The organism is Kitasatospora paranensis (assembly GCF_039544005.1).
Lineage (GTDB): Bacteria > Actinomycetota > Actinomycetes > Streptomycetales > Streptomycetaceae > Kitasatospora > Kitasatospora paranensis.
Genome location: NZ_BAABKV010000001.1, coordinates 3,634,255 through 3,691,925, shown reverse-complemented (window position 1 = coordinate 3,691,925; position 57,671 = coordinate 3,634,255). Strand labels below are relative to the sequence as shown.

Below are 57,671 nucleotides of genomic sequence, written 5' to 3'. Positions count from 1 at the left end.
AGCACAATCCGACGCATGGGACATGTCGAGATCTCGCACCTGGAGTACTACCTGCCGGACGGGCGGGTGCTGTTCGCCGACGCGTCCTTCCGCGTGGGCGAGGGCGCCGCGGTGGCGCTGGTCGGGGCCAACGGCGCCGGCAAGACCACGCTGCTGCGCATGATCGCCGGTGACGTGCAGCCGCACGGCGGCACCGTCACCGTCAGCGGCGGCCTCGGCGTGATGCGCCAGTTCGTCGGCACCACCGGCCGCGAGGACCAGCGCGACACCCCGGGCGCCCTGCCCGCCGACGCCTCCGTCCGCGACCTGCTGGTCTCCGTCGCCCCGGCCAGGATCGCCGTCGCGGCCCGCGCGGTGGACGCCGCCGAGCTCGCGATGCTCGCCCAGGACGACGAGAAGACGCAGATGGGCTACGCCCAGGCGCTCGCGGACTGGGCCGACGCGGACGGCTACGACTACGAGACCACCTGGGACGTCTGCACCATGGCGGCGCTCGGGATGCCCTTCGACCGGGCCCAGTTCCGCGGCCTGAACACCCTCTCCGGCGGTGAGCAGAAGCGCCTGGTGCTGGAGGCCCTGCTGCGCGGCCCCGAGGAGGTCCTGCTCCTCGACGAGCCGGACAACTACCTCGACGTGCCCGGCAAGCGCTGGCTGGAGGAGGCCATCAGGGCCACCAACAAGACCGTGTTGTACATCTCGCACGACCGCGAGCTGCTCTCCCGCACCGCCGAGAAGATCATCAGCGTCGAGACCGGCGCGGCCGGCTCCAGCGTCTGGGTGCACGGCGGCGGCTTCGCGTCCTTCCACGACGCCCGCCGCGCCCGCTTCGAGCGCTTCGAGGAGCTCCGCCGCCGCTGGGACGAGGAGCACGCCAAGCTCAAGAAGCTGGTCGTCACCCTGCGCCAGGCGGCCGCGGTCAGCCACGAGATGGCCTCCCGGTACGCCGCCTCGCAGACCCGGCTGAAGAAGTTCGAGGACGCCGGCCCGCCCGAGGCGCCGCCGCGCGAGCAGTCCATCACCATGCGGCTCAAGGGCGGCCGCACCGGGGTGCGCGCCTTCACCATGGAGCAGCTGGAGCTCAGCGGCCTCATGAAGCCGTTCGACCTGGAGGTCTACTACGGCGAGCGGGTCGCGGTGCTCGGCTCCAACGGCTCCGGCAAGTCGCACTTCCTGCGGCTGCTGGCGGGCGACGACACCGTGCGGCACGGCGGCAGCTGGAAGCTCGGCGCCCGGGTGGTGCCCGGCCACTTCCGGCAGACCCACGCCCACCCGGAGCTGCTCGGCCGCACGGTGCGCTCGATCATCGAGGAGGAGCACGCGCTCGCCCGCGGCGCCGCGATGGGCGCGCTGCGCCGCTACGAGCTGGACCGCCAGGAGGAGCAGAAGTTCGAGTCGCTCTCCGGCGGCCAGCAGGCCCGGCTGATGATCCTCAAGCTGGAGCTCTCCGGCGTGACCGCGCTGCTGCTGGACGAGCCCACCGACAACCTGGACCTGGAGAGCGCCGAGGCGCTCCAGCAGGGCCTGGAGGCGTTCGACGGCACCGTGCTGTGCGTGACCCACGACCGCTGGTTCGCCCGCAGCTTCGACCGCTTCCTGGTGTTCGGCTCGGACGGCCGGGTGTACGAGTCGCCGGAGCCGGTCTGGGACGAGGCCCGGGTGGTACGCGACCGCTGACGCCCGGCCGGGCTTTTTGACCCTCACCGGCGCGCCCGGTAGTCTGGGCGCTTGTTGTGCGTATTGGCTCGCTCCATCTCACGTGAGAGGTCGGTACGCCGGAGACACCAGGTCGATGACCGGCGGCTCATTCCCCTGATTGCGTCCAGGGCGGGTCAGGCCGATCTACCCGTCCCGCGTGCTCCTGTCAGGACTCACTCACTGAAAAGCGAAGGCTACGACCGTGCGTACGTACAGCCCCAAGCCCGGCGACGTCCAGCGTCAGTGGCACGTCATCGACGCGACCGACGTCGTGCTCGGCCGCCTGGCCTCCCAGGCCGCCAACCTCCTCCGGGGCAAGCACAAGGCGATCTACGCGCCGCACGTTGACACTGGTGACTTCGTCATCATCATCAACGCGGACAAGGTGCACCTCTCGGGTAACAAGAAGACCCAGAAGCTCGCCTACCGCCACAGCGGCTTCCCGGGCGGTCTCCGCTCGGTCCGCTACGACGACCTCCTGGACAAGAACCCGGAGAAGGCCGTCGAGAAGGCCATCAAGGGCATGATCCCCAAGAACAGCCTGGGCCGTCAGATGCTCTCGAAGCTGAAGGTCTACTCGGGCGACCAGCACCCGCACGCTGCGCAGCAGCCGGTGCCGTTCGAGATCACCCAGGTCGCGCAGTAATTCCGGCCACCCCACCCCATCACTGATTTACAGCAGGAGCTGAGGAACACCGTGGCCGAGACTGCCATCGAGAACACCCTCGAGGTCGACTTCGACGAGAACGTCGAGGAGTACACCTCGGAGACCGACTACACCAGCGAGTCGCTGGCCGGCCGCTTCGGCGAGGCCGTCCCGGGCGCCGGCCTGGGCCGTCGCAAGGAGGCGATCGCCCGCGTGCGCATCGTCCCCGGCACCGGCAAGTGGAAGATCAACGGTCGCACCCTGGAGAACTACTTCCCCAACAAGGTGCACCAGCAGACCGTGAACGAGCCGTTCAAGCTCCTCGAGCTCGACGGCCGTTACGACGTCGTGGCCCGCATCGCGGGTGGCGGCGTCTCCGGTCAGGCCTACGCGCTGCGCCTCGGCGTGGCCCGTGCCCTGAACGAGGCGGACCTGGACAACAACCGCGCCGCCCTCAAGAAGGCCGGCTTCCTGACCCGTGACTCGCGCGCCGTCGAGCGCAAGAAGGCCGGTCTCAAGAAGGCCCGCAAGGCGCCGCAGTACAGCAAGCGTTAATTGCACCCCGGGGGTGCGTGCCGCTCCGGTGGTACGCGCCCCCGGGTGCATCCGTACGCCCCGGAGTACCTCGTGTACTCCGGGGCGTCGTGTTCCCCGCCCGGTGCGGACGGCGGGGAGCAGTGAACAACTCCGAGCAACGCCGCAGGGCGACAAAGGACGGAACAGTGGGACGACTCTTCGGTACGGACGGTGTGCGCGGTGTGGCCAACGAGGGCCTGACCGCCGAACTGGCCCTCGGCCTGTCGGTCGCCGCGGCCCATGTGCTCGGTGACGCCGGCGCCTTCGAAGGGCACCGGCCGGTCGCCGTCGTCGGCCGCGACCCGCGGGCCTCCGGCGAGTTCCTGGAGGCCGCCGTGATCGCCGGGCTGGCCAGCGCCGGTGTCGACGTCCTGCGCGTCGGCGTCCTCCCCACGCCCGCCGTCGCCTACCTCACCGGCGCCCTCGGCGCCGACTTCGGCGTCATGCTCTCGGCGAGCCACAACGCGATGCCCGACAACGGCATCAAGTTCCTCGCCCGCGGCGGCCACAAGCTGGACGACGCCGTCGAGGACGCCATCGAGGAGCACTACCAGCGCTACGGCGTCGGCGGCGACGAGGACTGGAAGCGTCCCACCGGTGCCTCCGTCGGCCGCGTCCGGCAGTACACCGAGGGCTTCGACAAGTACGTCGCCCACCTGGTCGCCGTCCTCCCCAACCGGCTGGACGGGGTCCGGGTCGTCATCGACGGCGCCCACGGCGCCGCCGCCCGGGTCGCCCCGGAGGCCTTCGCCCGGGCCGGCGCCGAGGTCGTCTACACCCTGGGCGCCGAACCGAACGGCCTCAACATCAACGACGGCGTCGGCTCCACCCACCTGGACAAGCTCCAGGCCGCCATGAAGGAGCACCGCGCCGACCTCGGCGTGGCCCTCGACGGCGACGCCGACCGCTGCCTGGCCGCCGACGCCGACGGCAACGAGGTCGACGGCGACCAGATCATCGCCGTCCTCGCCGTCGCCATGAAGGAGGCCGGCACGCTCCGCGGCAACACCGCCGTCGCCACCGTGATGTCCAACCTCGGCTTCAAGCTCGCCATGGAGCGCGAGGGCATCGACCTGGTGCAGACCGCGGTCGGCGACCGGTACGTGCTGGAGGAGATGAAGCACCACGGCTTCGCGCTCGGCGGCGAGCAGTCCGGCCACGTCATCCTGCTCGACCACGCCACCACCGGCGACGGCACCCTCACCGGCCTGATGCTCGGCGCGCGGCTGGCCGCCACCAAGCAGTCGCTGGCCGACCTCGCCGCCGTGATGACCCGGCTGCCGCAGGTGCTGATCAACGTCAAGGGCGTCGACCGCACCCGGGCCGCCGGCTGCGTCGAGCTCGACGCGGCCGTCGCGGCCGCCGAGGCCGAGCTCGGTGCCACCGGCCGGGTCCTGCTGCGCCCGTCCGGCACCGAGCCGCTCGTCCGGGTGATGGTCGAGGCCGCCGACGAGGTGCAGGCCAAGGAGATCGCCGAGCGGCTCGCCGAGGCCGTCCGCACCCACCTCGGCTGAGGCCGCCGCCGCGCGGTGCGGGACCGGGTGCCGACCTCCCCGGCCCCGCACCGCGGCGGACGTCAGAGCTTGCGCAGCAGCGCCCGGCGGACCTTGTGGTCCTGGCCCTTCTGCAGCACCAGCGTGGCCCGGCCACGGGTGGGCAGCACGTTCTCCAGCAGGTTCGGCTTGTTGATGGTCCGCCAGACCTGGCGGCCGTAGTCCATCGCCTCCTCCTCCGGCACCTCGGTGAACCGGCGGAAGTAGGAGTTCGGGTCCTGGAAGGCCGTCTCGCGGAGCTTGCGGAAGCGGTCCAGGTACCAGTGCTCGATGTCGTCGGTGCGCGCGTCGACGTAGATCGAGAAGTCGAAGTAGTCGGCGACCGCCAGCCGGGTGCGGCCGTCGCTGCCCGGCAGGGCGGGCTGGAGCACGTTCAGGCCCTCGACGATCAGGATGTCCGGGCGCTCCACGGTGAGCCGCTCGTCCGGCACGATGTCGTACACCAGGTGCGAGTAGACGGGCGCGGTCACCCGCTCCTTGCCGGCCTTCACGTCCGCGACGAAGCGCATCAGGGCCCGGCGGTCGTACGACTCGGGAAGCCCTTGCGGGCCATCAGGCCGCGCCGGCGGAGCTCCGCGTTGGGCAGCAGGAAGCCGTCGGTGGTGACCAGCTCCACCCGGGGGTGCTCGGGCCAGCGGGCGAGCAGCGCCTTCAGCAGGCGCGCGGTGGTCGACTTGCCGACCGCCACGGAGCCGGCGACGCCGATCACGAACGGCGTCCTGACCTGCTCGATGTCCGAGGTGTCCAGGAAGCTGCCCACGGCGCCGCGCAGCTCGTGCGTGGCGTGGATGTACAGGTTCAGCAGCCGGGACAGCGGCAGGTAGACGTCTCTGACCTCGTCGAGGTCGAGGGCGGTGCCCAGACCGCGCAGCCCCTCGACCTCGTCGGCGGTCAGCGGCAGCGGAGTGCGTTCGCGCAGGGCGCTCCACTCGGCCCGGTCCAGATCCACGTACGGGGAGGGGGTGGGCGTTGAGGGGGCGCCCCGCGTACAGAGTTCGGTCAGCACATCCTCCATTGTCGTCCGAAGCGGGCCGGGCGGGTGCTGTGGTGTCGGTCACGCAAGGTGTCGGCCACTCCTCCCGGAGGTGAGCGGAAGGTGTGAAGCGGGGAACAGATCGCCGCATATGCTGGCACGCATGTGCGGAATCGTTGGATATGTGGGGTCCCAGACGGCCCTGGACGTAGTGATCGCGGGCCTGCAACGGCTGGAATACCGGGGGTACGACTCCGCCGGTGTGGCCGTGCAGACCCAGGGGCTCGACGGGCAGTGGAGCCTCGCCACGGACAAGCGGGCGGGCAAGCTCGCCAACCTCGAGAAGTCGCTGGCCGAAACCCCTCTCCCGGCCGGCACCACGGGCATCGGCCACACCCGCTGGGCCACCCACGGCGGCCCCACGGACGCCAACGCCCACCCCCACCTGGACGACCACGCCAGGGTCGCGGTCGTCCACAACGGGATCATCGAGAACTTCGCCCAGCTGCGTGCGGAGCTCGCCGAGCGGGGCCACACCCTCCGCTCGGAGACCGACACCGAGGTCGTCGCCCACCTCCTCGGCGAGGCGTACGACGGGGACCTGGCGGAGGCCATGCGGGCCGTCTGCCGCCGGCTGGACGGCGCCTTCACCCTCGTCGCCGTGCACGCCGACGCCCCGGACGTCGTCGTCGGCGCCCGCCGCAACTCCCCGCTGGTGGTCGGCCGCGGCGAGGGCGAGAACTTCCTCGCCTCCGACGTCGCCGCGTTCATCGCGCACACCCGTGAGGCGATCGAGCTCGGCCAGGACCAGGTCGTCGAGCTGCGCCGCGAGGGCGTGACCGTGACCAACTTCGACGGCACGCCCGCCGAGGTCCGCGAGTACCACGTCGACTGGGACGCCTCCGCCGCCGAGAAGGGCGGCTACGACTACTTCATGCTCAAGGAGATCGCCGAGCAGCCCAAGGCCGTCGCCGACACCCTCCTCGGCCGGATCGGCACCGACGGCCGTCTGCACCTCGACGAGCTGCGCATCTCCGACCAGGTGCTGCGCGAGGTCGACAAGGTCGTCATCGTGGCCTGCGGCACCGCGTTCCACGCCGGCATGATCGCCAAGTACGCGATCGAGCACTGGACCCGCATCCCCTGCGAGGTCGAGGTCGCCAGCGAGTTCCGCTACCGCGACCCGATCATGGACGACCGCACCCTGGTCATCGCCATCTCGCAGTCCGGCGAGACCATGGACACCCTGATGGCCCTGCGGCACGCCCGCGAGCAGGGCGCCAAGGTGCTGGCGATCTGCAACACCAACGGCTCCACCATCCCGCGCGAGTCCGACGCGGTGCTCTACACCCACGCCGGCCCGGAGGTCGCGGTCGCCTCGACCAAGGCGTTCCTGACCCAGCTGGTCGCCTGCTACCTGGTCGCGCTCTACCTCGGCCAGGTCCGCGGCACCAAGTGGGGCGACGAGATCTTCGGCATCATCCGCGAGCTCGGCGACGCGCCCAAGCAGGTCGAGCAGGTGCTGGAGACCATGGAGCCCGTCCGCGAGCTGGCCCGCTCGCTGGCCGACGCCAAGTCGGTGCTCTTCCTCGGCCGCCACGTGGGCTTCCCGGTCGCCCTGGAGGGCGCGCTGAAGCTCAAGGAGCTGGCGTACATGCACGCCGAGGGCTTCGCCGCCGGCGAGCTCAAGCACGGCCCGATCGCCCTGATCGAGGAGGGCCTGCCGGTCGTCGTGGTCGTCCCGTCGCCGCGCGGCCGGTCGATCCTGCACGACAAGATCGTCTCCAACATCCAGGAGATCCGGGCCCGCGGCGCGCGGACCATCGTGATCGCCGAGGAGGGCGACGAGGCGGTCGTGCCGTACGCCGACCACCTGATCCGCATCCCGGTGACCCCGGTGCTGCTCCAGCCGCTGGTCTCCACCGTGCCGCTCCAGGTCTTCGCCTGCGAGCTGGCCACCGCCAAGGGCCACGAGGTCGACCAGCCCCGCAACCTGGCGAAGTCCGTCACCGTCGAGTAGCCGACGGCCGACCGGAGCCCCTGCGGCAGCCTCGCGCTACCGCAGGGGCTCCGTGTCGAGCGCGAACGAGAACGGCGCCGGCAGGTCGAGCGGCTTGCCGAAGGACACCTGCACGTGCGCGGTGTAGTCGCCGTCGGCGGGGTCGGTGAAGAGCGTCGCCTGCCGCTCGTCCCGGTCGATCAGCAGGTAGTGCGGGATCCCGGCGGACGCGTAGCCCAGGCGCTTGGCCTCGCGGTCCTTCTGCGGGTGGGTCGAGGTGACCTCCAGCACGAGGACGACGACGGTCGGTGCGGACCACGGCCACTGGTCCCGGAAGGCGCCGACCGGTGCGACCGTGGCATCCGGGATGAATCTCCCGTGCGGGGTGATCAGCCCTCTGCCCCCGCTGACGTACAGCTCCTGGACCGCTTGGCGGGCGACAGCCCGCGCGAACCGTGCCACGGCGTCCTCGTGGTCCCCGTCCGGGGGCGCTGTCACGACGATTTCCCCTTCGAAGAGCTCGGCCTTGAAGCCCGGCGGGGTGTCCAGCTCCAGGAACGCGCGGAGCAGGTCGTCCGCAGGCAGCGGGTGCTCGACGGCCGGCATGGCGACCATGGCCCTTCTCCCTCCTGCCGATCGGTGCCGTGGCACACGGTAGGCGTACGGACCGACACCGGAGGGGCTCGAAAGCGGTTCTCACCCGAAAGTGTGCCGTACAGTCCCCGGCATCGGCCGGTGTCGCGAAGGAGTACGTGGGTGATCATCGGGGTCGGGATCGACGTCGCGGAGATCGAGCGGTTCGGGGCCTCGCTGGAGCGCACCCCGCAGCTCGCCGAGCGCCTGTTCAACGACGCGGAGCTGCACCTGCCGTCCGGAGCGCGGCGCGGCACGGCCTCGCTGGCCGCCCGGTTCGCGGCGAAGGAGGCGCTGGCCAAGGCGCTCGGCGCGCCCGGGAACCTGCAGTGGACGGACGCCGAGGTGCACACCGAGGAGTCCGGCCGCCCGGTGCTGCGGGTGACCGGCACGGTCGCCGCCCGGGCCGCCGAACTCGGCGTCCGCTCGTGGCATGTGTCGCTGAGTCACGACGCGGGCGTAGCGTCGGCGGTAGTGATCGCCGAGGGCTGACGGGCCGCAGGGCCCGTCGCCGAACGACGCGCCCGGGAGGGTCCATGCGCCGCGCGCACACCGTCGAGCAGGTCCGTGCCGCCGAGGCCGCCCGGATGGCCCGGCTGCCGGAGGGCACGCTGATGCAGCGCGCCGCGGCCGGCCTGGCCGCGACCTGCGCCCGCCTGCTGCCCCGGGTCTACGGCTCCCGGATCCTCGTCCTGGCGGGCAGCGGCGACAACGGCGGTGACGCCCTGTTCGCGGGCGCCCTGCTGGCCCGCCGCGGGGCCCGGGTCGACGCGCTGCTGCTCGCCCCGGCCAAGGCGCACCCCGGGGGCTGGCGGCCCTGCGCGCGGCGGGCGGGCGGGTGACGTCCGATCAGTCCCTCTTCTCCACGGCCGACCTCGTCCTGGACGGCATCGTCGGCATCGGCGGGAGCGGCGGACTGCGGCCCGGGGCGCAGGTGTTCGCCTCGCTGCCGCGGCGCGGCCGGGTGGTCGCGGTCGACGTGCCCAGCGGTGTCGACCCGGACACCGGCGAGGTGCCGGGGCGGCCCTGCGGGCCGACGTGACGGTCTGCTTCGGCACGTACAAGCCCGGCCTGCTGGTCGACCCGGGGGCGTCGTACGCGGGGGTGCTGCAGCTGGTCGGGATCGGACTGGAGCTGCCGGACCCGGCACTGGCCGCCCTCCAGCACGCGGACGTCGCGGCGCTGCTGCCGGTGCCGGACGCGGAGAGCGACAAGTACCGGCGCGGGGTGGTGGGGGTCGCGGCCGGGTCCGCGCGCTACCCGGGGGCGGCGGTGCTGGCCGTCGCGGGGGCGCTGCACGGCGGCGCCGGCGCGGTGCGGTACGCGGGGACGGCCGCCGCGGAGGTGGTGCGGCGCTTCCCCGAGGCACTGGTGACCGACGGCGGGCCGGCCGGCGCCGGCCGGGTGCAGGCCTGGGTGGTCGGCCCGGGCGGCGGTGACGGCGCGGCCCGCGCCCTGGGGGAGGCCCTGGCCTCGGACGTGCCCGTGCTGGTGGACGCCGACGGCCTGACCGAGCTGGCCCGGCTCGGTCCCGCAGCGCTGGCCGGCCGCCGTGCACCCGTCGTCCTCACCCCGCACACCGGGGAGGCCGCCCGGCTGCTGGCCGGGGCGGGCGAGGGCCCGCCGCCCGCCGCCGCGGAGCTCGCCGCGGCCCGGCTCGCCACCGTCCGCCGGCTGGCCGCCGCCTACCGGGCGACCGTGCTCCTCAAGGGTTCGACCACCGTCGTGGCGGAGCCGGGCGGCGCCGTCCGGGTGAACCCGACCGGTACCGCCTGGCTGGCCACCGCGGGCAGCGGCGACGTGCTGTCCGGCCTGGCCGGCTCGCTGCTCGCGGCGGGCCTCGCCCCGCTCGACGCCGCGTCCGCCGCTGCCTACCTGCACGGCCTGGCCGGCCGGTCCGCCGCCGAGGGCGCCCCGACGACGGCGCTCGCGGTCGCCGCGGCACTGCCGCAGGTGTGGCGGGCCGTGCGGGCCGGGCGGGGCCCCGGCGCCGAACCGGACGCGCCCGTCCGGGCCTGACCCGGGTGGTGTCGGTCTTTCCTCCGGCGCGCGCGGAACCGGATACTCCGTTTCATGCGTCTTTCCAGGGTGACCGCGGCGGCCCGCCGGGGCCGTGGGCCGGGGAGCGGCGCCGGTCTGGGAGACTGATGTGCGATGACAACTGCGAAGACGACCGGGACGCAGGCCCTCACCCACGGGGTCCGGGCCGAGGCCGCCATCGACCTGGCCGCCCTGCGCGACAACCTCGCCGCGCTGGGCGCCCGCACCGATGCCGCCCTGATGGCCGTGGTCAAGGCGGACGCCTACGGCCACGGCGCGCTGCCGTGCGCCCGGGAGGCCGTCGCGGCCGGGGTGCGCTGGCTCGGCACCGCGACCCCCGAGGAGGCGCTCGCCCTGCGGGCCGCCGGGATCGGGCCGCGCGAGGCCCGCGTCCTGTGCTGGCTGTGGACGCCGGGCGGCCCCTGGCAGCAGGCGCTGCGCTCGCACGTCGACGTGTCGGTCAGCGGCATGTGGGCGCTGGAGGAGCTGCTCGACGCCGTCCGCGCGACGGGCGTGCCGGGCCGCATCCACCTGAAGGCCGACACCGGCCTGGGCCGCAACGGCTGCCAGCCGCACGACTGGCCGGACCTGGTCGCGGCCGCGCTGCGGGCGCAGGCCGAGGGCATGGTCGAGGTGGTCGGCCTCTGGTCGCACTTCGCCGCCGCCGACGAGCCCGGCCACCCGTCCATCCAGGTCCAGCTGGACTCCTTCGCGGCCGCCGTGGCGCACGCCGAGGCCGCGGGGGTGCGCCCCGAGGTGCGGCACCTCGCGAACTCGCCCGCCACCCTGCTGCTGCCGCAGTCGCACTACGACCTCGTCCGGCCGGGCCTGGCCATGTACGGGCTGTCGCCGGTGCCGGACGTCGGCACCCCCGCCGACTTCGGGCTGCGCCCGGTGATGTCGCTGAGCGCCCGGCTCGCCCTGGTCAAGCACGTGCCCGGCGGGCACGGCGTCAGCTACGGGCACCACTACACGACGCCCGGCGACACCACCCTCGGCCTCGTCCCGGTCGGCTACGCCGACGGCATCCCGCGGCACGCCTCCAACACCGGCCCCGTCCAGATCGGCGGCAAGTGGCGCACCGTCGCCGGCCGGGTCGCCATGGACCAGTTCGTGGTGGACCTCGGCGGTGACGTCCCGGAGGTCGGCGAGGAGGTCCTCGTGTTCGGCAGCGGCGAGCGCGGTGAGCCCACGGCCGAGGACTGGGGCCGGGCCAGCGGCACCCTCAGCTACGAGATCATCACCCGGATCGGCGCCCGGGTTCCCCGCCGCTACGTGGGCGCCTCCGACCGATGACCGAACCCGTCGGCAGCAACCCGGTGGCAGCGGTGGCCAAGGCCGCCGGCACGGCCTCGGCCGGGGTGAGCCGGGCCGGCCTGATCGGCATCTCGCTGGGCGTGGTCGCGGCCGGCGCCGCCGCCGGTGTGGCGATCGAGCGCCTCACCGTCAGCCGGTCGACCCGCCGCCGGGCCCGCGAGGAGCTGGACGCGGCGGCACCGTACGGGTCGCTGCGCGGCCGCCCGCGCACCGTCGCCGCGCCGGACGGCACCGAGCTGTACGTGGAACTGGACGGGACGGGCTGGCCGGAGCCGGCCGACCTGGCGCCGGCCCTCCCGCAGCAGGCCCCGGCGCAGCCGGAGCCCGCGGTGATGGCGGAGGCGGACGGCCGGAGCCGGCGCGGCTGGTTCGCCCGCCGCCGCGGCGCCGGCCCGGTGGACCGCAGCGGCCTGCCCGGGCTGCTGTCCGGCAGCGGCGCCCTGGCCCGGGCCGGGCAGGCCGGCCCGGACACCGAGCCGCAGGCCCCGGCCCCGCCGCTCACCGTGGTGTTCTGCCACGGGTACTGCCTCAACCAGGACAGCTGGCACTTCCAGCGGGCCCTGCTGCGGGACGGGATGCGTCTGGTCTTCTGGGACCAGCGCAGCCACGGCCGCTCCGAGCGCTCCCGGTCGTACCTGGCCGGCGAGCCCGCCTCGATCGACCAGCTCGGCGGGGACCTGAAGGCGGTGCTGGACGCGGTCGTCCCGGAGGGGCCGATCGTGCTGGTCGGGCACTCCATGGGCGGCATGACGGTGATGGCGCTGGCCGACCAGCACCCGGAGCTGTTCCGGGAGCGGGTCGCCGGGGTCGCCCTGGTCGGCACGCTGGCCGGCGACTGGAACTCCGTCACGCTCGGCCTGCCCGCGGTCGGGGCCAAGCTGCTGCGCCGGCTCGCCCCGGCGGCCGTGCGGCTGCTCGGCCGCCAGGTCGAACTGGTCGAGGCCACCCGGCGGTTCGGCGCGGACGTCGCGGCGGTCTTCTACCGGCGCTTCTCCTTCGGTTCGGACGACGTCGATCCGCAGGTCGTCCGGTTCGCCGAGCAGTTGCTGGACGCCACCCCGATCGACGTGGTCGCGGAGTTCTACCCGGCGTTCGGCCTGCACGACAAGAAGGCCGCGCTGGCGGCGCTGCACGGCATACCGGTGCTGGTGCTGGCCGGCACCGAGGACCTGCTCACCCCGCCCGCGCACAGCGAGGACATCGCCCGCGCGCTGCCCGAGGCGGCCCTGGTGATCCTCCCCGAGACCGGGCACCTGCTGATGCTGGAGCGTCCCGACGAGGTCGGCCTGCACCTGGTGGAGCTGCTGCACCGCGCCGCCGGTCACGCGCACGCGGCCCCGCCGCCCGTGCCCGGCGCCGTCCGCGACTGACCCGCCGTCCGCGACCCGCCGTCCGTGACCCGCGTCCCCGGCGGGCCGGGCGGGCGGCGGCCGGAGGTGAGCGCGGGGCCGCCGCTGTGGCACCGTAGCGGTGGTGCCGGCGCCGGAGGGGCGGCCGGCGGGGACAGAAGGGCAGCGCACGCGCCATGGGCTCGCACACCACACTCACCGTCGCCACGCCCGAGCGGATGGGGCGGCTCGGGCGGGGGCTCGCGGCCCTGCTCCGCCCGGGCGACCTGGTGCTGCTCTCCGGCGAACTGGGCGCCGGCAAGACCACGCTGACCCGGGGTCTGGGGGAGGGGCTGGGCGTGCGCGGCGCCGTGACCTCCCCGACGTTCGTGATCGCCCGGGTGCACCCGTCGCTGACCGGGGGCCCGGCGCTGGTGCACGTGGACGCGTACCGGCTGGGCGGGGGACTGGACGAGATGGAGGACCTCGACCTCGACGTGTCGCTGCCGGAGTCGGTGGTGGTGGTCGAGTGGGGCGAGGGCAAGGTCGAGCAGCTGAGCGAGGACCGGCTGGAGGTGCGCATCGAGCGGGCGCTGGGCGGGGACGCCGAGGAGCAGGACGACCACGACCCGCGGCAGGTGACGGTGACGGGGCTCGGCACCCGCTGGGACGGCGTCGACCTGGCGTCGCTCGGCCACGCCTGATCCGGCCCGCCGGGTGCGGCCGGCGGCACTTCCCGACACGGTGTCGGCAAAGTGTTGCGGCCCGGCGGCCCGGCGTGATGGGATGGGTGCTGCGGTTAGGTCTGCCTAACTAGGGAGGCGCCCCATGGCGAGCACCACCCCCGCAGCGGCACCGATGCCGCAGGAGCCGGCCGACGGGTCGAGTGCCGACCCGGGCCCCGCGTGTCCGGCCGGTGTCCCGATGAGAGCCCTGCTGGCGTCCTGTGCGTCCGCCGCGGCCGTCTCGACCCCGCCCGTGGTGCCCGTGAAGCGCGGCGCACGCCCGGCCGCCCCGCCGCGCGCCGCCTGACCGCCCTCGTCAGCCGGTCACCACGACCCGGGTGCCGGTCGGGGCGAAGTCCCACATCAGCTGTCCGTCGGCGCGTGCCGTCCGGATGCCGCCGGTGTGCACCTTGGTGTCGGCCGGCGGCGTCGCGCCGTCCAGCGCCGCACTGAAGCCGAACACCACGCCACTCTGCTGGGTGAACCGCACCACGTGCTCGATCTGCCGCCCGTCGGTGCCCTTCCCGGTGGCCGCGCGGCTGTAGACGCTGTACGAGCCCGGCGTGGGCTCCACCGAACCCGGAGTGACCGCGAAGGACGCCTGGATCTGCTGGTCCTTGTTGGGGTCGACCAGCCACACCCGGCGGGCGCCGATCGAGTAGACCACCCGGTAGCCGGTGCCGGACGAGGCCGGCAGGGCGGGCGCGGTGGGCGCGGGGCCGGTGCTGGGCGAGGGGGCCGTGCTGCCCGAGGCCGCAGGCCGCGCCGCGGTGTCCGACCGGGCGCCCTCGGCCTGCACGGCCAGCAGTGTCACCACCGCCATGGCCGCGGCCGTCAGGCCGACGACCACGGCGCCAGGGCCCATCCTCACCACGTACGCTCCCGCCGCTCGCCCCCGCGTGTGTGTGGGCTCCATCGTGCCAGGTCCCGGTCGCCGAACCGGCGCGATCCGATGGTGTGTTCCCCTGGTGGGGACGGAACGGCCCGACGGGCCGTCAGGAATACCGGGCCATATGATAAGTCCGGACTGAACAGTTCGGGCTGATGGCCCTATCCTGGGGGCATGGACGAGACCATCGACGGCATCTCCGAGTCGGCGGCCCGCGCGGCGAGCGACCTGCGGGTCGTGTTCGGCCGGCTGCGCCGCCGGCTCCGGGAGATCCGCGACAGCAACGAACTGACGCCGTCCCAGGCCTCCGTCCTCAGCCGGCTCAGCAAGGAGGGCCCCGCCTCCGCCAGCGCCCTCGCCGCCGCCGAACGCGTCCGCCCGCAGTCCGTCGCCGCCACCCTCGCCGCCCTGGAGGAACGCGGGCTGGTGCAGCGCCGGCCCGACCCCGAGGACGGCCGCCGACAGCTCGTCAGCCTCACCGGCGCCGCCCGCGAGCTCGTCGAGGGCGACCGGCAGGCCCGCGAGGAATGGCTCGCCCGGGCCCTGCAGGACCGCTGCACCGACGAGGAGCGCCGCACCGTCATCGCCGCGATGGCCCTGCTGGAGCGGCTCACCGGGCCCTGAACGCCCCGCCCGTGCCCGCGCGGCCCCCGGGCCCGTCCACCGCCGCGCCCCCGTCGGTCTAACCTTGGACGCGTGCTGCTGCTCGCGTTCGACACCGCCACCCCCGCCGTCACCGCCGCCGTCCACGACGGCGCCACCGTCATCGCCGAGTCCTACCAGGTCGACGCCAGACGGCACGGCGAACTCCTGCTGCCCACCATCGGCGAGGTCCTGGCCGCCGCGGGCGTCGACAAGCGCGAGATCACCGCGATCGCCGTCGGTGTCGGCCCCGGCCCCTACACCGGCCTGCGGGTGGGCCTGGTCACCGCCGCTGCCCTCGGCCACGCGCTCGGCCTGCCCGTGCACGGCGTCTGCACCCTCGACGCGATCGCCCACCAGGCCCGCCGCGACGGCCTCACCGGGCCGTTCACCGTCGCCACCGACGCCCGCCGCAAGGAGGTCTACTGGGCCTCCTACGACGCCGACGGCGCCCGCACCGCGGGCCCGTCCGTCGACCGCCCGGCCGAGCTGGCCGCCCCCGAGCGGTCCGTCGGCGCCGGCGCGCTGCTGTACCCCGACACCTTCCCCGGCGCCGCCGGACCGGAGCACGTCTCGGCCGGCGCGCTGGCCGACTTCGCCGCCGGCGAGCTCGCGGCCGGCCGCGAACTGCTGCCGAACAGCCCGCTCTACCTGCGCCGCCCGGACGCCCAGGTCCCGGCCGGCTACAAGGCGGTGCTCCCGGCATGACCGCGATCACCCTCCGGCCGATGCGCTGGTGGGACATCGAACCGGTGATGGACCTCGAACTGCGGCTGTTCCCCGAGGACGCCTGGTCGCGCGGCATGTACTGGTCCGAACTGGCCGAGGCCCACCCCGGCGGCACCCGGCACTACACCGTCGCCGCCGCACCCGACGGCACCGTCGTCGGCTACGCCGGCCTCATGACGGTCGGCGTCGAGGGCGACGTCCAGACCATCGCCGTCGACGACCGGATCCAGGGCCGCGGCCTGGGCGCGGCGCTGCTCACCGACCTGGTCGAGGAGTCCGCCGCCCGCGGCTGCACCGAACTGCTGCTGGAGGTCCGGGTGGACAACCTGCGCGCCCAGCGGCTCTACGAGCGCTTCGGCTTCCGCCCGGTCGGCGTCCGCCGCGGCTACTACCAGCCCGCGAACGTCGACGCGCTCGTCATGCGACTCGACCACCCCCGCACGATGCGAAGGACCCGAAGAATGGCTGACGAACCGCTCGTCCTCGGTATCGAGACCTCCTGCGACGAGACCGGCGTCGGCATCGTCCACGGCACCACACTGCTCGCCGACGCCGTCGCCTCCAGCGTCAACGACCACGCCCGGTACGGCGGCGTCGTCCCCGAGATCGCCAGCCGGGCCCACCTGGAGGCGATGGTCCCCACCATCCGGCGGGCTCTCGACACCGCCGGCGTCAAGGCCTCCGACCTCGACGGCATCGCCGTCACCGCCGGCCCCGGCCTGGCCGGGGCCCTGCTGGTCGGCGTCTCCGCCGCCAAGGCCTACGCCTGGGCGCTCGACAAGCCGCTGTACGGGGTCAACCACCTCGCCTCGCACATCTGCGTCGACCAGCTGGAGCACGGCCGGCTCCCCGAGCCGACCATGGCGCTGCTGGTCTCCGGCGGCCACTCCTCGCTGCTGATGTCCACCGACATCACCAGCGACGTCCGCCCGCTCGGCGCCACCATCGACGACGCCGCCGGCGAGGCCTTCGACAAGGTCGCCCGGGTGCTCGGCCTCGGCTTCCCCGGCGGCCCGGTGGTCGACCGGATGGCCCGCGACGGCGACGGCAGGGCCATCGCCTTCCCGCGCGGCCTCAGCACGGCGAGCGACCCCGCCTACGACTTCTCGTTCTCCGGCCTGAAGACCGCCGTCGCCCGCTGGGTCGAGGCCAGGCGCCGGGCCGGCGAGGAGGTGCCGGTCGCCGACGTCGCCGCCTCCTTCCAGGAGGCCGTCACCGACGTCCTCACCCGCAAGGCCGTCCGCGCCTGCAAGGACAACGGCGTCGACCACCTGATGATCGGCGGCGGCGTCGCCGCTAACTCCCGGCTGCGCGAGATGGCCCAGCAGCGCTGCGACAAGGCCGGCATCGTGCTCCGCGTGCCGCGCCCCGGCCTGTGCACCGACAACGGCGCCATGGTCGCCGCGCTCGGCTCCGAGATGGTCCGCCGGGGCCGCACCCCGTCCGCCTTCGACCTGTCCGCGGACTCCTCGCTGCCGGTCACCGAGACCCACGTGCCGCACACCGACCTGCACGCGGCCGCGCACGAGTCGCTGCGGTGACCTCGGCCCTGATGTGGGAGGCCCGGGCCGCCGCCGGACGGGCCGCCGACCTGGAGCGCTGGGCCCGCGACACCGCGCTGCCCGCGCTGCGCACCGCCGGCCCCGAACGCGCCGAACTGCTCACCGCGGACGGCGACCGGGTGCTGCTGATCACCTGGTGGGCGGGGGCTCCGGCGGCCGTCCCCGACCCGCCCGGCGACCTGCTGGCCCGCCCGGTGCACCGCTGGTCCTTCACCAGCCGCCACGTCGAGTAGCGTGCCTTCCTGAGAGTTCGCTGAACACGGGGTGGGGGCATGCTGTGCTGAAGAGGTCATGGTGGGCTGCGACGGGAGTGCTGGCGCTCCTCACGGTCGTCAGCGGCTGCGGCGGCGGGGCGCCGGCCAGGCCCAGGACGCAGGCGCCCCCGCGCAGGACACCGCCGCCCCGGGCGGCACGGCGAGCACCGGGGCCTCCCCGGCGGCCCCGGGCGCCTCCGACGCGGCCTGGGCCAAGTGGGGCCTCAAGCCGCTGCCCGCGGCCCCGCCCGCCCCCGCCGACAAGCCGATCAAGCTCACCCGCACCGGTCAGGTGCCGGTCTTCAGCGCGGTGCCGACCAGCGACCGGGTCGTCTTCGTCACCCTCGACGACGGCGCCGAGAAGGACCCGAAGTTCGTCGCCATGATGAACGACCTCAGGGTGCCGTTCTCGATGTTCCTGACCCGCGACATCATCAGCGGCGACTACGGCTACTTCAAGCCGCTGCAGGCCCTCGGCAACCACATCCAGAACCACACCGTCGACCACCCGGTGATGAGCAAGGCCTCCCCGGAGAAGCAGAAGAGCGAGGTCTGCGACGACCAGACCGCGCTCACCCGGGAGTACGGCACGCCGCCGCTGCTGTTCCGCCCGCCGTACGGAGACGGCGCCCACACCGCAGCGCTGAACACCGCGGTGCAGGCCTGCGGCCCGCGCGCGGTGGTGCTCTGGCGCGAGACCATGCAGATCCACGACATGCAGTACCAGACCGCCGACAAGAAGCTCCGCCCCGGCGACATCATCCTCGCCCACTTCCGCGGCCCGAAGGACCTCAAGGGCGAGACCATGACCGCGATGTTCGGCGAACTGCTCAGCCGGATCCAGGAGCAGGGCTTCGCGGTCGCCCGGCTGGAGGACTACGTCGCCGCGCCGACCGGCTGACCCAGCATCATCAGCGGGCCGTGGTCCGTCCGGCTGAGGATCACCGTCACCTCGTGGGGGCCGCTCGGCCGCAACTGCCGGCGCAGCTCCTCCGGGGTGACGGCCATCCCCCGCTTCTTGATCACCACGGTGCCGGCGCCGCGCTCCCGCAGCAGCGCCTTCAGCCGCTTCACGTTGTACGGCAGCGCCTCGCCGATCTCGTAGGCGTGCGCGTACGGGGTGGCCACCAGCTCGTCCGAGGTCACGTAGGCGATCATCGGGTCGATCAGCCGCCCGCGGACCTGCCCGGCGACGTCGGAGACCAGGCCGGCCCGGATCACCGCGCCGTCCGGCTCGTAGAGGTACCGCCCCACCGGCCCGGCCGTCGCCGGGGTGCCCGTGCCGGTCAGCGTGTGGTCGCCGGGCAGCAGCGTCGCCCGGTACGGGTCGGCCGCGCCGGTGCCGAACCACAGCACGGCCTCCTTCACCTCGCCGCGGTCGGAGACCCACTCGGCCTCCGCTCCGTCCGGTACCAGGGCGTGCGGGATGCCCGGCGCCACCTTGAGCGCCCCGTACGGGGTGCGGCGGGCCGCCTCGATCGCCCAGGAGAGCGGCGGGGAGTACGCCTCGGGGTCGAACACCCGGCCCCGGGCGGTACGCCGCGCCGGGTCGGTGAACACCGCGTCGAAGCCGGCCGGATCGACGTCGGCGACGTCCGCGCAGCGCACCTCGATCCGGTCGGCCAGGCCCAGCGCCGCCGCGTTGGCCCCGGCCACCGCGCAGGTCAGCTCGGAGCGGTCGACGGCGAGCACCGACACGCCCGCCCGCGCCAGCGCGATCGCGTCGCCGCCGATGCCGCAGCACAGGTCGGCGAGCCGCCGCACGCCCAGCGCGGCGAAACGCCCGGCCCGCCACTCGGCGACGCTGCGCCGGGTGGCCTGCTCGACGCCGTCCGGCGTGAAGTACATGGCCTCCGCGTCGGCGCCGAACTTGGCGGCGGCCCGCTGCCGCAGCCGGGCCTGCTCGAACGCGGCCCGGACCAGCTCGGCCGGGTGGCTGCGCCGCAGCCTGGTCGCCAGCGCCAGCTCGTCCGCCTCGCGGAATCCGCGCAGCTCGGCCAGGAGCGCCTGGCCCTCGTCGGTCAGCAGGGCCCGGAACGATTCGATCTCCACCCCGCCATTGTCCCGGTCGGCCGGATCAGCCGCCGACGCAGTTGTTGCTGCCGCTGAAGCACGGCTGGTAACCCGAGGGCAGGGGTGCGGCCGCAGCCGCTCGCGGTCGCGCACGTCGGAGGCATGCGCGGCGAGCGCGCCGACCGCCAGGGCGGCCACCAGCAGTCCGTGCACGGTGGCGGTGATCCACAGTCGGCGGCGGCCCGCGAGGACCGCCACCAGGAGAGCGGCCAGGGCGAACCCGCCCAGCACCCGGTAGGGCGTCCAGTCGACGGGGGCGGCGGCCTGTTCGGCCGCGCTCCGCGGCGGCTCGGCCCAGGTGTGCAGGCCCAGGACGAGCAGGGTCCACCAGCCGGCCAGGGCCTGGAGGGCGATGAGGGCGAGCATCAGGAGGAGGTCGGCGACGGGCTGCGGACGGCGGCGCGGCACGGCGGTCTCGGTCACGGGTGGGAGTCTGCCCGGCCCCGCGGCGGCCGCACCTGAGTACGGGTACTCGGTTTCTCCGCGATTCTGCGGGCCGCGCCGTTGGCACTCTGGTTGACTGAGTGCTAACAGCGGCCTATGGTCGTTCCTGGCACTCCCCCGGGCGAGTGCCAACGCGACGGAGTTCGCCTGACCCCCGCGACGGCAGGCGTGCAGACATCGCCCATCCCTGTTAGACAACCCCGTAATCTCCGAAGGGGAGCTCGGACGTGACCACCAGCACCAAGGTTGCCATCAAGCCGCTCGAGGACCGCATCGTGGTCCAGCCGCTCGACGCCGAGACCACCACGGCCTCCGGCCTGGTTATCCCGGACACCGCCAAGGAGAAGCCCCAGGAGGGCGTCGTCCTGGCCGTCGGCCCGGGCCGCTTCGAGGATGGCCAGCGCCTGCCGCTCGACGTCGCCGTCGGCGACATCGTCCTCTACTCCAAGTACGGCGGCACCGAGGTCAAGTACCAGGGCGAGGAGTACCTCGTCCTCTCGGCTCGCGACGTTCTCGCCATCATCGAGAAGTAAGCCGTCACAGCACGCCCCGGAACCGCGTCAGCACTGACCCGGGCCGGGGCGTGCCTGTTGGTCCATCCGCACAACCCCCTGAGGAAACGGGAACATGGCGAAGATCCTGCAGTTCGACGAGGACGCCCGCCGCTCGCTGGAGCGCGGTGTCAACAAGCTGGCCGACACCGTCAAGGTGACCATCGGCCCCAAGGGCCGCAACGTCGTCATCGACAAGAAGTTCGGCGCCCCCACCATCACCAACGACGGTGTGACGATCGCCCGCGAGGTCGAGCTCGACGACCCGTACGAGAACCTCGGCGCGCAGCTCGTCAAGGAGGTGGCCACCAAGACCAACGACGTCGCGGGTGACGGCACCACCACCGCGACCGTGCTCGCCCAGGCCCTGGTCAACGAGGGCCTGCGCAACGTCGCCGCGGGCGCCGGCCCGGCCGCCCTGAAGAAGGGCATCGACAAGGCCGTCGCCGCCGTCTCCGAGCACCTCCTCTCGATCGCCCGCGAGATCGAGGGCAAGGACGACGTCGCCGCCGTCGCGTCCCTCTCCGCGCAGGACACCCAGGTCGGCGAGCTCATCGCCGAGGCGATCGACAAGGTCGGCAAGGACGGTGTCATCACCGTCGAGGAGTCCAACACCTTCGGCGTCGAGCTCGAGTTCACCGAGGGCATGCAGTTCGACAAGGGCTACCTGTCGCCGTACTTCGTGACCGACGCGGAGCGTCAGGAGGCGGTCCTCGAGGACCCGTACATCCTGATCAACCAGGGCAAGATCTCCTCCATCCAGGAGCTCCTCCCGCTGCTGGAGAAGATCCTGCAGGGCGGCGCCTCGCGTCCGCTGCTGATCATCGCCGAGGACGTCGACGGCGAGGCGCTGTCCACCCTCGTGGTGAACAAGATCCGCGGCACCTTCAACGCGGTGGCCGTCAAGGCCCCGGCTTCGGCGACCGCCGCAAGGCGATCCTCGGTGACATCGCCGTCCTCACCGGCGCGACCGTCATCTCCGAGGAGGTCGGCCTCAAGCTCGACCAGGCCGGTCTGGACGTGCTCGGCAGCGCCCGCCGCATCACCGTCACCAAGGACGAGACCATCCTCGTCGACGGTGCCGGTGACTCGGAGGCCGTGGCCGGCCGCGTCGGCCAGATCAAGGCCGAGATCGGTGCCACCGACTCCGACTGGGACCGCGAGAAGCTGCAGGAGCGCCTGGCCAAGCTGGCCGGCGGCGTCTGCGTCATCAAGGTCGGCGCCGCCACCGAGGTGGAGCTCAAGGAGCGCAAGCACCGTCTGGAGGACGCCATCTCCGCGACCCGCGCCGCGGTCGAGGAGGGCATCGTCGCCGGCGGTGGCGCCTCGCTCGTCCACGCCGCCAAGGTCCTCGACGGCGGCCTCGGCCTGTCCGGCGACGAGGCCACCGGTGTCGCGGTCGTCCGCAAGGCGCTCGCCGAGCCGCTGCGCTGGATCGCCCAGAACGCCGGTCTCGAGGGCTACGTCATCACCCACAAGGTCGCCGAGCTGGACGCCGGCTTCGGCTACAACGCGGCCACCGGCGAGTACGGCGACCTGCTGAAGGCCGGCGTCATCGACCCGGTCAAGGTCACCCGCTCCGCCCTGGAGAACGCCGCCTCCATCGCCTCCCTGCTCCTCACCACCGAGACCCTCGTGGTGGAGAAGAAGGAGGAGGAGGCCGACGGCGGCCACGGCCACTCGCACGGCGGCCACGGCCACTCCCACTGACGCAGGTCCGTCCTCCGGAGGCCCGGCCCCCGCCCGCGCGGCGGGGGCCGGGCCTCCGGCGTGTCCGCGGCCCGTCCGCGCCGCGTGCGGCGTGCGGCGCCGGACGCGCCCGCCGACCCAAGGCGGGCTTATACCCTGGGCGCATGATCGAGGCCCGTCACCTGCGCGTCCTGCGCGCCGTCGCCCGGACCGGCTCCTTCTCGGCCGCCGCCCGGGAACTCGGATGCACCCAGCCGGCCGTCAGCCAGCAGATGAAGGCGCTGGAGAAGTCGGTGGCCACCCCGCTGGTCGTCCGCTCCGCCCGGGGGATGCAGCTCAGCGAGGCCGGTGAGGTGCTGCTGAAGCACGCGGCCGGCATCCTGGCCGGGCTGTCCGCCGCCGAGGAGGAGGTGGCGGCGATCGCCGGGCTGCGCGCCGGGCGGGTCCGGCTGGTCTCCTTCCCGACCGCGAGCTCGACGATGGTGCCGCGCGCCGTCGCCCGGCTGCGCAGCGTGCAGCCGGGCGTGCGGGTCTCGCTGGTGGAGGCCGAGCCGCCGGAGGCGCTCGGGATGCTCCGCTCCGGCGAGTGCGAGGTGGCGCTGGCCTTCCGCTACCCCGAGTCGCAGGGCGGCGCCGCCGCGGTGCCCTCCCCGCACGCCTCGGCCCGGCAGGCGCGGGCCGAGGCGGTGCTGGAGGCGGCGGCCTCGGCCGCCGCCACCGACTGGTCCGACCTGGTGGTGCGGCCGCTGCTGGACGATCCGCTGGTGGTGCTGGTGCCGCAGGAGCACCCGCTGGCCGGTCGCGGCGACGCGCCGGTGGACCTCGCGGAGCTGGCGCGGGAGCAGTGGATCGCCGGCTGCCCGCAGTGCCGGGGTCATCTGGTCGAGCTGTGCCGCGCGGCGGGCTTCGAGCCGGCGATCGACTTCGCCACCGACGACTACCCGGCGGTGGTGGGGCTGGTGGCGGCCGGGCTCGGGGTGGCGGTGCTGCCGGCGCTGGCGCTGGAGACGGTCAGACGCGCGGGGGTGGCGGCGATGCCGCTGCGGACGGCGTCCGGCGAGCCGGCGGTGCGGCGGGTGGTGGCGCTGACGCTGCCCGACCTGGCGGGCGTGCCGGCCGTGGCCCTGATGCTCGACCGGCTCGGCGGGGCGGCCACCGCCCGCTGAGCGGTCCGCCGCCGACGACGGTGAAACGTTTCCTCGCCGGTGCTCCGGTGACGTGCGTCCCGTCGGACCCTGACGGGCGCTCAGCGCCGGATGCCGGCCGGCATCGCCAGCGGCACCTCGACCAGCTGACGGTGGCGGGCACGGCCCAGCAGCTCCTCGCGCTCGTCCTCGGTCAGGCCGCCCCACACGCCGTACGGCTCGCGGACGGCCAGCGCGTGTGCCGCGCACTGGGCCCGGACGGGGCACCGCATGCAGACCTCCTTGGCGCTCGCCTCGCGCGAGCTGCGCGCGGCCCCTCGCTCGCCCTCGGGGTGGAAGAAGAGCGAGCTGTCCACGCCGCGGCAGGCGGCGGAGAGCTGCCAGTCCCAGAGGTCTGCGTTGGGGCCGGGGAGGCGGGAGAAATCTGCCATGGCTCTTCCTCTCAAGGGCTCAGGACTCGGGGCTGGGACTCGGGGCTAAGGACTCGACGGCTGAGGACTCGGGGCCTGCGGCTGCGGCGAGGCTGCACGGGGCCGGTACGGACACCTGGAAATATGACTTACGCCACCCACCAGGACAAGTCACCCACACACGGACACAACAGTCAATGACCGTATAGAAGCTATAAAAACGGACAAATGGGGCATGACCTCCGGCAGGCTCCGCGTGGCAATCGGGTGGCACGGAGTCCGCTCCGGGGGCGCGAGGCCCCGGATCCGGGCGCACGCGCCGCACGGACCGCGCACGAGCTGCACAAAACTGCGGCGTGTGCACCGCGAGGTGGCTGATGCGTGATGGGTCGGCCACGTACAGTGGTGGAGATGGCCCCGAAGGCCGTAACTCATTCGAGTGACGGTCGTTGGATGTACGGAGGCGGTTAGCGGGCGCTGGACGTCGGGAACGATCGCGGTGGCATCGGCGATCAGAACGGGGTCCGTCGCCAATCGGCCGTGTCGGAGAGAGTTCGTACCAGCCAGGAGGCTCAACGTGACGCGGATCAGCTGCGGAGGACGGTCATGACATCCGTACTCGTCTGCGACGATTCCCCGCTCGCCCGGGAGGCGCTTCGCCGAGCGGTCGCGACCGTGCCCGGCGTCGACCGGGTGACCACTGCGACGAACGGTGAGGAGGTCCTCCGCCGCTGGGTGGCCGACCGCTCCGATCTCGTTCTGATGGACGTCCGGATGCCCGGCCTCGGCGGGGTGGAGACGGTCCGGCGGCTGCTGTCCGCCGACCCGGGCGCCCGCATCATCATGCTCACCGTCGCCGAGGACCTCGACGGCGTGGCCCTCGCGGTCGCCGCCGGCGCCCGCGGCTACCTGCACAAGGACGCCTCGCGCGCCGAGCTGCGGGCCACCGTCACCCAGGCGCTCGCCGACCCGACCTGGCGCCTCGCGCCGCGCCGGCTGCGCAGCCCCGACATGGGGGCCGCGCCCACGCTCACCGCCCGCGAGATCCAGGTGCTGGAGGGCATGAGCCACGGGCGCAGCAACGCGGAGATCGGCCGCGAGCTGTTCCTCTCCGAGGACACCGTGAAGACGCACGCCAGGCGCCTGTTCAAGAAGCTCGGCGCATCCGACCGTGCGCACGCCGTGGCGCTCGGCTTCCGCTGGGGTCTGGTGCGCTGAGAGGGTGCCGTCCGACGGTTCCCTCGCCCGGACGTGTGACGCCGCGCTCCCGAGGCTGCACCATGGAGGAGTGGAGCACCTCGGGAACCAGCGGACAGGTACTGCGGAGACGAGTGCGACCGCAGCAGGCACGGCAGGCACACGGGCGGGAGGCGGTGCGGTGCGAACGGCGGCCACGCATAACGTTCCGGTGCACAACTCCGGACGCGGTGCCGCGTTCCCGGAGGCGACCAGGCACGATGGACCGATGCGTGACGACGAGCCCGCCGCCCCCGGTGTGGAGCGGCCCGACGAGGCGGAGCCCGACGGCCCGGGTGCGGCGTCGTACGCCGAATCCGCCGCGGCGCGCCGTCCCGTCCTCGGGAACGGCCCGTCACCGCAGCTGAACGAGGTGGTGGCGGCCGCCGTCGCGGGCGAGGGCCCGGCCGTCGACGCCCTGCTCGCCTACGTCCACCCGCTCGCCGTCCGGTACTGCCGGGGCCGTCTCGTGCGGCTGCCCGGCGGCGCCCGGCACCATGTGGACGACGTCGTCCAGGAGGTCTGCGTCGCGGTGCTCTGCGCCCTGCCGCGCTACCGCGACGAGGGGCGGCCGTTCGAGGCGTTCGTCTACGGCATCGCCGCCCACAAGATCGCCGACCTGCAGCGGGCCGCGATGCGGGGCCCCGGCTCCACCGTGATCCCCCCGGCGACCTCCCGGAGACCCCGGACGAGTCGCTCGGCCCCGAGGAGCGCGCGCTGCTCAGCAGCGACGCCGCCTGGATCAAGGAACTGCTCTCCAACCTGCCGGCCCGCCAGCGCGAACTCGTGCTGCTCCGGGTCGCCGCCGGGCTGTCCGCCGAGGAGACCGGCGAGGTGCTCGGGATGTCCCCCGGGGCCGTCCGGGTCGCCCAGCACCGGGCCCTGAGCCGGCTGCGCGCGCTCGCGGAAGAGTCCTCCTGATTCCGGTGTTGTCGATGGGGCGCCATCCGACACGCCGGGCACCAGTACCATGGGGTATCGGCACCTGGGCGGGTTGCCAGAGTTTCGTGGGTGCGGGCGGTGATCCTTCGGAGGATCCTCCAGGCATTGCGGCGTCTTGGCGGTCGGCCCGAGCCGGTGCGCGCGGGTGTGACGACGGCCGTACCTCGGTCCGCAGCCCCACCCTCCCGAGACCAACGTGTCCGGACACCCTCAGCCGGACGCGACCAGATCAACGGCCGCCACGGAAGGTCCCCTTCACATGTCTTACAACGCCGCAGGCGTACCCGAGAAGTTCGCCATGCTCGGGCTCACGTACGACGACGTCCTGCTGCTGCCCGGGGCCTCCGAGGTGCTCCCCAACCAGGTCGACACCTCCTCGCGGGTCTCCCGCAACGTCCGGGTGAACATCCCCCTGCTCTCCGCGGCGATGGACAAGGTCACCGAGTCGCGGATGGCGATCGCCATGGCCCGCCAGGGCGGCGTGGGCGTCCTGCACCGCAACCTGTCCGTCGAGGACCAGGTCAACCAGGTCGACCTGGTCAAGCGCTCCGAGTCCGGCATGGTCACCGACCCGATCACGGTCGGCCCCGAGGCCACCCTCGCCGAGGCCGACGCGCTCTGCGCGCGATTCCGGATCAGCGGTGTGCCCGTCGCCGACCCGGACGGCCGACTGCTCGGCATCGTCACCAACCGCGACATGGCCTTCGAGTCGGACCGCGGCCGCCAGGTCCGCGAGATCATGACCCCGATGCCGCTGATCACCGGCAAGGTCGGCATCTCCGGCGAGGACGCGATGGCGCTGCTGCGCCGTCACAAGATCGAGAAGCTGCCGCTGGTCGACGACGCGGGCCGGCTCAAGGGCCTGATCACCGTCAAGGACTTCGTCAAGGCCGAGCAGTACCCGAACGCCGCCAAGGACCGCGAGGGCCGGCTGCTGGTCGGTGCCGCGGTCGGCGCCTCCGCGGAGGCCTTCGACCGCGCCCAGGCGCTGGTCGGCGCGGGCGTGGACTTCCTGGTCGTCGACACCTCGCACGGCCACAGCCACAACGCGCTCGCCTGGATCGCCAAGATCAAGGCCGCCGTCGGCGTCGACGTGGTCGGCGGCAACGTGGCCACCCGTGACGGCGCCCAGGCGCTGATCGACGCCGGTGTCGACGGCGTCAAGGTCGGCGTCGGCCCCGGCTCCATCTGCACCACCCGCGTCGTCGCCGGCATCGGCGTCCCGCAGGTCACCGCGATCTACGAGGCCGCGCTCGCCTGTCAGGCGGCCGGCGTCCCGGTCATCGGCGACGGCGGCCTGCAGTACTCCGGCGACATCGGCAAGGCGCTCGCCGCCGGTGCCGACACCGTGATGCTCGGCTCCCTGCTGGCCGGCTGCGAGGAGTCGCCCGGCGAGCTGCTGTTCATCAACGGCAAGCAGTTCAAGTCCTACCGCGGCATGGGCTCGCTCGGCGCGATGCAGTCCCGCGGGCAGGCGAAGTCCTTCTCCAAGGACCGCTACTTCCAGGGCGAGGTCACCTCGGACGAGAAGCTGATCGCCGAGGGCATCGAGGGCCAGGTGCCCTACCGCGGCCCGCTCTCCGCGGTGCTGTTCCAGCTGATCGGCGGCCTGCGCCAGACCATGGGCTACGTCGGCGCCGCCACCGTCGCCGAGATGGAGAGCAAGGGCCGGTTCGTCCGGATCACCTCGGCGGGCCTCAAGGAGAGCCACCCGCACGACATCCAGATGACCGTCGAGGCCCCGAACTACACCAGCCGCTGACCGCGGCACCCCCGAGGGCCCGCCCCCGCACCCCGCGGCGGCGGGCCCTCGCGCGTCCCGCCCGGCCGGGGCGCGGTGACCGTGTCGCGGACGGGTGCGGCGGGCGGTCCGGCCGTTGCGGGATACTGGTCCCGGCCGGGGTGACCCCGCCGGGAGAAGAAAAGCAGCAGAAGGGCTCGAAGTGACTGAGATCGAGATCGGGCGAGGCAAGCGCGGCCGCCGGGCGTACTCCTTCGACGACATCGCCGTCGTCCCCAGCCGCCGTACGCGTGACCCGAAGGAGGTCTCGATCGCCTGGCAGATCGACGCCTACCGCTTCGAGCTGCCCTTCCTGGCGGCGCCGATGGACAGCGTGGTCTCGCCGCAGCAGGCCATCGCCATCGGCAACCTCGGCGGCCTCGGCGTGCTCAACCTCGAAGGCCTGTGGACCCGCTACGAGGACCCGCAGCCGCTGCTGGAGGAGATCGCCGCCATCTCCGACGAGGCCGCCGCCACCCGCCGCCTCCAGGAGATCTACGCCGAGCCGATCAAGGCCGAACTGATCGGGCAGCGCATCAAGGAGATCCGCGACTCCGGTGTGGTCACCGCCGCCGCGCTCTCCCCGCAGCGCACCGCCGAGTTCTCCAAGGCCGTCGTCGACGCCGGCGTGGACGTCTTCGTGATCCGCGGCACCACGGTCTCCGCCGAGCACGTCTCCGGCGCCGCCGAGCCGCTCAACCTCAAGCAGTTCATCTACGAGCTCGACGTGCCGGTGATCGTCGGCGGCTGCGCCACGTACACCGCCGCGCTGCACCTGATGCGCACCGGCGCGGCCGGCGTGCTGGTCGGCTTCGGCGGCGGTGCCGCGCACACCACCCGCAACGTGCTCGGCATCCAGGTGCCGATGGCCACCGCCGTCGCCGACGTGGCCGCGGCCCGCCGCGACTACATGGACGAGTCGGGCGGCCGCTACGTGCACGTCATCGCCGACGGCGGCGTGGGCTACAGCGGCGACCTCGCCAAGGCCGTCGCCTGCGGCGCGGACGCGGTGATGATCGGGGCCGCGCTGGCGCGCGCCACCGACGCGCCCGGCAAGGGCCACCACTGGGGCATGGAGGCCGTCCACGAGGACGTGCCGCGCGGCAAGAAGGTCGACCTCGGCACGGTCGGCACCACCGAGGAGATCCTCACCGGCCCGTCGCACACCCCCGACGGCACCATGAACCTCTTCGGTGCGCTGCGCCGTGCGATGGCCACCACCGGCTACTCGGAGCTGAAGGAGTTCCAGCGCGTCGAGGTCACCGTCAACCCGACGGCCGACCACCGCTGACGCCTCCCGGAGCCCCCGGGCCGCCGCATCCCGCGGCGACCCGGGGGCTCCGTCGTGGGCGGATCCGGTGCGGCCTGCGGGGAGATCCGGTGAACATCCGTGTGCCGCCGCGGCGGACGACCCCTGTGCGGACCCGCCTTTTCGATCACGAACCGGGCGGCCGGGCGGCCGGAACCCCCGGGGCCGATTGGTCGCGGGCCCGAGTCACAGGGGATGATGGACACTTGGCGTTCACGGGCCCGCTTCGCCTGCTGCGGCCCGACGCGCCGTCAACGCCGCCCGGCCGGGCCCCGCCTGTGGTCGGAGACCGTCCGCGGCCGGCACACCCGGGCCGTCGCGCCTGGCCAGCAACCTTGGGGAGCGCACCGATGACGCAGCCGCAGGAGCCCACCGGCCGTCTGCTGGCCGGACGGTACCGGCTGAGCGAGGTGCTCGGCCGGGGCGGCATGGGCACCGTCTGGCGGGCCGAGGACGAGATGCTCGGCCGGGTCGTCGCCGTCAAGGAACTGCGCATGCACGGCGGCGTGGACGAGGAGGAGAAGCACCGCCTGATCGTCCGCACCCTGCGCGAGGCCAAGGCCACCGCCCGGATCCGGCACACCGCCGCCGTCACCGTCTTCGACGTGGTCGAGGAGGACGACCGGCCCTGGATCGTCATGGAGCTGGTGGAGTCCCGTTCGCTGGCCGACGTGATCGCCGAGGAGGGCCCGCTGGCCCCCGCCCGCGCCGCCGCGATCGCCCTCGACGTCCTCGGCGTGCTGGACGCCGCGCACGCCCAGGGCATCCTGCACCGCGACGTGAAGCCGTCCAACGTGCTGATCGGCGACGACGGCCGGGTGGTGCTCACCGACTTCGGCATCGCCAGCGTCGAGGGCGACACCTCGGTCACCTCCACCGGCATGCTGGTCGGCGCCCCCTCGTACATCTCCCCGGAGCGCGCCCGCGGCCGCAAGCCCGGACCGCCCGCCGACCTCTGGTCGCTCGGCGGCACCCTGTACGCCATGGTCGAGGGCAAGCCGCCCTACGACCGGGGCTCGGCGCTGGCCACCCTGACCGCGGTGATGACCGAGGAACTGCCGCCGCCCGCCAACGCCGGGGCGCTGCGCCCGGTCATCGAGCGGCTGCTGGAGAAGGACCCGGAGCTGCGCCTCGACGCCTCCACCACCCGCTCGATGCTGCGCCGGATCGTCGCTGACGACACCGCCCGGGCCGAGTCCACCACCCAGCAGACCGCGCCCCCGGTCGCGGCCACGGCCGTCCCCGCCGCGAAGCCGGCCCCTGCGTCGGCCCCGCCGGTCCCGTCGGCCGCGGAGAAGCCCGGGCTGCCCGCCGAGGAGCCGGCCGGTCCGGCCGCCGAGCCCACCCGGCCGGCGCCCGCCCGGCGCGGCCGGGTCGGCACCGTCCGGGTCGGCAGCCGGTCGGCCGAACCGATACCCGCACCGGCACCGGCCCCGGTGCCGGCGGCCGCCGCGTCGGTACCCGCGGCCGCGCACACCGCGCCGATGGGTGCGGTGCCGCCGTCCGGGGCGCCGCGCGAGCGCCGCCGCCCGGCGCCGGCCGTGCTCGCCGGGGCAGCCGTCCTGCTGGTCCTCGTCCTCGTCGCGGTCACCGTGGTGCTGCTGAACCACCACGACAAGGGGACGGGCGCAGGCTCCTCCTCCGCCGACGGTGCGGGCGCCGCGCCGGCCGCCTCCGCGGTCTCGAAGGCCGCCCCCTCCGGCCCGCCGTCCGGCGCGGCCTCCGCCGCGGCGTCCGCGACCGGCCCGGGCGGCTCCGCGCAGCCCTCGCCGACCGGCCCGGCGGGCGACCCGCCGGGCGGCACCGCCGCCCCGGTCCCCGGCGCGGCCGTGCCGGACGGCTACCGGACGTACCGCGACGACTCCGGCTTCTCGATCGTGCTGCCGCAGTGGCTCGCCGACAAGGGCCAGGGCTACGACGCCACCAGCCACGTCTTCGAGGGCAACGGCCTGAAGCTCCTCGTCGACTGGAAGGTCGGCGCGAGCCCCAGCGCCATCGCCGACTGGCAGTCCGCCGAGAAGGGCCTCAACGCCCGCAACTACCACCGCATCCAGCTCCAGGCGATCACCTACCGGCAGTGGACGAACGCGGCAGACTGGGAGTGGACGTCCGGCAGCGGCACCACCAACCACTCGCTCAACCGCGGCTTCGTCACCGGCAACGGCAAGTACGGCTACGCGCTCCTGTGGACGTCGGCGGACGCCGACTGGAACTCCGCCGCCAACACCGCGGCCCGCACCACCGGCTTCGACAGCTTCCAGCCGGCCCCGTAGCGCCGCCAGCCCGCCCGTCCGTCCGTCGGCGCAACCGCGCCGCGCCGCGGGCCGTCCTTCACCCCGGGGGCGACCGGACGCCGGCGGACGCGGCCCGGGCCGCGGACGGCCCGGCGGGGCAGCCCGCCAGGTCGGGGCCGGTGCCGGTCGGATCCGTCCCTCCCACGGGGGCGATCCCGGGCCCGCGGCGACGTACGCTGGCCGGGGCGAGAGGAATCCACATGCGAGCGGCCCCGGGTCAGATGGTGGCCGGAAGGTACCGGGTGACGGACCGTCCGGTCGGCGAAGTCCTGCCCGCGCAGGACACCGCCACCGGCGCGCCGGTCCTGCTGCACGCCCTGGACCTGCCGGAACTCCTCGTTCCCGACCAGGTGTACGAGCAGAGCGACGCCCCGCTCGGGATCCGGCTCGCCGGGCAGGTGGCCGCTCTCGCCGCGCAGCTCCCGCGCCACCCCCGGCTGCTCGCCCAGAGCGGAGCGGCCGCCGACGCCGGGCTGCTGTGGGTCGCCGAGGAAGGCGCACCGGGATCCGCGCTCTCCGAACTCGCCGGGGCCGGCCCCGTTCCGCCCTTCCGGGTCGCCGAACTGGGGGCGGACCTGGCCGGAGCGCTGCGCGCCCTCCACGAGGCCGGCCTCGTGCACGGCAACGTCACCGCGGACGCGGTGCTGGTCTGCGAGGACGGCGCCGCCCTGCTCGGCGGCCTGCTCCTCGGCGCCGCCCAGGAGGCGCTCGCCGCCCAGCTCGGCGGCCCCGTCCCGCGCCGGGTGTACGAGGCCCGCGCCGACCTGGTCGGCGCCCGGGCGGAGCGCTGGCCGCCCGACTCCGGGCCCGCGGCGGACTGCTGGTCGCTCGGTGTCCTGCTGTACCGCCTGCTCACCGGTCACAGCCCCTACCCGGAGACGGACCTGCCGACCCTGCTCGGCGCCGTCCGCGACGGCCGACGCTATCCCGCGGACGGCTGCGGCCCGCTGCGCGGCCTGGTCGAGGACCTGCTCGCGCCGGCCGCCGCCCGGCCGACCGCCGAGCAGGCCCAGGCCCGGCTGCGCGCCCTGCTGGCCGGCGCGCCCGAGCCGTACGGTCCGCAGGACGAGCCGCCGCTGCTGCCGGTGCCGCGCCCCGCCGCGCTCGCGCCGGTGCCGCGCTCCCGCCGTTCGCGTGCGGTGGAGCGGGCGGCCGGCGGGCCCGCCCGTCCGCCGCGCGTCCCGCCCGCGCTGCTGGGCCCGCTGCTGGTCGGCGGTGTGCTGCTGACCCTGATCGCCGGGCTGGCGGCCGTGGTCCTGGTCGCGGGCTGAGCGGCCCCCGTTCCGGCGCGGGAGGGGATTCGGGCCCCGGCGGAGCGCCGCCTAACCTGGAGTTGGAAGATGTCCGTGCGGTGAGTCTGCGGTGCACCGATACCTCCGTCACGGTGACGGTGGACTGAGGATGGGGGAGCGGTCGCCATGGGCGTGCAGGACCGGTCGACGGGGGCCAGGGACACCGGCAGGGTGCTCGCGGGTCGGTACGTGCTGGGCGACCGGCTGGGCCGCGGCGGCATGGGCACCGTCTGGCGGGCCCGGGACGAGATGCTCGACCGCGAGGTCGCGGTCAAGGAGCTGACCGTCAGCCACCTCGACGAGGAGGAGCTGGAGATCCTCCAGTCCCGGATGAAGCGCGAGGCCAGAGCCGCCGCACGGATCAAGCACCCGGGTGTCATCACCATCCACGACGTGCTGGAGGACGACGGCCGGCCGTGGATCGTCATGGAGCTGGTCGACGGCCGTTCGCTGGCCGACGTGATCAGCCAGGACGGCACGCTGCTGCCGCGCGAGGCCGCCGAGGTCGGCCTCCAGGTGCTGGCCGCGCTGCACCGCGGCCACCAGCTCGGCGTGCTGCACCGCGACGTGAAGCCGGCCAACGTCCTGCTGGAGAAGGGCACCGGCCGGGTCGTCCTGCTGGACTTCGGCATCGCCACCTTCGAGGGCTCCACCGAGCTCACCCGCCCCGGCGACCTGGTCGGCTCGCCCGACTACCTGGCACCGGAGCGCGCCCAGGGCGACCGTCCGGGCCCGGCCTCCGACCTGTGGGGCCTGGGGGCCACGCTGTACGCGGCCGTCGAGGGCGAGTCGCCGTTCCGCCGCACCTCGCCGCTGACCACACTGGCCGCGGTCGTCGCCGACCCGCTGCCGGAGCCCCGCCGGGCCGGCGCGCTCGGGCCGGTGCTGGCCGCGCTGATGGCGAAGGACCCGGACGAGCGCCCCGGTGCCGACGAGGCGGCCCGGATGCTCCGTGAGGTCACCGCCGGCCACACCCTCGGCATGAAGGCGCCCGGCGGGGTGCACCGCACGCCCACCCAGCGGGTGCCGGTGGTGGACCGCACCGAGCCCGCACCGCAGCCGGTCGAACCGCTGCCCACCGGGCCGACCATGCCGGTCCCTCCGCCGCCCGCGACCCTGGCAGCGCCGCCCGGGCCGGCAGCGCCGGCCGACAGCACCCCCGTCCCGCCCGCTCCCGTCCCGCCCGCTCCCGTCCCGCCCACTCCCCTCCCGCTGCAGCCCGCCCCGCAGCAGCCCACCGGACGCCGCCGGCGGCTCTGGCCGCGGCTGCTGCTCGCGGCCGTGGTGGCCGCGCTGGTGGCCGGCGGCGCCGCGTACGGGCTGACCCACCTCCCGGACGGCTCGTCGGGCGTGCCCACCGATCCGCAGAGCAGCCAGCTGACCGTGCCGACCGCCGACCCGTCGAAGGCCCCCGGCCCGCCGCCCGGCGGCTACGCGTGGACGGAGGACCCGGCCGGGTTCCGCTTCCCGGTGCCGACCGGCGGCAAGCCGTGGACGCGGTCCACCGACAACAACGAGATCTACTACAGCCCGGACGGCAAGGTGCACTACCTGCAGTTCGCGGTGACGGTCGGTCAGCCGCTGACCCCGATGCAGCACTTCCTCCAGATGGAGGAGTCCATCACCAAGAACCGCCAGGCCTACCGGCGCGAGGGCCTGAACGCCATCAAGGTGAACGGCCAGGAGGGCGCGATCTGGGAGTTCAGCTACAACTCCCTGGACGGCTCCGGGCGCAGGCACCTCAAGGAGGCCGAGTTCCGTACCGAGGACGGCACTTCGTACGACGTGCTGGTGGCCTCCCCGGAGAAGGACTGGCAGGAGGCGCTGCGCCGGTTCACGGTCGTCCTGAACAACTTCGCCGTGGAGCACTGAGCGTCACCGCACCGTCACCCCAATTGCTGTTACCGGCGGGTACACAAGCGGGCCGTGAGGGCCTAGGCTGCGCACCATGACGGACACCACGGCAGACACCCAGGCCCGGTCCACCGGCACCGGACGCAACCCCGCGGCCCCCGGCGGGGCCCGCACCGTCGCCTCGGCGGTCACCGACGCCGTGGTCGCCCGGCTCGTCCGCGGCGTCACCGCCGGGCCGGACGCCGAGGCCGTCGAGACCCTGGCCCCGCTCACCGGCGAGCGCCTCGCGGCCCTCCCGCAGTCCACCCCGGCCGACGTGGAGCGGGCCTACCGGCTCGCCCGCACCGCCCAGCAGGCCTGGGCCGCCCAGCCCGTCCGCCGCCGGGCCGCCGTGCTGCTGCGCTTCCACGACCTGCTGCTCGCCCGCCAGGACGAGGTGCTCGACCTCATCCAGGCCGAGACCGGCAAGACCCGGCTGCACGCCTTCGAGGAGGTGCTCGGCGCGGCCCTCGCCGCCCGGCACTACGGCCGCAAGGCCCCCGCCTACCTGCGCGACCGCCGCCGCGGCGGCGCCCTGCCGGTGCTCACCCACACCCTGGAGGCCCGCCGCCCCAAGGGCGTGGTCGGCCAGATCTCCCCGTGGAACTACCCGCTGGAGCTGTCCGTCAGCGACGCGCTGCCCGCCTTCGCGGCCGGCAACGCGGTGGTCAACAAGCCGGACACGCAGACCGCGCTGACCGCGCTGTGGGCCCGCGAGCTGCTCGTCGAGGCCGGCCTGCCCGCCGACCTGTGGCAGATCGTGATCGGCGACGGCCCGGTGGTCGGCCCCGCCGTGGTCGAGCACGCCGACTACGTCTCGTTCACCGGCTCCACCCGCACCGGCCGCCAGGTCGCCCAGCAGGCCGCCGGCCGCCTGGTCGGCGCCTCGCTGGAGCTCGGCGGCAAGAACGCCCTGCTCGTCCTCGCCGACGCCGACCTCGACCGGGCCGCCGAGGGCGCCGTCCGCGCCTGCTTCTCCTCCGCGGGCCAGCTGTGCATCTCCATCGAGCGGCTCTTCGTGCACCGCTCGGTCGCCGACGCCTTCCTGGAGCGGTTCACCGCCCGGGCCCGGGCGCTGCGGCTCGGCGGCGGCCTCGCCTACGGCGCGGACATGGGCTCACTGGTCTCCGCCCGGCAGCTGGAGACCGTCACCCGGCACGTCGAGGAGGCCGTCAAGGCCGGTGCCACCGTCCTCACCGGCGGGCAGGCCCGGCCCGACCTCGGCCCGCTCTTCTACGAGCCGACCGTCCTCGACGGCGTCACCACCGACATGCCGGTCTGCACCGAGGAGACCTTCGGCCCGGTGGTGTCCGTCTACCGCTTCGACACCGAGGACGAGGCCGTCGCCGCCGCCAACGCCACCCCGTACGGCCTGAACTCCAGCGTCTGGACGAAGGACACCCGGCGCGGCCGCGCCGTCGCCGCCCGTCTCCACACCGGCACCGTCAACGTCAACGAGGCCTACGCCGCCGCGTACGGCTCGGTCGCCTCCCCGATGGGCGGCATGGGCGACTCCGGGCTCGGCCGCCGGCACGGCTCCGAGGGCATCCTGCGCTTCACCGAGGCGCAGACCGTCGCCACCCAGCGGCTGATGCCGATCGGCCCCTCGCACGGCCTCGACGACCGGCAGTTCGCGGGCCTGCTCACCACCGGCCTGAAGGCACTGAAGGCCCTGCGCGTCCGATAGGCGCCGGCCAGTCGACCCCCACCCTCGAAGGAGCACACGGCCATGGCGGACAACGGCGGATTCGACTACGACGTGGTGGTGGTCGGCTCGGGCTTCGGCGGCTCGGTCGCGGCGCTGCGCCTGACCGAGAAGGGCTACCGGGTGGCCGTCCTGGAGGCCGGCCGCCGGTACACCGCCGCCGACCTGCCGAAGAACTCCTGGGACCTGCGCAACTACCTGTGGGCGCCCGCGCTGGGCCTGTTCGGCATCCAGCGGATCCACCTGCTGAGCAACGTGCTGGTGCTGGCCGGCGCGGGCGTCGGCGGCGGCTCGCTGAACTACGCCAACACGCTGTACGTGCCGCCGAAGGCCTTCTTCGAGGACCGCCAGTGGGGCGGCATCACCGACTGGCAGGAGGAGCTGGCGCCCTTCTACGACCAGGCGCAGCGGATGCTCGGCGTGCGCCTCAACCCCACGGTGACCGCCGCCGACAAGCATTTGAGGGCCACCGCCGAGCGGATGGGCGTCGGCGACACCTTCCACCTGGCGCCGGTCGGGGTCTTCTTCGGCGACGGCAAGGACTCCGACGGCACCGCGAAGGCCGAGCCCGGTGGCGAGGTGCCCGACCCGTACTTCGGCGGGGCCGGCCCGGCCCGCAAGGCCTGCACCGAGTGCGGCGAGTGCATGACCGGCTGCCGGCACGGCGCCAAGAACATGCTGATCGAGAACTACCTGTACCTCGCCGAGCGGGCCGGCGCCGAGATCCGGCCGCTGACCACCGTGGTCGACCTCGCCGAGCACCCGGACGGCGGCTACACCGTCGCCACCGTCCCCACCGCCCGCCGCCGCAAGGGGCCGCGCACGGCGCTGCGCGCCCGCCAGGTGGTGGTCGCCGCGGGCACGTACGGCACCCAGACGCTGCTGCACACCATGCGCGACACCGGCCGGCTGCCGCGGATCTCCGCCAAGCTGGGCTTCCTCACCCGGACGAACTCGGAGTCGCTGGTCGGCGCGCTCACCGACAACCGGCGCTACCGCCGCAAGACCGGCGCGGCCAGGGCGGACTTCAGCCGGGGCGTGGCGATCACCTCGTCGATCCACCCCGACGCGAACACCCACATCGAGCCGGTGCGGTACGGCAAGGGCTCGAACGCGATGGGCCTGATGACCATCCTGCAGTTCCCGCACGGCCGGTCCAACCTGCTCTCCTACCTGGCGACGACCGTGCGGCACCCGGTGCTGTCCGCCCGCAACCTGTCCAAGTACCGCTGGTCGGAGCGGACGATCATCGGCCTGGTGATGCAGTCGCTGGACAACTCGCTGACCACCTTCCGCAAGGCGAAGGGGCCCGGCAAGGGGCTGCTGACCGCGAAGCAGGGCCACGGGGCGCCCAATCCGGAGCACATCCCCGAGGGCGAGGAGGCCGCGCGGATCCTCGCGGACGAGATCAACGGCTTCGCCGGGACGAACGTCGGCGAGCTGATGCGGATGCCGATGACCGCGCACTTCCTGGGCGGCTGCCCGATCGGGGAGGACGCCGAGCACGGTGTCATCGACCCGTACCACCGGCTGTACGGCCACCCGGGCATCCACGTGGTGGACGGCGCCGCGGTCTCCGCCAACCTCGGGGTGAACCCGTCGCTGACGATCACCGCGCAGGCCGAGCGGGCGATGTCGCTGTGGCCGAACAACGGCGAGGCGGACGGGCGCCCGGCGCAGGGCGAGGCCTACCGGCGGGTCGCGGCCGTCGAGCCCGTCCGGCCGGCCGTGCCGACCGCGGCGTTCGGGGCGCTGCGGCTGCCCCTGCTGCCCGTCCCGAAGGTCCCCGTCCGCAAGGACTGAACGCGGTTGACAGCCGCCGACCGCCGGTGGGAGAAACGGGTCTTCGGCGGCGGGGCGGGGACCGGGGGACCAGATGGCGATCTGTACGGCATGCGGTGCGGCCTCCGCGCTGGGGGCGCGGCTCTGTGCGTCCTGCGGGCTGCCGTTCGCGGAACCCGGCTTCGCCGGGCCGAAGGCCCCGCCCGGGCCGGCGGGCGGCATCGGGGCGGTCGAGGACGCCGGCCCGCCCCCGGACGGCCGGTGGGGCAGCGGGGTCCCGTACGAGCCGGGCGGCGCGGGCGTCGTGCTGGCCCGGCTGCTCGCCGACTGGCGCCCCGCGCTGCGGGCGCTGCTCGCGCCGACGGCCCTGCTGGTGGCGGTGGCCGTGCTGCTGGCCCTGGCGGAGGACGGCCTCTGGCCGCCGCAGACGGAGTACGGCGGCCGGTTCCGGGTCGCGATCGCGCTGGTGCTCACCGTCTTCGGCGCGCCGCTGCGCGATCACGACGCGGGTGACGCGGACGGCCTGGTGGTGACGTCCGGGCTGGTGCTCCGGGGGTGCCGGTGCTGCTGGCCGCCGGCTGGCTCGCCCTGCTGGCGTGGCGCCTGCGCGCCGGCCGGGGCCCGCCGGGGCGGGACCGGGCCGCGGGGCCGCGGCGGCGGCCGCCCGGACGGCGGCCGTGTCGGGCTCGGTGGGGCTGCTGCTGGGGCTGGTCGGCCGGGTCGACCTGCAGGTCTCCGCACTCCGGCCGGAACAGGGCCACCGGACGGTGGGGACGGACCTGCCGACGGTGGTCGCGGTGTCGGCGGTGGCGGCCGGGCTGGTCGCGCTGGCCGTGTACGGCGCCGCCCCGCTGCGTGCCCGGGCCGGCCGCTGGGCGGACGTGCTCGCCCCGGCGGCGCGCGCCGCGGCGGTGCCGGTCGGGCTGGCCACGGCGGCGGCGCTGGCCGTGGCCGTGTTCCACCCGGACCTGCTGCAGCCCTGGGTCTACCTGCCGGTGGCGGCCAACGGCGGCCTCCTGCTGCTGGGGCTGGGCTCCGGTGCGACGGTGCGGCTGGCCGGCGGCGACGTGTCCCGCACGCTGTCGCTGTTCGACCTCGGCGGTGCGGGCGGCCAGTGGCGCTGGGCGCTGCTGCCGGCGGTGGCCGGCGCGCTGGTGCTGGCCCGGGCGGCGTACAGCCGGGGGCTCGGGGCGGGCGACCGGCTGCGGCTGGCGGTGCTGTACGCGGTGCTGCTGGCCGTGCCGATGCTGGCCGGCCTGTCGATGCGCTACCGGTTCGGGCTCGGTATGGAGCCCGGTACGCAGCAGGAGCACGGGTACTCCGTGTCGTTGACGGTCGGCACGGTGCTGGTGGCCGTGCTGCTCTGGGCGGCGCTGGGTGCGTTCGCGCTGCCGGCGCTGTTCGCCGCCGTCCGCCCGGCGCCTGCCGGGCGCGGTGCGCCCTCCGAGCACCGTGACGGCGCGCCGTGGATGGCTGTGCGCCCCCGGACGCCGTGCACGGCGCGGTCGAGCCGGACAGCGCGCCGCCGCCGTACGGCGCCGAGGTGCTGGACTGGCGCGGCCGGTCGTAGACCGCCCCCGGGCAGCGCCCGGACCGACGGACAGCGCCCGGACCGACGGACAGCGCCCGGACCGACGGACAGCGCCCGGACCGGCCCCGGACAGGGCAAAGGGCCCCGCGGGGGAACGGGGCCCTTTGTCGTTCAGCACTCGGCGTCAGGGCGGCGCCGGTGCTGGGGATGACGGCGCCGGGGGAAGAGCGCCGCCTGTCGGATGGCTTGGAAGCGCGACGGACGCCCGGCGGGTGTGCGGGCTCCGGCACGCGCGGGCCGGGTCGGCCTTCACGGAGCGTGAGGTGATAACCGTTGTCGCTGCCGGTTCACCGGTCGTCCGGAAACCGGAGTGCGCCGCCTGTCACGGCGGACGGCCAACCCCCACATCCAGCATCGTGCTGGACGGAAGCCTTACTGTGCAACCGATTCGGCACACTTCGCCGCAGTCCGTTTGTCGCCCGGCGTTCGGCGGAGGGTCCTCCGGAGGCGGTTCGGTGCGGCGTGCGGGGCGGGAATCGACCCGGGAGAACGACTACGCTCCGTAGTAGAGGCAAGCCGGGGCGCACGGGGGCGTGCGAACGGAGCCCGAGTGACGGGGCGGGCGCCGGGAGGCGGGGCGGCCGGCGCCGGCCGCCCCGCCCCGTCGGTCCGTCCGGTCACGGCCGGGGTCGCTGTCCCCTGCTGGCCCGACTGTGCACCGGCGCGCGGTCCCACGGCGGGCGCTGCCCGCCACGCGTGCCGGTGGACCGGATCGAGGCATCCACGCGTGGTCCTGCCGACCGTCCGGGGGCCGCCCGGGCCTGGCGGGCCCGGTCCGGTCGTACGGTCATGAGGTGCAACGATCCGCCGCCCGGGCCGGTCACGGCGCCCGTCCGCGGCAAGCGGGTGAATCGGGGCGTTCGAGGCGCCCGGTAGACTCGGCACCAGACACTCCCCACACCCGCCGGAAGGCCGTCCGTGTCCTCTGCTTCCCCGGACCAGTCCGCACCTGAGAACGACACCGTCCTGGTCGTCGACTTCGGTGCCCAGTACGCCCAGCTCATCGCCCGCCGGGTGCGTGAGGCGCGGGTCTACAGCGAGATCGTGCCGAGCACCATGCCGGTGGCCGACATGCTCGCCAAGAACCCGAAGGCGATCATCCTCTCCGGCGGCCCCTCCTCGGTCTACGAGGAGGGCGCACCGCATCGACCGCGCGCTGTTCGAGGCCGGTGTCCCGGTCTTCGGCATGTGCTACGGCTTCCAGCTGATGGCCGTGACCCTCGGCGGCACCGTCGACAACACCGGTGCCCGCGAGTACGGCCGCACCCCGCTGTCGGTCTCCCGCACCGGCTCGACCCTCTTCGAGGGCATCCCGGCGCAGCACTCCGTGTGGATGTCGCACGGCGACGCCTGCTCGGCCGCGCCCGAGGGCTTCACCGTCACCGCCTCCACGGGCGTGGTGCCGGTCGCCGCCTTCGAGAACGACGAGGCCCGCCTCTACGGCGTCCAGTACCACCCCGAGGTCCTGCACTCCGACCACGGCCAGCAGCTGCTGGAGCACTTCCTGTACCGCGGCGCCGGCCTCGCCCCGACGTGGACGACCGTCAACGTGGTCGACGAGCAGGTCGCGCTGATCCGCGAGCAGGTCGGCACCAAGCGCGCCGTCTGCGGCCTCTCCGGCGGCGTGGACTCCGCGGTCGCCGCCGCCCTGGTCAACAAGGCCATCGGTGACCGGCTGACCTGCGTGTACGTCGACCACGGCCTGATGCGCAAGGGCGAGACCGAGCAGGTCGAGAAGGACTTCGTGGCCGCCACCGGCGTCCAGCTGAAGGTCGTCGACGCCAAGGAGCGCTTCCTGAGCGCCCTGGCCGGGGTCAGCGACCCCGAGCAGAAGCGCAAGATCATCGGCCGGGAGTTCATCCGGGTCTTCGAGCAGGCGCAGGCCGAGATCGTGGCCGAGGCGGGCGAGCACGGCGAGTCCGTCGACTTCCTCGTCCAGGGCACGCTCTACCCGGACGTCGTCGAGTCCGGCGGCGGCACCGGCACCGCCAACATCAAGTCGCACCACAACGTCGGCGGCCTGCCGGAGGACCTCCAGTTCCAGCTGGTCGAGCCGCTGCGCAAGCTGTTCAAGGACGAGGTCCGGATGGTCGGCCAGGAGCTCGGCCTGCCCGCCGAGATCGTCCAGCGCCAGCCGTTCCCCGGCCCGGGCCTGGGCATCCGGATCGTCGGCGAGGTCACCGAGGAGCGTCTCGACCTGCTCCGCGAGGCCGACGCCATCGCCCGCGAGGAGCTCACCGCGGCCGGTCTCGACAACGAGATCTGGCAGTGCCCGGTGGTGCTGCTCGCCGACGTCCGCAGCGTCGGCGTCCAGGGCGACGGCCGCACCTACGGCCACCCGATCGTGCTGCGCCCGGTCTCGTCCGAGGACGCCATGACGGCCGACTGGTCGCGGCTGCCCTACGACGTGCTGGCCAAGATCTCCACCCGGATCACCAACGAGGTCCGCGACGTGAACCGCGTCGTCCTGGACATCACCAGCAAGCCGCCGGGCACCATCGAGTGGGAGTGATCCCACCGGCCGGTCTCCCGGCCGATTGAACGACCGCGCCGCCGCTTCCGTACTGGGGAGTGGCGGCGCGGCTGCGTACGCCACCGGAGCTGCCGCAGAACCCGGTCGGCTCCGGGCAGAATCGGACCGGACCTGTCATCGGACGACAGGCGTGAGCGAAGGGCATCGGTATGACCCCGGGGCACGACGGACACCGACCGCCGCACGACAGCGCGCGGCGCATTCCCTGGCAGCAGACCGCCACCCGGTTCGCGACGCTGCCGCTGCGCCTCTTCCTCGGCGTCACCTTCGTCTACGCGGCGTTCGACAAGCTGACCGACTCGCACTACCTGGCGGGCGCGGGCGACCCGGCCTCGTTCGTCTCGCAGACCCAGGCGGTCAAGGGCGCCAGTCCGATCGGCTGGGCACTCGACCTGGCCCTGCACATGCCGACCTTCGTCGCCCTGCTGATCGCCTTCGGCGAGCTCGCGGTCGGCCTCGGCACCCTGCTCGGCCTGTGGGGGCGGCTCGCCGCGGCCGGCGGCGCCATGATCAACCTGACCCTCTTCCTCACCGTCAGCTGGAGCGTCTCGCCGTACTACCTCGGCAACGACCTCGCCTACCTGATGGCCTGGACCCCGATCGTGCTCGCCGGCACCCCGTATCTGTCCGTCGACGGCTACCTGGCCCGGCGAGCCGAACGGGACCGGGCCCGCGGACTCGCGGAGGAGACCGTCCGCCGGCGGGCCCTGCTGGACGGCGGGATCGCGGCCGTCGCCCTCGGCGGCGCCGGGCTGCTCTCCGGCTCCCTCACCGCCACCTTCGGCCGCGGCAAGGACGCGGTGACCGTCACCCCCGCCACGTCCGCTCCCGGCCCCGGCCGCACCGAGGCCGCCCCCGTCGCCCCGCCCTCCGGCGGCACCGGGGCCGCTCCCTCGGTCGCCGCCTCGGCCGTGCCGGTCGGCGGATCCGCGCAGGTCAAGGACCCCGCCAGCGGTGACGCCATCTACATCGTGCAACCCGCCGCCGGCCAGTACTGCGCCTTCTCGGCGATCTGCACCCACTCCGGCTGCACCGTCGACGCCCCCGGGACGGCCGGATGTACTGCCCGTGCCACGGCTCGCGCTTCGACGCCGGGACGGGAGCCGTCGTCAACGGTCCCGCCACCAAGCCGCTGCCGAAGTACAGCGTCACCAGGAACGGCGACCGGCTGGAACTCGGCAACCGGCAGCAGACCTGACCGGCGCTCAGGAGTCCTCGGGCGGGGGCGGCGCAGGCTCCGCCGACCGGCCGCGGCGGGCCACCGCCGTCACCGCCCCCGCCAGCCCCGCAGCCCCCAGCCCGATCAGCACCACCGGGACGACGACCCGCCCGTCCACCACGTCGCCCGACAGCGACGCCGCCAGGTAGACCACCGCGATCACGGTGAACAGCGCCCCCGACACCAGCGAGAACGGGTCGACCGGATGCTTTCTCATGCCTGCACCACCTCCACGTCTCCGAGACCCACGTTCAGGGTGAGATCCAGCGTTCCGCGCGGCACCGCCCCGGCAGCCGGCGGCACCACCGACTCCCGGGTGCGGCCCGTCCCCGACAGCCGCTCGCCGTTCGGCAGCCGCACGTCCCCCACCGCGTTGCGCACCGTCAGCCGGACGGTCACGTCCCGCCGCAGCAGCACCTTCAGGTCACCCGCGCCGAGGCGTACCGTGCTGCTCAGCGTCCCGCCCGCCGGATCCACCGCGGTCAGGTCCAGCGTCGCGTCGCCCGCCGCCAGCGCGTAGTGGTCCTGCAGCGCCGACGCGGCGGCCGGCGTCCAGGTGCGGTCGCCGAGGCCGGCGCCGAGCACCGCGCCCGAGCCGCCCGAACCGGCCAGCAGCAGGGCCAGCAGCAGGGCCGGCACCGTCAGCCCGCGGGCCCGCCCGTACCGGGCGCCCACCAGGATCACCAGGCCCAGCGCCAGTAGCGCCGCGGCCGCCACCGTCGCCGGGTGCACCGTCCCGCCGTGCCGTCCAGCCAGCCACCACGCCAGCGCCCCCGCGCCGGCCGCGAGCAGCAGGCCCACCCCGCCCAGTCCGCCGCCGCCCCGTCCGGCCGGGGCCGGGGCCGCGGCCGGGCGGGAGCCGCCGGGGCCTGCTTGCGCAGCGGGTCGCCCTCCGGGAGGTCGGTGCGCTGCCACCACGCCTGGGCCGGCACCCCCGGCGGCGGGTTCTGCCCCTGGTACGGATTGCGCTCCGGGTGCCGCGGGTCCCACAGGTACCCGGACGGGCCCGGCGGCGGGCTGTCCGGCGGGACGGCGCCGGCCGCCCGGGCCCGCGCGTGCTGCTCGGCGACACTCTCCCGGGCCTCCCGCAGCCGGGCGTGCATCTCCGCCTTCCGGGTCTGCCACTCCGCCTGGAAGTCCTGACCGAACCGGTGCTGCCAGGTCTTCCAGTCGAGCTGCTCCACCTGCTCCTCGGGCCGGTCCCGGGGCCCGTCCTGGGGCCCGTCCGTGCCCGGGGCCCCGTCGGCGGCCCGGCGCCGGCGCTCCGGGTCGTACCGGACGGCGAGGAACACGAGCGCGCCGAGCAGCAGCAGCGGGAACATCTGGCCGCCGTCGCCCATCGAGGAGAAGAACACCCCGGTGCCGATCACGGTCAGCAGCACCGCGCCGATCGACTGCCCGTCCACCCGGCCGGTCAGCACCCGCTGGAGCTCGGTGCGGCCCGGCGCGCCGTCCGCCTCCGGCGGCCGCGGCACGATCAGCCAGGCCAGCCCGTACAGGAACAGGCCCAGCCCGCCGGAGAGGCAGAGCACGGCGACGACGACCCGGAACACCACCGGGTCGATGTCCAGGTGGCGGCCGAGACCGCCGCAGACGCCGGCCACCACCCGGTGCCGGTCGCTGCGGGTCAACGGCGGGCGCTGGCCCTCCTGGGACGGCTCCGGCTCGGCCCCGGTGCTCTGCTCGTCGGTCATGGCACCATCCTGCTGGCTCCCGGGCCCGCACCCAACCGGCACGGGCCCGGTCCGTACCCTGATCTCTCCCTGAGAGACCTCGGGGCCCGACCCTGATGCACCGGCACCCGCCGCCGTGTGACCATCTGTGGCGTGGCAGCACCCGGCAGCGAGACCCAGTACCCCGAACCCGACGCCCCGGCCGCCCCCGGCGCGGCGGCGGAGCATCCCGCGGGCGGGCCGGCGGACCCGCCGTACCGGCGGCTGTACCGGAGCCCGCACGGGCGGATCCTCGGCGGCGTCGCGCACGGCCTGGCCGTCCACCTCGGGCTGCCCGTCCGCTGGGTGCGCCTCGCCTTCGTGCTGCTGTTCTTCGCCCAGGGCATCGGCGCGCTGCTGTACGCGGCGTTCTGGTTCGTGGTGCCGATCGGCATCGGCGAACCGGCGCCCGGCGCCGCCACGCAGTGGGCCTACGTCAACGGCGCGTTCGTCCGGGTCGGCGTCGGCACCGCCAGGCCCGCCGGGCCCACCAAGGGCCGCAGCCGCGGCATCGCCCGGCTGCGCGAACTCCTCCAGGGCACCTTCCTCGGCGCCCCCGACCCGGCCGGGCCGGGCGGCGCACCGGCCCCCGGCGAGGCCGCCGGCACCGGCCGGACCGGAGGCGCCGGCCAACTGGTCGCCCTGCTCGCCCTGGTGGTCGGCGTCATCGCCGTGCTCAACGCCCTGCACATCCAGACCGCCAAGCCGTACGTCTGGCCGCTGCTCACCATCGGTGTCGGCGTCGCCCTGGTCTGGCGGCAGGCCGACGACTCGCGGTGGCAGCGCTGGTTCGGCCTGGACGAGGGCTCCAAGCGCCGCAGCGCCTTCGTCCGGGTCGCCGCCGGCGTGCTGCTGGTGGTGGTCGGCATCGTCGCCTTCCTCGTCCTGCAGGGCAGCGGCTCCACCCTGGCGTCGGTCGTCGAGGCCTCCCTCGCGGTGCTGGCCGGCATGCTGGTGCTGGTCGGCCCGTACGCCCTGCGGATGTGGCAGGACCTCGGCGCCGAGCGGACGGCCCGCATCCGCGCCCAGGAGCGGGCGGAGATCGCCGCGCACGTCCACGACTCGGTGCTGCACACCCTGACCCTCATTCAGCGGCGCGCCGAGGACCCGAAGGAGGTGCTGCGGCTGGCCCGCGCCCAGGAGCGCGAACTGCGGCTGTGGCTCTACCGGCCTGACGCCGTCGCCGAGGCCGCCCCCGACACCCTCGCCGAGCACGTGCGCGCGGTGGTCGCCGAGGTCGAGGACCGGCACGGCGTCCCGGTCGAGCTGGTCTGCGTCGGCGACTGCCCGATGGACGAGCGGATCGCGGCACAGATGCAGGCCGCGAGGGAGGCAATGGTCAACGCGGCCAAGTACGGTGGCGGGGGACCGGTCCAGGTGTACGCAGAGGTGGAGGGGAGGACGGTGTCGGTGTTCGTCCGCGACCACGGCCCCGGCTTCGACCCGGACACCGTGCCCGAGGACCGGATGGGCGTCCGGGAGTCGATCGTCGGCCGCATGAGGCGCCACGGCGGCACCGCCCGCGTCCGGCCGGCGGCCGGCGGCGGCACCGAGGTCGAGCTGGAGATGGAGAGGGCAGATGACTGACACAGGGGGCACGGCACCTGAGCGCACCGCGCGGGTGGTGCTGGTGGACGACCACCGGATGTTCCGGACGGGCGTGCGCGCCGAGATCGGGCGCACCGAGGTCACCGGCATCGACGTGGTCGGCGAGGCGGACGACGTGGAGTCCGCGGTGCAGGTGGTGGCCGCGACCCGGCCGGACGTCGTGCTGCTCGACGTCCACCTGCCCGGCGGCGGCGGCGTCGAGGTGCTGCGCCGCTCGGCACCGCTGATGGGGGACCAGGGCGGGGTGCGCTTCCTGGCGCTGTCGGTCTCCGACGCCGCCGAGGACGTCATCGGCGTGATCCGCGGCGGCGCGCGCGGCTACGTCACCAAGACCATCACCGGGAGCGACCTGGTCGGCGCGATCTTCCGGATCTCCGACGGCGACGCGGTGTTCTCGCCCCGGCTGGCCGGCTTCGTGCTGGACGCCTTCGCGGCCACCGACACCCCGCCGGTCGACGAGGACCTGGACCGCCTCACCCAGCGCGAGCGCGAGGTGCTGCGGCTGATCGCCCGCGGCTACGCGTACAAGGAGATCGCCAAGCAGCTGTTCATCTCGGTGAAGACGGTGGAGAGCCACGTCTCCGCGGTGCTGCGCAAGCTCCAGCTCAGCAACCGCCACGAGCTGACCCGCTGGGCGACGGCCCGCCGGCTGGTCTGATCGGCAAACCTCACGGCGGCGCGGCTCAGGGGTGTGCAATGGCCGACAAGTCGGGTACCGGGCCGATAAACGGTTCGGGTGCCGGTTAGTGTTCTCGGGTCCACCCGGGGCGTCGCGCGCGGTCCATCCGCGTGGGGGCGGCCTCTGCGCCCGGATCTGAGAGCCATGCCGATGTCATCCAGCACCACCGCGTTCACACCGCCGGCCGTGCCGCCCGTACGGGACCTGTCCCCGGGCGGGGGCACGCCGGTCAGGCAGGAACCCGCGCGACCGCGGCTGCACGTCCTCGACGGGCTGCGGCTGCTGGCCGCCCTGTCCGTGGTGCTCTGGCACTACACGGGCTACCAGCAGCACCCGGCGATGTGGGGTGCGCCGCCGGCGAAGGTCGTTCCGCACCTGCACACCTTCGGTGCGTACGGCTGGATCGGCGTGGAGCTGTTCTTCCTGATCAGCGGCTTCGTCATATGCATGTCCGCCTGGGGGCGTACGGCCGGCAAGTTCTTCGTGTCGCGGGTGGTGCGGCTGTTCCCGGCGTACTGGATCTGCCTGCTGATCACCTCGGCCGTGGTGCTCGGCAAGCACCCGTCCTGGATGTGGAACGCGGAGAAGTTCCGCTACTCGGACGTCCTGACCAACATGACGATGATCCAGAACGGCATCGGCGGGCTCGACATCGACCCCGTGTACTGGACGCTCTGGATCGAGATGCGCTTCTACGTGCTGTTCGGCGTCCTGGTGGCCATCGGGCTCACCTACCGCCGGGTCGTGATGTTCTGCGGGATCTGGATGTTCGGTGCGATCGCCGCCGGCGTCTCGGGCATGCCGCTGCTGGACCTGATCTTCGTCCCCGAGTACGCGCCCCTGTTCATCGCCGGCCTCGCGCTGTTCCTGATGTACCGCTTCGGGCCCGACCTGCTGCTCTGGGGGATCGTCGCCTTCTGCTGGCTGGTGTCCCAGCACAAGCTGCTGCAGATCATGAGCGGCTACCAGAACGACGCGCACCACCGGCTCTCGTACTCCTTCTGCCTGCTGCTGCTGACGCTGTGCTTTGCCGTGATGCTCGCCACTGCGCTGGGCTGGCTCAACTGGGTCCGCGGCCGCTGGCTGGTCACGGCCGGCGCCCTGACGTACCCGGTCTACCTGCTGCACGAGGAGATCGGCTGGTGGGTGCTCTCGGAGCTGCACGGCCGCATCAACCCCTACCTGCTCACCGGCCTGGTCATCGCGGGCGTCATGGTGCTGGCCTACCTGGTGCACCGGCTGGTCGAACGACCGCTCTCCAAGGTCCTCAAGCGAGGGCTCGACCAGGCGCTCGAACGGGGTCGGAAGATCGATGCCCTGGTGGACCATAATGGTCGGCGCAGGCACGCCACCCACTCCGCTGCGGAGTGACCGCGCAGCGTCACGAACCGCCTGTGGAAGTCCACAGCCCGGACCTGTCCGATCTTTCGATGCCTGTCGGCCGGATTCTCGCGGAGCCCGCGCGGGGCCGCAGGAGTGACGGAGCATGATGTCGTCCCACAGTTCTCTCGGTCTGGAGCCGCCCGGCGGCCTGGACACGGCGGCCCCCGCCACGCCCGCCACCGGGAGCGGCGGGCTGCCGGAACGGCTCGGCGGCATGCCCGTCCGGCTTCTCGCGCCCGCGGGCTACTGGGCGTGCAGCCGGGTGCTCATGATCGGCCTGCTGTTCGCGATGAAGGTGAACGTCGAGGGCGAGATGCACACCCTCTACGAGAAGTGGAGCCGCATCCTCGCGACCGGGTCGTACCCGCTGGGCGACCCGACCTGGCAGTACCCGCCCGGTGCGGCGCTCGTCATGCTCGCCCCGAAGGCGGTGCCGGCCGGGAACTACGTGCAGGGCTTCGTCGTGGTGGCGTTCCTCGCCGACCTCGTGGTGATGCTCTGCCTGCTGCTGTCCGCCCGGACCGGCGAGCGGAGCACCGCCGGGGTGTGGGTCTGGGTGCTCGGCCTGCCGCTGATGCTCTACATGCCCTACGCCCGCTACGACGTGATCGTCACCGCCTTCGCGGTGACGGCCCTCCTGGTGGTCGGCCGCCGTCCGGGGTGGGGCGGCGCGCTCGCCTCGTTCGGCGCGATGATCAAGGTCTGGCCGGCCTTCGCCGTCTTCGGCGCCCCGCGCGGCCGCACCCTGAAGTCGGCCGTGGCCGGCTTTGTCGCGGCCGCCGTGGCGCTGACCGCCATCCTCTGCCTCGTCTTCACGGGGCCCTTCGACTTCCTGGGCGCCCAGCAGAGCCGGGGCGTCGAGTTCGAATCGCTGGCCGGCTCGGTGCTCCTGGTGGGCAGCCGATTCGCGGGCTACACCGGCCGGATCCAGTACCACTACGGATCGATGGAGTTCCTCGGCCCCTACGTGCCGGAACTCGCCCACGGCATGGTGGCCCTCACCGTCCTCGGCTTCTGCTGGCTGCTGCTGTGGCGCTGGCGGGCCTCGGTCTGGTCGGCCGCCACCCCGGCGGACGCGGCGCTCGCCGCCGTCCTGGTGTTCACCACCACGAGTCGGGTGATCAGCCCGCAGTACTTCATCTGGCTGGTGGGTCTCGGCGCCGTCTGCCTCGTCCACCGCTCGACGACCCAGCGACCGGTGGTGGCCCTGCTGGCAGCGGCCACCGCACTGACCACGGTCGAGTACCCCCTCTTCTTCGAGGAGCTGATGCGCGGCAGTGCCGCACTGACGGCCGTCCTGGTCGCCCGCAACCTGCTCCTGCTGGCCGCCACCGTGCTCTCCTGCCGGAGGCTCTGGCAGGCCACCGTCGTCCCCCGGCGCTAGCGCGGCCTGTCCGCCGGGTGATCGAACGGGGCAGCTATCCTGGGCCCGCGGTTCCGCGCCCCGGCCGGATCGGCCGACCACCGACACACCCGGCGGACTCCCGGGACCTCGCGTACCCGGGCCTCCCTGCTGACCTCCTGATCGGACACCCCTGCCCATGCCGTTGCCCGCCATGCCGCTCGGTCGCAGCACCGACGAGCCGGCGCCCGAATCGACGCAGGACCGGCCCCGGCCGTCCGCCCCGGCCCGCAGGCCGCGGCTGTACGTGCTGGACGGGCTGCGTCTCGTCGCCGCCCTCAGCGTCATGTGCTTCCACTACGTGGGGAAGCCGGCGGGCTGGGAGAAGGTCTGGCGCGGCGCACCGGACGAACTGCTCCCCGGGCTGCACGGACCGGCGATCTACGGCTGGCTCGGCGTGGACCTGTTCTTCCTGATCAGCGGCTTCGTCATCTGCATGTCGTGCTGGGGCAAGCGGCCGCGGGACTTCTTCATATCCCGTGTGGTCAGGCTCTACCCGGCGTACTGGGCGGCGGTCGCCCTGACGTCCGCGGTGGTGCTCGCTGCCGGCTACTCCTTCAGCACGGCGCACGCGCTGACGCCCCGGGTGGTGCTGGCCAACCTGACCATGCTGCAGGCCCCCTGGGGGCCCAGGCCGTCGACCCCAGCTACTGGACGCTCTGGGTCGAGATGCTCTTCTACATCGTCTTCGCGGTGGTCGTCGCCTTCGGCCTCACCTACCGCCGGGCGGTCGTCTTCTGCGTGCTGTGGACCCTCGCGGGCGTGCTCGCCCCGGTGGCGGGCCTCCCGCTGCTCAGCACCCTCGCGCAGGCCTCCTACTCGCCGTACTTCGTGGCGGGCATCGCGATGTACCTGATGTACCGGTTCGGGCAGAGCTTCCTGCTCTGGGGCATCGTGGTCTTCTCCTGGCTGCTCGCCCAGTACCAGCTGTCCGGCACGATCCGCGTCTACCAGCAGTGGCTGCCCCAGCACCTGTCCTGGACGGTCGCGGTCGCGATCATGACGCTCTGCTTCGGTCTCGTCCTCGCCGCCGCCCTCGGGCTGTTCGACCGGATCACCTGGAAGTGGCTGACCACCGCCGGTGCGCTCACCTACCCGCTCTACCTGATCCACCAGGAGATCGGCATCACCATGATCCACTGGCTGCGCGGGCACCTCGCCCCCGCGCCGACGCTGGCCGTCGTGGTCGCGACCGTGCTCATCGCGGCCTGGCTGCTGCACCGGATCGTGGAGAAGCCGCTCTCCGGTCTGCTGAAGCGCCGGCTCACCACGGCCTTCGACCGGCTCACCGAGGCCGACGCCGCCGCCTTCGGGGGTGCCCGCCGTGGCGAGTGACCTGGCCGACCTCTCCACCTCCGGGCCCCAGCGGCAGGCGACGCCGCCGCTGTCGCGCAGCGGCCGGGCTGTCGCCGCCGTCCGCTACGCGGCTCCGGCCCTGCTCGGCTACGCGGCCGTGCGCCTGGTGGGTCTGCTCATGCTGTGGACGCATCCGGGCCGCGGATCCACGCTGACCCGGCTCGGGACCCTCTGGGACGCGGTCTTCTACCTCGACGTCGCCAAGCGCGGCTACGTCGACGACCTCGGCATCCCCGGCTACCAGAACGGCGTCCCCTACTCGTCCCGGGCCTTCTTCCCGGTCTACCCGGGGCTGATCCGGGCCGTGGACACGGTGCTGCCGGTCAGTGCCGTCCACGCGGCCCTGCTCGTCGCCTGGGCCGGCGCGCTGCTCGCCGCGGCCGGGATCTTCGCGATCGGCGCGCACCTCTACGGGCGGCGGGCCGGCGTGGTGGCGGCCGTGCTGTGGGGCGTCATCCCGCACGCCGTCGTCGAGAGCTACGCGTACACCGAGGCCCTGTTCACCGCCGCCGCGGCCTGGGCCCTGTACGCCGCGCTCACCCGCCGCTGGGTCTGGGCCGGCGCGATCAGCACCCTGTCCTGCCTCGTCAGGCCCACCGGCATGGCCGTCGCGGCCGCCGTGGTGGTGGCCGGCGCCTGGACGGCGCTGCAGATCCTGCGGGGCCGCGGCGACGGTGCCACCGCGTGGTGGCGGCCACTGGCCGGTGCCTTCCTGGCGCCGCTCGGCTGGATCGGCTACGTCGGCTACGTGGGCTGGGTCCGCGGTTCGCTCAAGGGCTACTTCGACGTGCAGTCCGCCTGGGGTTCGCAGTTCGACGGCGGGGTGGGCACCGTCCGCTGGCTTCACCGGCTCTTCCTGGGGTCGGGCGGCGGGGCCACCACGGTCGACCAGGTCGTCATGGCCGGGGTGGTGGTCGCGGCGGTGCTGCTGTTCGCGGTTTCGGTCGGTCAGCGGCAGCCGCTCGTCCTGCTCGTCTTCAGCGCGATGATGCTCGTGATCGCGCTCGGGGACGGCTCGGACTACGCGCCCCGGGCACGGTTCCTCGTCCCCGCGTTCGCCCTGCTGCTCCCGCTCGCCGCGGGACTGGCCCGGCTGCGCCAGCCCGCGGCGCGCTGGCTGGTGCTGCTCACCGCGGCCCTGTGCTCCGGCGTGTACGGGGTGTTCCTGACCTTCGTGTCGCGTTTCTCGCCGTGATCGGTCGGGCCTGCGGGCCCCGGGCCGGGCAGGGACGCCCGCCCGGCCTCCGCAGGCCCGGCACGCCGTCCCGCGCGGCGGTCCGGACACCGGTCGGGCGCGGCGCCGCACGGCCGTTGGGCTGATTTTCGTACTCTAGGATGCCTTCATGACCGATACGGCCGCGTCGACCGGACCAGCCCCCACAGGGGCGGAAGCCGACGAGATACCCGGATCGCTTCCCCGTCGGACGGGTCTCGGCGGCGTGCCGCGGGACGGCTGTTCAGGCCGACGCCCTACCGGATCGTCGGGCTGCTCTTCTTCCTGTTCATGCTTCCGATCTGCGCGCGGCTGCCGTGGTCCGGCGACATCGGCCAGCACGCCTCGACGATCTGGCGGCTCCGGGAGAACCTCGCGCACCCGACCAGCCCGATGGTCGACCTCCCGGGGAACGGCAGCCCGTACTTCTCGCCGTACCAGGTCTTCGGTGCCCTGGTCTCGCGGGCCACCGGCTTGGTGCCGCTGAAGACCCTGCACCTGCTCGCGGTGATGAACGTCCTGCTCGTCCTGGCGGGCATCGGCGCCTTCACCCGGGCGCTCACCACCCGCCGCTGGGCCCCTGTGCTGGTCCTGGCCTGCTACTTCTTCCTCTGGGGCACCGACGTCCGGGTGTGGAGCGGCTTCGAGTCGTTCATCTCCTTCTCGCTCGGCGTCTCCTTCCCGAGCGCCTTCGCCGCCGGCCTGATGCTGCTGGTCTGGGCCGCCGCGCTGCGGCTGCTCGGCCGGGTGCCCGGGACACGGCCGCTCAACCTGTCCCCGCTGCTCCGGGTGTGCGCGCACCTGGCCCTCGGCGCGGTGTTCTTCGTGGTCCTGCTCTCCCACCCGTTCACCGGGATCGTGATGGCCCTGGGCCTGCTCGGCATCCTGGCCGGATCGCTGCGGGCCTTCACCCTCCGGGACTGGCTGTTCTGGGTGCTGTCCGGTGCGGTGGTGCTCGCCGGGGCCGCCGTGTGGCCGTACTGGAGCCTGTTCAGCCTCCAGCAGTCCGCGGCGCTCGACACCATGCACCGCCACCTCTACATGCAGCCGCTGAACTGGTTCGGCTTCGCGGTGCTGCTCGGTGTCCCGGCGCTGGTGATGCGGTTCCGGCGCGACCGGTTGGACCCGCTCGTGATGACCTTCCTGCTGGTCGGCGCGACGGTGTTCTACGGCTGGGCCAGCGGCCACTACAGCTGGGGCCGGGCCTACCCGGGCGCGCTGATGATGCTGCAGTTCGCGGTGGCCCTGGAACTCGTCCGCGTCCCGCGCAGCCAGTGGTTCCGCCGGGAGCTGTCGCTGATCGCCACCGGTGTCCTGCTGGTCGGCGTCTGGGTGCAGTCCGGCGCAGCCTTCTACATCGTCCCGAAGTCGCAGTGGCCGAAGGCCGTGGTCAAGAACGTCCAGGCCTGGGACACCTGGGCCGGCTTCCAGTGGACCGACGCGTACCTGAAGTACGGCGACGTGGTGATGACCAAGGGCACCCGCCCGCTGTCCATGCTGGCGGCCTACGGCTACTTCACCGTCGAGGCGGGCTACCCCGACCCGGCGATCCCGCTGGGCGTGCTCGAGGAGCGGGGCGCGGACACCAACGCGTTCTTCGCCGAGGGCACCACCGAGGCCGAGCAGGTCCGGCTGATGGAGAAGTACCACGCCACCTGGGTGCTGATCAGTCCCGCCGACGGCGAGGTGCCGACCGGGTCGGCCTTCCAGGAGGTCGCCCGGAGCCCGCAGGGCGAGGTCCTGCTGAAGCTCGTCCACGCGTAGCCGAGGGGGCGGTCGCCCGGGCGTCAAGCCAGGTTGACGCTCGACTTGCCCGCCCTCCCGCCCCCGCGGTCTGATCGGAGGGCCGTGCCCGTGCGGGCACGGCCCTCCGCCCGTCCGGGGCACCGGACGGCCGTCCGCCGTGGGAGGGGCCCATGCCCGTCGTGCTGTCGTCCCACGCCGCCGGACAGCGCATCGGCCTCCGGGCCCGCAGCGCCGACGCCCTGCGCGCCGCCGCACCGGCGCTGCTCGGCTATGCCGCCGTCCGGGTGATCGGCGTCCTGGTGCTCGTGGTGTGGAACATCCACCGGAAGGGCTCCGCCCTGGGCCGGCTCTCCTCGCTCTGGGACGCCTTCTGGTACCAGGCGATCGCCGTCCACGGCTACGCCGGCACGGCGCCCCGGCCCGGCCCGTACGGCCCGTACGAGCCGTACGCGTTCTTCCCCGCCTACCCCGCCCTGATCCGGCTGGTGCACACCGTCCTGCCCCTGCAGCCCAACCGGGCCGCACTGCTGGTGGCGTGGACGGCGTCGCTGGCCGCGGCCTGGGGGATCTTCGCCGTCGGCGCCCACCTCTACGGGCACCGTACCGGGGTGATCGCCGCCGTGCTGTGGGGCGTCACCCCGTACGCGGTGGTGGAGAGCGCCGCCTACTCGGAGCAGCTGTTCACGGCGCTGGCGGCCTGGGCCTGCTACGCCCTGCTCACCCGCCGCTGGGTGTGGGCCGGGGCGCTCTGTCTGGCCGCGGGGCTGACCCGGCCGACCGGCATCGCGCTGGCGGCGGCCGTCTGCGCGGCGGCGCTGTGGGAGCTCGTCCGCCGGCGCGGCGGATGGCGGACGGCGCTCGGCGCAGTGATCGCGCCCCTGGGCTTCCTCGGCTTCCTCGCCTGGGTCGCCGCCGTGAAGGGCCGCTGGGACGGCTACTTCCGCGTCCAGGACGCCTGGCACTCGCGCTTCGACCTCGGCCGCAGCACCTTCTACTCACTGCGCGACCTCTTCACCCACGCCGACCAGGTCTGGCTGACCGACGTGGTGGTCGCCGCCGTGCTGGCCGGCTCGGTCGTCCTGCTGGTCGTCTCGGTGCTGCACCGCCAGCCCCCGGTGCTGGTCCTTTTCAGCGCCGCCATGCTGGTGCTCGCCCTCGGCGACGCCGCCTACTTCAACTCGCGCGCCCGTTTCCTGCTGCCCGCCTTCGCCCTGCTGCTGCCGCTCGCCAACGGTCTCGCCCGGCTGCGCAGCCGGGCGTCACTGGTCCTGCTGCTGGGTTCCGCGGCACTGATCTCGGCGGCGTACGGCGGCTTCGTGGTGTTCGTCTACCCGGACGCGCCCTGACCGGTCGACGGGCTGCCGACTTCATGGCCGGTTTTCGGTTCTTGTCGTGATTTGGCAACCTCCCGACAGGTAAAGGAATCGTCAAATCCGCCGCTGGGACGTGGTGTCGCACGACTGTTCGCCCCTAGTGTCTGATCCCGTTCGCTTACATCTGTATATCTCGTGGCGCCCCGATGTGTCGGGGCGTCATTTGTGTGTGGCATGAAGATTATCGGGGAGTTTCGGTGGGGGCTTGGCGTGCGCGCTCCCCACACGGGCGCTGGCTGAGAAGCCAGTCGCGCGGAGTGGGTCTGGTCGCGCTTACCGCAGTTGCAATGTCGTTGTTGGCCGTACCGCCGGCGGATGCGCTCGCCGCGAAGCAGCCGAATCCGAAGGTGTGGACACCGCCGAACACACCGCTGCCGGACACGAAGTCCGTCAGAGGCAAGTCGGCGGGGACGACGGGACAGACCGCTGCCGGCGGTGTCCCGAAGGAGTGGAAGACCCCCGCGGCCGTCGCGGGGAAGAGCGGGTCGGCGACCGTCGCCCTGCCGAAGGTGTCGCCCGAGCAGGAGGCGGCCCGCAAGCTCACGGGCGGCGCCGCCCCGGCCTCGGGCGGAGCGGCGTCGGTGCAGGCCGGCCAGCTGCCGGTCTACCTCACCGACCTGGGGACGGCCAAGGACTCGGCCGCCGGCTCGCCGTCGGTGAAGGTCGACGTGCTGGACGCGGCAAAGTCCAGGGCCACCGGAGCCTCCGGCCCGGTCGTCACGCTGGAGGGCGCCAACGGCTCGGCGAGGGCCGGCCACCCGCTCCAGCTCTCCGTCGACCTGAAGTCGCTCGCCGGCACCACCGGCTGGAGCGACCGTGCACGTCTCGTACAGCTCCCCGCGTGTGCCCTGACCACGCCGTCGAAGCCGGAGTGCCAGAAGCGCACGCCGGTGCAGTCGGCCGTCGACGCCCGCACCGGCAAGCTGACCGCCAAGGTGGCTCTGCCGGCAGCCCCGACCGCGTCCACCCCGTCCAGCACGGGCGGGGCGACCTCGCACGCCGTCCAGGCCCTCGGGGCGACCGCCTCGGGTGCGATGGTGCTGGCCGCCGAGGCCGCGCCGTCCGGCTCGATGGGCTCGTTCGCCGCCACGCCGATCGCGCCGTCGGCGCAGTGGAGCGCCGGCTCGAACGCCGGTGACTTCTCGTACAGTTACACCTTCGACATGCCGACCGCCATCGGCGGTGCGGCGCCCAGCGTGATGCTCGGCTACGACTCCGCGGCGGTGGACGGCCGGACGGCCTCCACCAACTCGCAGTCGTCCTGGGTCGGAGACGGCTGGGACTACTCGGCCGGTTCCATCTCCCGGTCCTACAAGGCGTGTCTGAAGTCGGGCATCGACATGTCCGGCGACGAGTGCTGGGCCGGCCAGGCCCTCCAGCTCAACCTTGCCGGCCACTCCGGCACGGTGGTCAAGGACGACAGCACCGGCGCCCTCCACCTGCAGGGCGACGACGGCACCCAGATCACGCCGCTGACCGGTCTCACGAACGGTGCCTGGAACGGTGAGGGCTTCAAGGTCACCACCACCGACGGCACCCAGTACTACTTCGGTGCGAACCACCTGCCCGGTGGCGACGGCACGGACCCGGCCAGCAACTCGGTGAACACCGTCCCGGTGTACCACCCGCACGTCGGCGACCCCTGCTACAACTCGTCCACGGGCGCGGCGTCCTGGTGCCAGATGGGCTGGCAGTGGAACCTCGACTACATCGTCGACCTCCACGGCAACCTGATCAAGTACAACTACAG

At 73.9% G+C, this 57,671-nt stretch carries 40 protein-coding genes and 9 pseudogenes (1 of these 49 running past the window's edge); 42 read left to right on the top strand and 7 right to left on the bottom strand.

Annotated elements, in window-relative coordinates; genetic code table 11:
- Positions 1-15 precede the first annotated feature (15 nt).
- From ABEB13_RS17660 to glmM, 4 genes are all read left to right on the top strand, one after another.
- The gene (locus ABEB13_RS17660) at positions 16-1,674 is read left to right on the top strand and encodes an ABC-F family ATP-binding cassette domain-containing protein (RefSeq protein WP_345706282.1); all 1,659 of its coding nucleotides are present in this window, start codon (positions 16-18) and stop codon (positions 1,672-1,674) included.
- A gap of 223 nt (positions 1,675-1,897) precedes the next feature.
- Positions 1,898-2,341, top strand: coding sequence for a 50S ribosomal protein L13 (rplM, locus tag ABEB13_RS17655; RefSeq protein ID WP_035848207.1), 444 nt, complete (start codon positions 1,898-1,900; stop codon positions 2,339-2,341).
- 51 nt (positions 2,342-2,392) lie between these two features.
- Positions 2,393-2,896 (top strand): 30S ribosomal protein S9, encoded by a 504-nt coding sequence (rpsI, locus tag ABEB13_RS17650; protein ID WP_345706281.1) that lies wholly within the window; start codon positions 2,393-2,395, stop codon positions 2,894-2,896.
- 167 nt (positions 2,897-3,063) lie between these two features.
- Positions 3,064-4,431, top strand: a complete 1,368-nt coding sequence (glmM, locus tag ABEB13_RS17645; RefSeq protein ID WP_345706280.1) for a phosphoglucosamine mutase — start codon at positions 3,064-3,066, stop codon at positions 4,429-4,431.
- Positions 4,432-4,493: 62 nt separating this feature from the next.
- Here the strand turns inward: glmM and coaA are convergent.
- A pseudogene (gene coaA / locus ABEB13_RS17640) lies at positions 4,494-5,485 on the bottom strand (type I pantothenate kinase).
- Positions 5,486-5,606: 121 nt separating this feature from the next.
- On the opposite strand from coaA, the gene glmS reads away from it, so the two are divergent.
- Positions 5,607-7,463, top strand: a complete 1,857-nt coding sequence (gene glmS / locus ABEB13_RS17635) for a glutamine--fructose-6-phosphate transaminase (isomerizing) (protein WP_100892788.1) — start codon at positions 5,607-5,609, stop codon at positions 7,461-7,463.
- Positions 7,464-7,499: 36 nt separating this feature from the next.
- Here glmS and ABEB13_RS17630 read toward each other — a convergent pair whose 3' ends face one another.
- Entirely contained in the window at positions 7,500-8,057 is a 558-nt protein-coding gene (locus ABEB13_RS17630) for a Uma2 family endonuclease (protein WP_380230725.1), read from the bottom strand.
- 141 nt (positions 8,058-8,198) lie between these two features.
- Between ABEB13_RS17630 and ABEB13_RS17625 the strand changes: the two genes are divergently transcribed.
- The 6 genes and pseudogenes from ABEB13_RS17625 (at position 8,199) to ABEB13_RS17600 (ending at position 13,792) form a co-directional block, all read left to right on the top strand.
- Positions 8,199-8,567 carry a holo-ACP synthase gene (locus ABEB13_RS17625; RefSeq protein ID WP_345706279.1) on the top strand — a complete coding sequence of 123 codons (369 nt, stop codon included), beginning with the start codon at positions 8,199-8,201 and terminating at the stop codon, positions 8,565-8,567.
- 44 nt (positions 8,568-8,611) lie between these two features.
- Positions 8,612-10,094: pseudogene (locus ABEB13_RS17620) on the top strand (NAD(P)H-hydrate dehydratase).
- Between the two features lie 135 nt (positions 10,095-10,229).
- On the top strand, positions 10,230-11,411 hold the full coding sequence (gene alr / locus ABEB13_RS17615) for an alanine racemase (RefSeq protein WP_345706278.1): 1,182 nt from the start codon (positions 10,230-10,232) through the stop codon (positions 11,409-11,411).
- Entirely contained in the window at positions 11,408-12,802 is a 1,395-nt protein-coding gene (locus tag ABEB13_RS17610) for an alpha/beta fold hydrolase (protein ID WP_345706277.1), read from the top strand. The genes alr and ABEB13_RS17610 overlap by 4 nt, the downstream gene beginning before the upstream one ends.
- Before the next feature lie 155 nt (positions 12,803-12,957).
- Positions 12,958-13,464, top strand: coding sequence for a tRNA (adenosine(37)-N6)-threonylcarbamoyltransferase complex ATPase subunit type 1 TsaE (tsaE, locus tag ABEB13_RS17605; RefSeq protein ID WP_100889799.1), 507 nt, complete (start codon positions 12,958-12,960; stop codon positions 13,462-13,464).
- Between the two features lie 124 nt (positions 13,465-13,588).
- Positions 13,589-13,792 carry a hypothetical protein gene (locus ABEB13_RS17600; protein WP_345706276.1) on the top strand — a complete coding sequence of 68 codons (204 nt, stop codon included), beginning with the start codon at positions 13,589-13,591 and terminating at the stop codon, positions 13,790-13,792.
- Positions 13,793-13,801: 9 nt separating this feature from the next.
- Here the strand turns inward: ABEB13_RS17600 and ABEB13_RS17595 are convergent, their stop codons facing one another.
- Positions 13,802-14,350: a hypothetical protein gene (locus tag ABEB13_RS17595; RefSeq protein ID WP_345709710.1), complete on the bottom strand. Its 549-nt coding sequence runs from the start codon at positions 14,348-14,350 to the stop codon at positions 13,802-13,804.
- 198 nt (positions 14,351-14,548) lie between these two features.
- Here ABEB13_RS17595 and ABEB13_RS17590 point away from each other — a divergent pair, with 198 nt between their 5' ends.
- From ABEB13_RS17590 to ABEB13_RS17565, 6 genes and pseudogenes are all read left to right on the top strand, one after another.
- A complete protein-coding gene (locus tag ABEB13_RS17590; protein ID WP_345706275.1) occupies positions 14,549-14,998 on the top strand; it encodes a MarR family winged helix-turn-helix transcriptional regulator in 450 nt (149 codons plus the stop codon).
- 72 nt (positions 14,999-15,070) lie between these two features.
- Positions 15,071-15,724: a tRNA (adenosine(37)-N6)-threonylcarbamoyltransferase complex dimerization subunit type 1 TsaB gene (tsaB, locus tag ABEB13_RS17585; protein WP_345706274.1), complete on the top strand. Its 654-nt coding sequence runs from the start codon at positions 15,071-15,073 to the stop codon at positions 15,722-15,724.
- Positions 15,721-16,155 (top strand): annotated as a pseudogene (gene rimI / locus ABEB13_RS17580) (ribosomal protein S18-alanine N-acetyltransferase); the annotation flags it as partial. The gene tsaB and the pseudogene rimI, both read left to right, overlap by 4 nt.
- A gap of 51 nt (positions 16,156-16,206) precedes the next feature.
- Positions 16,207-17,286 carry a tRNA (adenosine(37)-N6)-threonylcarbamoyltransferase complex transferase subunit TsaD gene (gene tsaD, locus ABEB13_RS17575; protein WP_100889804.1) on the top strand — a complete coding sequence of 360 codons (1,080 nt, stop codon included), beginning with the start codon at positions 16,207-16,209 and terminating at the stop codon, positions 17,284-17,286.
- Complete coding sequence (locus tag ABEB13_RS17570; protein ID WP_345706273.1) at positions 17,283-17,540, top strand: hypothetical protein; 258 nt, start codon at positions 17,283-17,285, stop codon at positions 17,538-17,540. The genes tsaD and ABEB13_RS17570 overlap by 4 nt, the downstream gene beginning before the upstream one ends.
- Positions 17,541-17,598: 58 nt before the next feature.
- Positions 17,599-18,462, top strand: coding sequence for a polysaccharide deacetylase family protein (locus tag ABEB13_RS17565; RefSeq protein WP_345706272.1), 864 nt, complete (start codon positions 17,599-17,601; stop codon positions 18,460-18,462).
- On the opposite strand, the gene ABEB13_RS17560 is transcribed toward ABEB13_RS17565, so the two are convergent.
- Complete coding sequence (locus tag ABEB13_RS17560; RefSeq protein WP_345709709.1) at positions 18,438-19,613, bottom strand: class I SAM-dependent methyltransferase; 1,176 nt, start codon at positions 19,611-19,613, stop codon at positions 18,438-18,440. The genes ABEB13_RS17565 and ABEB13_RS17560 overlap by 25 nt on opposite strands.
- Positions 19,614-19,694: 81 nt before the next feature.
- Positions 19,695-20,000 (bottom strand): annotated as a pseudogene (locus ABEB13_RS17555) (DUF6234 family protein); the annotation flags it as partial.
- 305 nt (positions 20,001-20,305) lie between these two features.
- Here ABEB13_RS17555 and groES point away from each other — a divergent pair.
- From groES to ABEB13_RS17540, 3 genes and pseudogenes are all read left to right on the top strand, one after another.
- On the top strand, positions 20,306-20,611 hold the full coding sequence (gene groES, locus ABEB13_RS17550; protein ID WP_095874482.1) for a co-chaperone GroES: 306 nt from the start codon (positions 20,306-20,308) through the stop codon (positions 20,609-20,611).
- A gap of 94 nt (positions 20,612-20,705) precedes the next feature.
- A pseudogene (gene groL / locus ABEB13_RS17545) lies at positions 20,706-22,339 on the top strand (chaperonin GroEL).
- Between the two features lie 143 nt (positions 22,340-22,482).
- Entirely contained in the window at positions 22,483-23,484 is a 1,002-nt protein-coding gene (locus tag ABEB13_RS17540; protein WP_345706271.1) for a LysR family transcriptional regulator, read from the top strand.
- 80 nt (positions 23,485-23,564) lie between these two features.
- On the opposite strand, the gene ABEB13_RS17535 is transcribed toward ABEB13_RS17540, so the two are convergent.
- Positions 23,565-23,894: a WhiB family transcriptional regulator gene (locus ABEB13_RS17535; protein WP_100889810.1), complete on the bottom strand. Its 330-nt coding sequence runs from the start codon at positions 23,892-23,894 to the stop codon at positions 23,565-23,567.
- A 585-nt stretch (positions 23,895-24,479) separates the two neighbouring features.
- Between ABEB13_RS17535 and ABEB13_RS17530 the strand changes: the two genes are divergently transcribed.
- The 12 genes and pseudogenes from ABEB13_RS17530 to ABEB13_RS40600 form a co-directional block, all read left to right on the top strand.
- A complete protein-coding gene (locus ABEB13_RS17530) occupies positions 24,480-25,091 on the top strand; it encodes a response regulator transcription factor (protein ID WP_014136228.1) in 612 nt (203 codons plus the stop codon).
- 247 nt (positions 25,092-25,338) lie between these two features.
- Positions 25,339-26,030: pseudogene (gene shbA, locus ABEB13_RS17525) on the top strand (RNA polymerase sigma factor ShbA).
- Positions 26,031-26,310: 280 nt separating this feature from the next.
- Positions 26,311-27,813 carry an IMP dehydrogenase gene (gene guaB / locus ABEB13_RS17520; protein ID WP_345706270.1) on the top strand — a complete coding sequence of 501 codons (1,503 nt, stop codon included), beginning with the start codon at positions 26,311-26,313 and terminating at the stop codon, positions 27,811-27,813.
- A gap of 181 nt (positions 27,814-27,994) precedes the next feature.
- Entirely contained in the window at positions 27,995-29,122 is a 1,128-nt protein-coding gene (locus tag ABEB13_RS17515; RefSeq protein WP_345706269.1) for a GuaB3 family IMP dehydrogenase-related protein, read from the top strand.
- Positions 29,123-29,490: 368 nt separating this feature from the next.
- Entirely contained in the window at positions 29,491-31,413 is a 1,923-nt protein-coding gene (locus tag ABEB13_RS17510) for a serine/threonine-protein kinase (protein ID WP_345706268.1), read from the top strand.
- A gap of 263 nt (positions 31,414-31,676) precedes the next feature.
- The gene (locus ABEB13_RS17505) at positions 31,677-32,705 is read left to right on the top strand and encodes a protein kinase family protein (RefSeq protein ID WP_345706267.1); all 1,029 of its coding nucleotides are present in this window, start codon (positions 31,677-31,679) and stop codon (positions 32,703-32,705) included.
- Positions 32,706-32,852: 147 nt separating this feature from the next.
- Entirely contained in the window at positions 32,853-34,598 is a 1,746-nt protein-coding gene (locus ABEB13_RS17500) for a serine/threonine-protein kinase (RefSeq protein ID WP_345706266.1), read from the top strand.
- Positions 34,599-34,674: 76 nt separating this feature from the next.
- Positions 34,675-36,306: a succinic semialdehyde dehydrogenase gene (locus tag ABEB13_RS17495; protein WP_345706265.1), complete on the top strand. Its 1,632-nt coding sequence runs from the start codon at positions 34,675-34,677 to the stop codon at positions 36,304-36,306.
- Positions 36,307-36,348: 42 nt separating this feature from the next.
- Positions 36,349-38,127 (top strand): GMC oxidoreductase, encoded by a 1,779-nt coding sequence (locus ABEB13_RS17490; protein ID WP_345706264.1) that lies wholly within the window; start codon positions 36,349-36,351, stop codon positions 38,125-38,127.
- 656 nt (positions 38,128-38,783) lie between these two features.
- Complete coding sequence (locus ABEB13_RS17485) at positions 38,784-39,848, top strand: hypothetical protein (protein ID WP_345706263.1); 1,065 nt, start codon at positions 38,784-38,786, stop codon at positions 39,846-39,848.
- Positions 39,849-40,615: 767 nt separating this feature from the next.
- Positions 40,616-42,209, top strand: a pseudogene (guaA, locus tag ABEB13_RS17480) (glutamine-hydrolyzing GMP synthase).
- A 170-nt stretch (positions 42,210-42,379) separates the two neighbouring features.
- Positions 42,380-42,892: pseudogene (locus ABEB13_RS40600) on the top strand (DoxX family membrane protein); the annotation flags it as partial.
- Between the two features lie 1,237 nt (positions 42,893-44,129).
- Here the strand turns inward: ABEB13_RS40600 and ABEB13_RS17470 are convergent.
- A complete protein-coding gene (locus ABEB13_RS17470) occupies positions 44,130-45,143 on the bottom strand; it encodes a PspC domain-containing protein (protein ID WP_345706261.1) in 1,014 nt (337 codons plus the stop codon).
- Between the two features lie 132 nt (positions 45,144-45,275).
- On the opposite strand from ABEB13_RS17470, the gene ABEB13_RS17465 reads away from it, so the two are divergent.
- From ABEB13_RS17465 to ABEB13_RS17420, 10 genes and pseudogenes are all read left to right on the top strand, one after another.
- Complete coding sequence (locus tag ABEB13_RS17465) at positions 45,276-46,748, top strand: ATP-binding protein (protein WP_380231441.1); 1,473 nt, start codon at positions 45,276-45,278, stop codon at positions 46,746-46,748.
- On the top strand, positions 46,741-47,427 hold the full coding sequence (locus ABEB13_RS17460; protein ID WP_345706260.1) for a LuxR C-terminal-related transcriptional regulator: 687 nt from the start codon (positions 46,741-46,743) through the stop codon (positions 47,425-47,427). The genes ABEB13_RS17465 and ABEB13_RS17460 overlap by 8 nt, the downstream gene beginning before the upstream one ends.
- 171 nt (positions 47,428-47,598) lie before the next feature.
- Positions 47,599-48,819 (top strand): acyltransferase family protein, encoded by a 1,221-nt coding sequence (locus tag ABEB13_RS17455; RefSeq protein ID WP_345706259.1) that lies wholly within the window; start codon positions 47,599-47,601, stop codon positions 48,817-48,819.
- A gap of 115 nt (positions 48,820-48,934) precedes the next feature.
- Complete coding sequence (locus ABEB13_RS17450) at positions 48,935-50,215, top strand: glycosyltransferase 87 family protein (protein ID WP_345706258.1); 1,281 nt, start codon at positions 48,935-48,937, stop codon at positions 50,213-50,215.
- 157 nt (positions 50,216-50,372) lie between these two features.
- Positions 50,373-50,732 (top strand): annotated as a pseudogene (locus tag ABEB13_RS17445) (acyltransferase family protein); the annotation flags it as partial.
- A 170-nt stretch (positions 50,733-50,902) separates the two neighbouring features.
- Positions 50,903-51,568 carry an acyltransferase family protein gene (locus tag ABEB13_RS17440; RefSeq protein WP_345706257.1) on the top strand — a complete coding sequence of 222 codons (666 nt, stop codon included), beginning with the start codon at positions 50,903-50,905 and terminating at the stop codon, positions 51,566-51,568.
- Positions 51,558-52,784, top strand: a complete 1,227-nt coding sequence (locus ABEB13_RS17435; RefSeq protein WP_345706256.1) for a hypothetical protein — start codon at positions 51,558-51,560, stop codon at positions 52,782-52,784. Before ABEB13_RS17440 ends, ABEB13_RS17435 begins: the two co-directional genes overlap by 11 nt.
- A 309-nt stretch (positions 52,785-53,093) precedes the next feature.
- The gene (locus ABEB13_RS17430; RefSeq protein ID WP_345706255.1) at positions 53,094-54,566 is read left to right on the top strand and encodes a hypothetical protein; all 1,473 of its coding nucleotides are present in this window, start codon (positions 53,094-53,096) and stop codon (positions 54,564-54,566) included.
- A gap of 152 nt (positions 54,567-54,718) precedes the next feature.
- Complete coding sequence (locus ABEB13_RS17425) at positions 54,719-55,894, top strand: glycosyltransferase family 39 protein (RefSeq protein ID WP_345706254.1); 1,176 nt, start codon at positions 54,719-54,721, stop codon at positions 55,892-55,894.
- Between the two features lie 314 nt (positions 55,895-56,208).
- A protein-coding gene (locus ABEB13_RS17420) for a polymorphic toxin-type HINT domain-containing protein (RefSeq protein ID WP_345706253.1) crosses the window boundary here: on the top strand, positions 56,209-57,671 show its beginning. Its footprint extends 5,665 nt past the window's final position; 1,463 of the gene's 7,128 nt are visible here — the first part of the coding sequence; its start codon is at positions 56,209-56,211; its stop codon lies off the right edge, out of view.

What these genes read in the sequence shown, in the direction of transcription:
- ABEB13_RS17460 (WP_345706260.1), top strand. Translation starts at nt 46,741, where the DNA reads ATGACTGACACAGGGGGCACGGCACCTGAGCGCACCGCGCGGGTGGTG.
- ABEB13_RS17425 (WP_345706254.1), top strand. Translation starts at nt 54,719, where the DNA reads ATGCCCGTCGTGCTGTCGTCCCACGCCGCCGGACAGCGCATCGGCCTC.
- ABEB13_RS17610 (WP_345706277.1), top strand. Translation starts at nt 11,408, where the DNA reads ATGACCGAACCCGTCGGCAGCAACCCGGTGGCAGCGGTGGCCAAGGCC.
- ABEB13_RS17590 (WP_345706275.1), top strand. Translation starts at nt 14,549, where the DNA reads ATGGACGAGACCATCGACGGCATCTCCGAGTCGGCGGCCCGCGCGGCG.
- ABEB13_RS17660 (WP_345706282.1), top strand. Translation starts at nt 16, where the DNA reads ATGGGACATGTCGAGATCTCGCACCTGGAGTACTACCTGCCGGACGGG.
- ABEB13_RS17500 (WP_345706266.1), top strand. Translation starts at nt 32,853, where the DNA reads ATGGGCGTGCAGGACCGGTCGACGGGGGCCAGGGACACCGGCAGGGTG.
- ABEB13_RS17535 (WP_100889810.1), bottom strand. Translation starts at nt 23,894, where the DNA reads ATGGCAGATTTCTCCCGCCTCCCCGGCCCCAACGCAGACCTCTGGGAC.
- tsaE (WP_100889799.1), top strand. Translation starts at nt 12,958, where the DNA reads ATGGGCTCGCACACCACACTCACCGTCGCCACGCCCGAGCGGATGGGG.
- ABEB13_RS17600 (WP_345706276.1), top strand. Translation starts at nt 13,589, where the DNA reads ATGGCGAGCACCACCCCCGCAGCGGCACCGATGCCGCAGGAGCCGGCC.
- alr (WP_345706278.1), top strand. Translation starts at nt 10,230, where the DNA reads ATGACAACTGCGAAGACGACCGGGACGCAGGCCCTCACCCACGGGGTC.
- tsaD (WP_100889804.1), top strand. Translation starts at nt 16,207, where the DNA reads ATGGCTGACGAACCGCTCGTCCTCGGTATCGAGACCTCCTGCGACGAG.
- ABEB13_RS17510 (WP_345706268.1), top strand. Translation starts at nt 29,491, where the DNA reads ATGACGCAGCCGCAGGAGCCCACCGGCCGTCTGCTGGCCGGACGGTAC.
- ABEB13_RS17470 (WP_345706261.1), bottom strand. Translation starts at nt 45,143, where the DNA reads ATGACCGACGAGCAGAGCACCGGGGCCGAGCCGGAGCCGTCCCAGGAG.
- glmS (WP_100892788.1), top strand. Translation starts at nt 5,607, where the DNA reads ATGTGCGGAATCGTTGGATATGTGGGGTCCCAGACGGCCCTGGACGTA.
- ABEB13_RS17430 (WP_345706255.1), top strand. Translation starts at nt 53,094, where the DNA reads ATGCTTCCGATCTGCGCGCGGCTGCCGTGGTCCGGCGACATCGGCCAG.
- ABEB13_RS17630 (WP_380230725.1), bottom strand. Translation starts at nt 8,057, where the DNA reads ATGGTCGCCATGCCGGCCGTCGAGCACCCGCTGCCTGCGGACGACCTG.
- ABEB13_RS17490 (WP_345706264.1), top strand. Translation starts at nt 36,349, where the DNA reads ATGGCGGACAACGGCGGATTCGACTACGACGTGGTGGTGGTCGGCTCG.
- ABEB13_RS17530 (WP_014136228.1), top strand. Translation starts at nt 24,480, where the DNA reads ATGACATCCGTACTCGTCTGCGACGATTCCCCGCTCGCCCGGGAGGCG.
- ABEB13_RS17565 (WP_345706272.1), top strand. Translation starts at nt 17,599, where the DNA reads ATGGTGGGCTGCGACGGGAGTGCTGGCGCTCCTCACGGTCGTCAGCGG.
- ABEB13_RS17495 (WP_345706265.1), top strand. Translation starts at nt 34,675, where the DNA reads ATGACGGACACCACGGCAGACACCCAGGCCCGGTCCACCGGCACCGGA.
- ABEB13_RS17455 (WP_345706259.1), top strand. Translation starts at nt 47,599, where the DNA reads ATGTCATCCAGCACCACCGCGTTCACACCGCCGGCCGTGCCGCCCGTA.
- guaB (WP_345706270.1), top strand. Translation starts at nt 26,311, where the DNA reads ATGTCTTACAACGCCGCAGGCGTACCCGAGAAGTTCGCCATGCTCGGG.
- ABEB13_RS17540 (WP_345706271.1), top strand. Translation starts at nt 22,483, where the DNA reads ATGATCGAGGCCCGTCACCTGCGCGTCCTGCGCGCCGTCGCCCGGACC.
- ABEB13_RS17440 (WP_345706257.1), top strand. Translation starts at nt 50,903, where the DNA reads ATGCTCTTCTACATCGTCTTCGCGGTGGTCGTCGCCTTCGGCCTCACC.
- ABEB13_RS17450 (WP_345706258.1), top strand. Translation starts at nt 48,935, where the DNA reads ATGATGTCGTCCCACAGTTCTCTCGGTCTGGAGCCGCCCGGCGGCCTG.
- ABEB13_RS17595 (WP_345709710.1), bottom strand. Translation starts at nt 14,350, where the DNA reads ATGGGCCCTGGCGCCGTGGTCGTCGGCCTGACGGCCGCGGCCATGGCG.